The following is a 56,752-nucleotide window of genomic DNA, read 5'->3' as shown; positions in this document are numbered from 1 at the left end:
CCTTGACGAGCTCGGTCCTGACGGGATCAGGCTTCCCGATGAACGAAGTTTCCAGAACCGCAGGATGTTCCATCAAAGCGTTCTCGACCTCTGTTGGGCCGATGCGGTAGCCCAACGGGGTAACCTCATGGAAGTACTGTCCAGCATGTTACGAATGATAACCTGCAGCAGGTCGCCGACGAATTGTTCGCGGCATGGCCAACGGTATCTTCGGTACCATCACGGCTCGGAAGTACTCGCTTGCCCAGGCCCGGCAGGCCCGCGAGGATATTCTCAACCGCAGATTTCCCCAGGTGGAGATTTGCGGCGCGATTGCTATCACGCTCAAGAGAAGCATCATCGCCCCATCTGTGAATTCGAACGCTCAGACGGGGTCTCTTCACCGACGATCAGTGTTGATCCGCCGCTCATTTCTTCGCCTGCTGCTCGCCGATCCGATCCATGAGACCTTTCCGCAAGCGCTCATGCCCGCACCTGGGTAAAGGAGACCTTCATCCATGCTGCCGATATTCAGGCCTTCAAAATCGCATAAAGTCTGGTCGGGACCGGCGCGACGTCAGATGTCCCCTGGAATTTGTGGTGCAAATGCATTACATTGTCACTGCGAAGGAGATTTGCACATGGCCTCGAATGCACTTGTCCAGACCCGGATTGACGCCAATGTGAAGGAGCGCGCCACGGCGGTTCTAGAAAACATGGGGCTGACGGTCTCGGATGCTGTGCGCATATTGCTAACTCGGACAGCAAATGAAGGCGCCCTTCCGCTGGAACTTGTCAGCCACAGCGAGGCACACGACACATGGTTCCGTGCGAAAGTATTGCAGGCTCTCGAGGACACCAGGCCCGATCTCGATGATGCTGACGCCGAAGCGCACTTTCGCGAGCGACGGGCGGCAGCCTTGCGCAAATCGGGAGCGGTTGATCGATAAGGCTTGTCTGGGCGCAATATGCGTTTGACGATCGGGACTCCATCTTCAGTTATATCGAAAAAGAGAGCCCGAGGGTGGCTGTACACGTCGACGAGGAGATTGTTGGCGCGGTGCGCCGTCTTCTTGATTTTCCCGAAAGCGGGCGTCCTGGTCGGATTGCCGGAACCCGGGAGCTGGTTATTCCACATACGCCGTACATAGCCGCCTGTGTTGTGACGGCCGATAGGATTCGCATTCTGCGTGTTTTGCATGGCGCCCAGATGTGGCCGTTCGCGTTTGACGACGCCTAGACGTTATCGACGCAGCTTTCTCGGGGCCGTCGGTTCTATTCCGTTCAAGTCGAGTGGATTGAGACGTCGGAACCTCAGCAGACATCTCTGCGCACAGAACTATTGTCCAATGCGGCGCTCCTGCATTTCTTCGCCCACAAAGCAATTGTAGTCTGCTCGGTTGTCGACGCGTTTCAATAGTGGCTCGAACCGCTGCAGGTCGCTCACGCTCGGTCCAAGTATCTCGACGATGAGCTTGCTGAGAATAGCCTCCGCAAAGTCGCCAGGATCTGAGACTTTCAACAGAAAGGCCCCATCTCCACCGATCACACAATTCTCATAATAAGCGTCGAGGTCCGGAATCGATGCGGAATCCTGGCGCGTCAACATGATGGGCAGTCCATCAATCACGATGCCTTGGGCGACAGTCGAGTTACGGGCAACGGGTGCCGGCACACCGGCGTTGTTCGGCCCATCTCCCGATATGTCGACCACGCGTCGCATTCCCTGGAACGGGTTAACGAGAAAGAGGTTTCGGGAAAACGCCAGTGTGTTGGAAATCGAAGTGAATGATATCCTTCTCATCGGTTGCTGGCGCAGAGCATCTGCGAATTGACCCGCAGTGCCGGGGCCGTCGATCAGCGTCCAGGGTATGATCTGGACAGCAGAACCGCCCCACTCAACGTATGTCACTGCGATTTTGCCGACAGGTCCGCTCCGTATTGCATTGACGAGTTCGGGCTGGAGAAATGCATTCACATAGCCTTGACGTTGCGTTTGTTGTTCGTCGATCTCCATTGAGTAGGAGACATCAACGGCAAGAACCAGCTCAAGATCGACGTCAAATGGAGAAAGTTGGCCGGGCGTGCTGCCCCCCAGAAGGCCAAAGCAGACAAGAAGCGCGCATTGCCGTTTCATCGCGATAGGAAGCCCGGTGCGTGAGAGGAAACATTTTTACCAGGTGTTGTTGGCTCCGTTGAGATCGATCATTCCTATAATAAGCGGAAACATTCCTACCGCCTTTAGAACTTGGAGTTCGAGATCGGTTTCGATAGCTGCTTTGCAAGCTAAGCTTTTCTGCCCCAACAGGTTTTCGATGGTGACCGCCTGCTCATCTCTACGCGCCCGTCTGTGGTGTAAACCGTGAGGGCCGTCCAGCGGGAGGCCATATTGCGGATCGCCTTGGCGAACTCGCTCTTGCCGGTCGGAGATCAGGCCCAATCCCTTTCGGCTGCCGGTGCGCGGTTTCGAAGGAATTCGTTATAGAGATCGCGGCGTCCATAGGCCCAGCACGCCACCTGGTTCAGAAGCCCGCATAGGCGTCGGCATGCAGAAAGTCACGGCATTCCGGCAGAAAATGTTGGGCACGCGCCCTTTTTGTGAAAAAATACAGGGAACAAACGCGGCCCAATTTCGTTGAAAAGAAGTGGCCGTAGGAGAAGCGCGTGACTTCCAGCGACTGCGGGAGAGTTCCATGAGAGTTAGTGACGGCGATGTTTTCGACCTTTTTTCAAAAATTTACGCAAGCGGAGCACAAGAGGAGTTAAGTCTACAGGAATATCTCCTCGCCTGTCGCGACGACAGGAGCATGTATGCCACGGCGCCGGAGCGCATGGTGACTGCCATCGGCGAGCCGAAGTTGATAGACACGAGCGCGGATGAGCGCCTCGGCCGGATTTTCGCCAACCGCACCATCAAGGTCTACCCCTCCTTCTCGGACTTCTATGGAATGGAGGATACGATCGAGCGGATCGTCGGATACTTCCGATATGCCGCTCAGGGGCTCGAGGAACGCAAGCAGATCCTTTACCTCTTGGGGCCGGTTGGTGGTGGCAAATCGTCGCTTGCCGAACGTCTCAAGAAGCTGATGGAACAGCAGCCGATCTACACGTTGGCCATCGACGGTAAGATAAGCCCCGTCTTTGAGTCGCCCCTTGGCCTGTTCAGCCGCGATCGCATGGGAGATCTGCTGGAAGACAAATACGGAATTGCGAAGAGGCGGCTCACCGACTTGGTATCGCCTTGGGCGACCAAGCGGCTGGACGAAATCGGCGGCGACATTTCGAAATTCAGCGTCGTCAAGCTCATGCCCTCGCGGCTGCGCCAGATCGCCATTGCCAAGACGGAACCGGGCGACGAGAACAACCAGGACATTTCCGCGCTGGTCGGCAAGGTCGATATTCGCCAGCTCGAGAATTTCAGCCAAGCCGATCCCGACGCCTATTCCTATAGCGGCGGGCTCAACAGGACCACGCAAGGGCTGCTCGAATTCGTCGAAATGTTTAAGGCGCCGATCAAGGTTCTGCATCCACTGCTCACCGCCACGCAGGAAGGAAGCTACAACGGCACGGAGAACTTCGGTGCCTTCCCCTACCACGGCATCGTGCTTGCCCATTCCAACGAGTCCGAATGGCTGCAATTCAAGCACAACAAGAACAACGAGGCCTTTCTCGACCGGATTCTGGTCGTCAAGGTTCCCTATTGCCTGCGTGTCACGGAGGAACGGCTGATCTATGAAAAGCTGCTACGCGAGAGCGAACTATCCGAGAGCCCATGCGCACCCGAGGTGCTGGAGAACCTTAGTCGCTTCACGGTAGCGACGCGCCTCGCTCTACACGAGAACTCGCCGTCCTACACAAAGATGCGGGTTTATGACGGCGAAAACCTGAAGGATACCGACCCCAAGGCGAAGTCCCTGCAGGAGTATCGCGATGCCGCAGGCGTCGATGAGGGCATGACCGGTGTTAGTACCCGCTTTGCCTTCAAGGTTCTGTCGGAGACCTTCAACTACGACACCAAGGAAGTCGCTGCCGATCCGGTTCATCTGATGTATATCCTGGAACAGGCTATCCGGCGGGAGCAGTTTCCCAAGGAAACCGAAGCGAACTATCTCGATTTCATCCGGTCGGAGCTCGCGGCTCGCTATGCGGAGTTCATCGGTCACGAGATCCAGAAGGCCTATCTCGAATCCTATAGCGAATATGGTCAGAACCTGTTCGACCGCTACATCTCTTACGCGGATGCCTGGCTCGAAGATCAGGACTTTAAGGATCCTGACACGGGCCAAATCCTAAATCGTAACGTTCTCGACGGCGAGTTGTCACAGATCGAAAAGCCCGCAGGGATCGCAAACCCTAAGGATTTCCGCAATGAAGTTGTAAAGTTCACCCTGCGTGCCCGCGCCAGGAATAACGGGCGCAACCCCGCCTGGACAAGTTACGAAAAGCTCCGGGAAGTGATCGAGAAGCGCATGTTCGGCCAGGTCGAGGACCTTTTACCGGTCATCAGCTTCGGCTCGAAGAAGGACAGCGCGACCGAGAAGCAGCACGCTGAATTCGTCGAGCGCATGACCGAACGGGGCTACACCGAGCGCCAGGTGCGGCGGCTCGTCGACTGGTACATGCGGGTCAACAAGGCCGGTTGACGATGCGCAAGCGGGGGATGGCACATGCCGAATTTCATCGATCGCCGGCTTAACCCCAAGGACCGGAGCCTCGGCAACAGGCAGCGATTTTTGAAGCGGGTCCATGAGGAATTGAAGCGGACGATAAGGGATCAGATAAAGTCGGACAAGATCATCGATGTGGACGCCGCCCACGGCGTTCCGATCCCGAAGCGTGGCGCGGACGAGCCCAGTTTCCAGCATTCGAGGACCAGCGGCGAGCGGCACCATGTCCTGCCCGGAAACGAGACCTTTTCGCCGGGAGACCGACTTAAGAAGCCGGAAACAGGCGCCGGTGGAGGGCGCGCCGGCCCCGGACGGGGCGAAAACACGGACGACTTTGTCTTCGCGCTGTCGCGCGAGGAAGTGCTCGATCTTTTCTTCGAAGACCTGGAGCTTCCGGATATGGTGAAGCTGAGCCTGCGGGAAACCGTCAGCTACAAGTCCCATCGCGTCGGTTTCTCGACGGTGGGCACGCCCAGCAACATCAATGTCGGACGAACAATGCGCAACAGCTTCGGGCGCCGCATGGCCCTGCGCCGCCCGAGCGAGAAGGAATTTCAGGCGCTTGCCGACGAGATCGCTGCGCTGGAAAGGGAGGAGCAGCCATCCCCGCAGCAGCGCCACAGGCTCTTGCACTTGCGCGAAGAACTGGAAGTGATCGAACGGCGCCGGCGGCGTATCGCGTACGTCGATCCCGTCGACGTGCGGTTCAACCGTTTCGAACGTCAGCCTTTGCCGAATGCGAGCGCGGTGATGTTCTGCCTGATGGACGTCTCCGCCTCAATGGGTGAGCGCGAGAAGGATCTTGCCAAGCGCTTCTTCGTTCTCTTGCACCTGTTTCTCAAGCGTCGTTACGAGCGGATCGACATCGTGTTCATCCGCCACACGGACGAGGCGCGGGAAGTTGACGAGGAGACGTTCTTTTTCAGCAAGCAGAGCGGCGGCACGGTCGTTTCCACGGCGCTTGAGGAAATGCTGCGGGTCATCGAGGACCGCTATCCCTCGAATCTCTGGAACATATATGCGGCCCAGGCCTCCGACGGCGACAATGCCAACGGCGACTCGGAGCGGTGCGCCGAGCTTCTGCGGGGATCGCTTATGCGTCTGTGCCAGTACTACGCCTATGTCGAGATCATAGACGAGCGCGAAAGCGAGATCTTCGGGTCGACGGACAACGGCACCTCGCTCTGGCGTGCCTACCGCACGGTCGACAGTGCGGTACCGAATTTCCAGATGACGCGCGTTGCAAGGCCCGCTGACATCTACCCCGTCTTTCGCAAACTCTTCGCCCGGCATCAACCCGTTCAACTGCGCAGGTGAAGGGACGATTGAATGGCAAGACGGCCAGCCTCCACCCTGCTGTTCGACGGTTCCGAATGGAACTTCGCGACGCTTTCGCGCACCTATGATGCGATCGAGGCGATAGCGATCGGTGAGATGGGACTGGACGTCTACCCGAACCAGATCGAGATCATCTCCTCCGAACAGATGCTCGACGCCTATTCGTCCGTCGGCATGCCGCTGATGTATCAGCACTGGTCGTTTGGCAAGCGCTTCGTTTTCGAAAGCCAACTCTATCAAAAAGGCTATCGCGGGCTGGCCTATGAACTCGTGATCAACTCCAATCCCTGCATCACCTATCTCATGGAAGAAAACACGATGCCGATGCAGGCGCTGGTCACCGCGCATGCCGCCTTCGGCCACAATCACTTCTTCAAGAACAACTATCTGTTCCGCCAGTGGACGGATGCCGGCGCGATCCTCGGCTACATGGACTTCGCCAAGAAATACATCGCCAAATGCGAGGAGCGGCATGGTCTCAATGCGGTGGAGGAGATTCTCGATTCGGCGCATGCCCTGCAGGATCACGGCGTGTTCCACTATCGCCGCCCCCCCCGGCTCTCATCGGAAAAGGTAACGGAGCGGGCCCGGGAGCGGCTGGAATACGAAGAGCAGACTTATAGCGATTTATGGCGGACGCTGCCGACGGCAGGCGGAAGTTCCGGCATCGAGGAGGTGGAGCGCGAGGCTTTGGAACGGAAGAAGGCGCTTAACCTTCCCGAGGAGAACCTGCTCTACTTCCTCGAGAAGCACAGTCTGATCCTTGAACCCTGGCAGCGCGAGATCTTGAGAATTGTTCGCGTTATCGCGCAATATTTCTACCCGCAAAGTCAGACCAAAGTGATGAACGAGGGATGCGCGACCTTCGTCCACTATTCCATTATCAACAGACTGTTCGACCAGGGCAAACTCAGTGAAGGCGCAATGTTGGAGTTGCTGGCGAGCCACGCCAATGTTGTTTTTCAGCCGGGCTTCGATAATTCCCGCTTCTACGGCCTCAACCCTTACGCGCTGGGCTTTGCGATGATGCAGGATATCGAACGCATCTGCACGATGCCGACGGAAGAGGATCGGGACTGGTTTCCCACCATAGCCGGCAACGGCAACTCGATGGGCACGCTGATCGACGCCTGGGAGAACCACCGCGACGAATCCTTCATTTTGCAATATCTGAGCCCGGCGGTGATCCGCAAATTTCGCCTGTTTCGTCTCGCTGACCGCGCGGCCAACAAATTTTGTGAAGTCACCTCCATCCATGACGAGCGGGGCTACTCTGCCGTGCGTGCCGCGCTCGCTCGCAATTATGACCCGGTGGCCAATAGACCGGACATACAGGTGGTCGATGTCGACCTTCTGGGAGATCGGCAGCTTCGTTTGAAGCATGTAATCAAGAACGGAATTTTGCTGGAGGAAAGCAATCGAGACGCGACTCTCGCGCATATAAGCCGGCTTTGGGGATATGAAGTGAGCCTGGCAGGCATCGATGCGTCGACCGGCAAAGTCCTCTATGAATGCTCCTCTACAGGAGCGTGACCGCAAGCGAGCGGCCCTGCTGCCAGATCTCGTGAGACGACATCAACCGTTAACATTGTGGGTGGCGATCTTCACTCCGCCTCCAAGGGGGCCGATCAAGCGCGACACGACGGCGGGCAATACGGCGGGCAATCAAGCCTTCTTCTTGGATGTCTGTTGCTTGACGCGGATCCGCAACGGCTTGCCTTCCACATGCTCGATATCGAAGGCATTTGTCTTGCGCACGAGATCACTCAGCTTGCGAAAGCCGTAGGTTCGCGGATCGAAGTCCGAGGCCAGATTAGCCAGTTGCGTACCGATGGCTCCGAGAGGAACCCATCCGTCTTCGCTTTCCATCTGAGAAATGACCTTCTTGATGATGGGCGTCGCAGCGTTCGGCTGCTGCAGGGGAGTTGGCGCCTGAGCGGGTTCCGCACCATTTGACGCAACTGTCGGCAGTAGGTTTTCCGTGTAGATGAACCTGCGGCATGCCTGACGAAAGCTTTCCGGCGTCTTTTGCTCGCCGAAGCCGAAGACATCGGTACCTTGCTCGCGGATCCGCGACGCCAGCCTTGTGAAATCGCTATCGGACGAGACCAGGCAAAAGCCGTCGAAGCGACCGCTGTGCAGCAGATCCATCGCGTCGATCACAAGGGTGATATCGGACGCGTTCTTTCCGGTGGTATAGGCAAACTGCTGCTGCGGTATGATTGCGTGCCGCGACAGCACCTCGATCCAGGCTTTTGATCGTGCACTGGCAAAATCCCCGTAGATGCGCCTGACGCTCGCCTCTCCGATCTTGGCGATTTCCTCAAACAGGCCATCGACGATTTTTGCCGAAGCGTTGTCGGCATCGATCAGGACGGCGAGGCGAGGAGACCGGGCTTCAGCAGGCATTGAACTCTCCTTCACTTTTTGCGGCGGTTCGAACGTGTGGCCGGCAGAAATGCGCCAATCGAATTCATACCGCCCCGCGCTCCACCTTTGCAACGCCGGGTACTCATCGAGCGTCCCCTTCCGCGTTCACGGTCAACGCCTTCATCTGGATGGGACAGCCGGTTGGCTCATCGAGCGAATTGTTCTTGAGGCATAACGGGTCCGAGTGGGCCTTGTCTGTCACGTGCAAGTGGCGTTTGGAGCGAGTGTCGCTGTGACCATCGCCATTGCTTTCGTCTCGTGCGCCTTTAGCTAAAGGCGTCACGCCGGACGTTTCGCCTGGGTCAAGGAGGCAGTCGACAACGCAAGAACTGAACTCTGATTGTCGCGTCAGAGCGAAGGCTGTTCTTCGTTGATCTGGGCACCACTTATTGTGGGCACCTGCGGCCCTATGCGCACCGACGCTGTTTCCTCGTGCTGCGCCGCAAGTCCTCGCAATGGGGCAACCATAGCGCCGCCGGAGGCATGGCGTGCGGCGAGCCCGCGCACCATAGCGGGGTCACCGCGGGCGTTGCGTGAACGGTCCGGGCGTCTGGATCATGGGCTTGACGGTATTGTCCATGCTGCCCCGTCGACTTTCCAGCCACTACAGCTTGTAGCCGATCTTTCGCAGCAGGTCTTTCCGCCACGCAATGTCAGCGTCGGTTTCGACACCCAGCGGTGAGGCGCCATCCACCACGCCGAGCACGCCGCGGCCCAGCTCCGTTTGCGCGACGATCACCTGTGTCGGGTTGGCCGTCGCGCAGTAGATGCGGCAGACCTCTGGCACCGCGCGCACCGCAGCCAGCACGTTGACGGGAAAGAATCCGTCGCCAAGGAAGATCAGGAAAGTGTGGCCGGCGCCAATGGCCAATGCGTTGTCACGTGCGAGGGCGAGCACGGCTTCGTCATTGCCCGACCAGCGCACCAGCCGCTTACCGGAGGCCTCGCAGAAGGCCAGCCCGAAGCGGATGCCAGGAACCGCGCCCACCAGCGCTTCGTGGAGGTCTTCCACAGTTTTGATGAAATGCGACTGGCCAAAAATGAAGTTGGTGGCGTCCGGCTTGACGATTGGCACCACGGTGAGTTCCATGGCTGCGCTCCTTCAAGGTAGGCAACGCAATGGTAGGTAGGCCTACGGAAGGCGATTTCAAGCCGTCACATGCGACCCATTCGCCGCTTCCGCGCTCATGTCACGCGCGGTCCGCAGGATGAAGGCTACACGTTTCCGCCGGTTGCACTCACCGCGCCAACGCATCCAGCCAAGATAGACACGATTGTCGGGGCTCGACGACCGACGACAATCTGCTCGTGACAACAATCGGCGCGTCATCGGGCACGCGGCCATAGAGATCGAGTGATGTTCTGGTGGATGATGCGTCCGCAACTCAATGATTGCCGGACGTGGCGCCGCTTGCCTTCAGAATTAGTGGTGTGATGACAGTTCCTTGGCCCTGAGTATAGGCCAGTTGAATAATCAACTCAGCCAGGGGCTCTAGATACCGAGCGCATTCGATACCGCCGGTGTCGACGGCATCATACCCGATTTCGCGGACCAATCCCGCTACCCGATTTTTGGACTCAGCATCGTTTCCGGCCAAAAAGACCTGAGGAACAATATCTCCGTACGACAACTCGGCGGATACCACAGCCGCGAAGATGGCATTGAACGCTTTCACCACGTTCGCGCGTGGCGCAAGCCTCTGGCATGTCTCTCCTGCAGAGTCGGAGTGCCCGATAGTCAGATGCATATAGTCCGAGGTTAGTGGGTTGGTGCAATCGACAATGATCTTACCATCTATGTTTCCCAGGCGGTCCAGTGTTTCGGTCAAATTGACAAACGGAACTGCGAGAAAAATCACATCAGCCTCGGCCACGAAGGATGTCGCAGCCCCGCCTCGCACGCCGAGCGCCTCGGCAGCAAGCTGACCGGTCTTATCGTCTCGAGATCCTAGCAAGACTTGATGCGAGGTTTTTGCAAACCGTTTTGCAAGGGCGCTTCCGACAGTGCCCGTGCCAACGATCAAGAGAGTCAACGTTGAGGCGGACATGAGAACCCCGCAACAAGAGCCGAATGAGCCCAAGATTGTTCGCTACGCTATCGCCGGTCAAGCAGATTCTGTGACGAGCGTGACCGGTTTCGTACTATGCTGACCACGTATGTTAAGGCCGCAGGCTCCAGTACTCCCGATTGGAGGCGCCCATGTCGCTTACCCTCCGACAATGGCTCAAGCAGCTAGGCTTGCTGGAATATGCAGACCGGTTTGAGGAAAACCACATTGATTTCGGGGTTCTTACTCATCTCACCAGCAGTGATCTTCGCGAGATCGGGGTCAAGGCGGTCGGCGATCGGAAACGATTGATCGCTGCAGCGAAGCAGTTCAGTGCCACGTCCGAGGCTCCCACCAGATCGCACCGGACGGTTCGCGCAGGAGCATCCCGTAGCTGGACCGGAGGAGCGGAGCGACGGAACCTCGCGGTTCTCTTCTGCGACCTCGTGGGCTCCACACGCATGTCGGAACAACTGGACGCCGAAGAGTTGCGCGACATCGTTATTGGCTACCAATCGACGGCCGTCCGAGTGGTACAGAAATATGGCGGGAGGATAAGCCAGTTCATGGGAGACGGCGTAATGGCTTACTTCGGCTGGCCCAGTGCGAGAGAAAACAACTCGGAAAGTGCTGTTCGGGCGGCGATTGAGCTCGGCAGGGCGGTCAGAGAGATAGGGCTGTCCTGCCGCATTGGAATTGCCACCGGCTCCGTGGTGGTTGGCGATATCCAAGGCGACAACCTGAAGCTCAAGGACCAAGTCGTGGGCCGGACTCCAAATCTTGCAGCTCGCCTGCAATCGGAAGCAGAAGCTGGCACCATCGTCGTTACGAACGAGACCCGTACACTGGCGGGCGAGGAGTTCGTCTATAGCGATCTTGGCCTTCGCACGATGAAGGGGATCTCATCGCCGGTAAGACTTTGGCGGGTCGATGGGTTAAGGCTGCGCGGACCTGTAAAGCACTTTTCCCACTGGGATACGCCCATTTTTGGCCGCACCGGGCAACTCGATGCTTTGATGAGGTTGTGGGAGGAGGCAAAGAACGGCAACCTGCGCTCGGTTCTGGTTCGAGGGGATCCTGGCATTGGCAAGTCGCGCTTGGTCTCCGAAGTGCTGACACACGCCGAGCCAGGCCGAGACTCCGTGCTGTTGGAGTTTCAGTGCTCGCCCTTTCACAGTCACGAGCCTCTATTTCCGGTGCTTGACCAACTCCGGCGCTCAATCATTCCGCAGGGATCTGCTGGTTCGTCGGCTCCGTTCCAGGCGCTGGTCGCAGACACAAGCCAAGAACGCCGGGACGCCGCCCAGGTCCTCATTGCCCTCGTCTCCGGTGATCCCGACGGTCATTTTGCCGGGCTGACCGCACGGGGACGGAAGGAAAGGACGTTCGGTGCAATCCAGTCAGTGCTCGATACGATTTCCATATTTCGTACGCTCTTGATAATCGTGGAGGATCTCCATTGGGCCGACCCAAGCACAATCGAGTTTTTCCACCGGTTCGTTCATGATCCAGCAAGACGAAACGCGCTGGCGGTGTTTACCTGTCGCAGCGAAGCGACGTCGCAACTGTCCGGTATGCGCTTCGATGAGATCGTTGATGTTCCGCGCCTCTCATATGGCGAAGTGAACCAACTGATCGACGCGATCGCAGGCAGCGCAGAACTGCCTCCGCCTGTCCGCGCCGCTATCGCAGACCGTTCCGACGGCGTTCCTCTCTATGTTGAAGAACTCGCGAAATCGGTGCTGGACGGCGATCAACTGTCTCAGCCAAGCCAGCAACGCGATCTCAATGTGACATCTATTCCAATGACTTTGCATGACTCGCTCCTCGCTAGGATCGACCGTCTATCGGTAAAGATGGAGATCCCGCAGGCAGCAGCAGCGATCGGCCGGGAATTCTCTTCTCACGTGTTGAAGACCGCGCTCGGATATCGCGGATCCGAGGTGGAGAACGCACTGCGTCGATTGATCAGTGCCCAGGTGGTGAAGGCCGACCCGGGGCGGCCGGGTCATTTCATTTTCAAGCATTCTTTGATGCGTGACGCAATTTACGAAAGCATGCTGTCGAAGGCGAAAAAAGCGGTGCATCGCAAGATTGCCGTTGCCCTGGAGAACACCCATTCCGCAGGCGGGTCACCTCACCTCCTCGCACAGCACTGGGCTTCGGGAGGGAACGACGCCAAGGCCTTTGAGTATTATTCGCACGCGGCCGCCCTCGCCAAGGCAAACTTCGCGAACAAGGAGGCCATCGCGTACTTCCGAAAATCACTGGATCACCTGCGCTTGGCGATGGACGAGTCTGATCCTTCCGCAGCAGAGCTGAAGACGTCTCTTCTTGAACAACTGAGCGAGGTACAGTTCCTTTCGCACAATATCGACGAAGCGGAATCGGCCTTGCGCGAGGCCATGGATCTTGCGTCCAATGAGCCTCTCCAAAGGGCCCGGCTGCTGCGTAAAATGGGTGTAGCACTTCAACAGGACCGGGACCGGTCACTGCAAGTCCTCGACGAAGCCGAACAGGTCCTCAACAAGCTCGAGGATACATCGACCAAAGACGCCCTGGGCGAATGGATCGAAATTCAGCTCTCAAGATGCAACGCCAACTACTGGAGCGGCAACGGCAGCGAGATGAGCAATCTGCTGGACCAGATCGCCCCTCATCTAAATGTCTGCTCCGCTGACCAACTGGCGGAATTCTTCAACCAGTGCGTCCTCAGGGATCTGAGACTTCAGCGCTATCGCGCTTCTTTGGCTACGATCAAGCACGCCCGGGACTACGTAAGGGCTGCCAAGCGAACCAACAATCTGGCTACGATCTCATCTTCTCTATTCATCCTTGGATTTGCGTATCTCCACAACGACAGGTTCCGAAGCGCCGAGCGCACCCTGTTGAACGGGATACAAGCCGCTCAACGGTCCGGCCATAAGGCGATCGAACTACGCTGTCGCGTCTATCTAAGCTTGGTTTACCGACTGCAGGGCGAGGTCAAGGCTGCCATTGAAGCAGCCAAGGAAGCAGCGGAAACAGCGAGGGTCGAGGCGATGTCGGAGTATGTCGGGCTCACCAGCGCAAACCTTGCATGGGGTCACTGGAGGAGAGGTCGACTGGAGGACGCGCACTCGGAAGCGGAACGGGCCGTCCGGGAGTTTGACAAGTCCAAGATTGCCTACCCATTCGAGTGGACGGCCTTACTGGTCTTGTTGGCAACTGAGCATCAAGATTGCAATCGGATGAAATTACTATGCAATCGTCTCTTGAGCATCACTCAGCAAGAGTTGCCAAAAGCCGTGCGCGCGGGGATCGAGAGTCTCGCGGCGAGTTCAATTGAAAACCAGTCATCTATCCTTCAGCAATTGATTGCCACCTGCAGAAGGTGGAACCTTCTATAACTTTCGGCTGATAGACACCCTTCATTTGGGTAGCAGCACAAGCGGGATGCTTCAATTGAAGATCGGGGTCGAGGTGCTATCGTGGCAGTTTGCAACGGGAGGAAGCCATGCCCCAAGATGGTAGCAGCGACGACTTTCGCCACGATCTTATAATCGCCAGCGACGATGGAACTGTTCTGCATATCCCCCGTGATGTCTGGGACCAGGATGCCTACCGCGTCGACGCGTCGACCTTCCAGTACGACGACGGCTGGAAGGTCGTTCGCGAGCTTCTACAGTGCGGCGTAATGCTCGCAGCCGTTCCTCCCACGCTTCCACCCGACAAGCCGAAGCCCCTTGGCACCTGCTGGCTCGTGAACATAGAAGGCTTGAAGAAGTCTACCAAGTTCCACGTTCCGTGACGTCGGAAACGGTACAGATCGAGTCTTGGTCTCCATTCATTCGCGAGATAAGCCCGACTGAGACTCTGGCCAAAATGACGCCTTTCTTGCGCGAAATCGGAGTTTCGCGCATTGCCGACATCAGTGGTCTCGATTCCATCGGATTGCCTGTCGCGGTTGCGTACAGACCGAACGCTCGGTCGCTGACAACCTGTCACGGCAAAGGTGTAACGCTGACCGAGGCGAAAACGTCAGCAGTCATGGAGGCACTAGAACGCCACTGTGCTGAGAACCCCAAAGTAACCTTGAGATACGCGTCCTTCGATGAACTGCGCGACGAGGGGCGAGTGGTCGATTTGGATATCCTGCCCAGAATTGTCGAGGCACCGCCGTCCAAGACCCGCCGCTCCCTGTGGGCACGAGCAACGGCCATGACCAGCGGTGACAACGTATGGGTCCCCTTTGAGATAGTTCATTTGGACTATGCTCTTCCGCTGCCGACAAATCTTGAGTGCTTGTTGTTGGGGTCGGGCGGACTGGCATCCGGGAATACGATGAAGGAGGCGGCGGTCCATGCGATCAGCGAACTGATTGAACGGGACGCGCTCACCCTGTGGCGAGCCAAAGCCACGCGGATTCAAGAAACGGCCGTCGATTTGGAATCGGTTAATGACCCGTGGTGCTCCGACATTCTGAGCGCAGTCATTCGATCCGGCACGAGAGCCGCTGTTTGGGACATGACGAGTGATCTCGGCGTACCAGCGTTCTTTTGCGAGATATCATCCGACCGCTCTTCCACGTTCCGGAACGTGGGCCCTGCTGCCGGTAGCGCATGCCATCCGCTAAGGGGGATAGCGCTGGGGAAAGCGGTGCTCGAGGCAGTCCAAAGCAGATTGACGATGATTTCTGGAACGAGGGATGACCTGACGCGAGAATTGTTTGTGCGCGGCCCTCCACAGCCACCACTTGATGAACCAGTCTCCTGTCCGGGCAAGGCCTTCACCGACATTCCCAGTGCGCTGGGTTTCGCCCGAATTGACGATGCGCTCGACGACCTCTTGGGCAGAATGCGACTTGCTGGTATCGATGAACCCCTCATCGTTGACCTATCGCATAGCGGCATTCCTGCTGCCGTGGTGCGTGTTATCGCGCCTGGGCTTGAAGGGTCGTGCGATGCGCCGGGCTATATAGCTGGAGCGCGTGCCAGGCGGCTGGCCGCCTACCGAGGTGGCGATGGCGAACATGACTGACAAAGTTGCGGTGTTCGTGGGACCGTCGCTCAGAGGTCACCACCCGACCTACCCCGGGGTCGACCTCGACTATCGCCCGCCGGCCTCTCAAGGAGACGTCATAGCGGCTGCGGTTGACTTTCCGAAAGCCATCGTCTTGATCGACGGCTACTTCGAGCATGTGCCTGCGGTGCATCACAAGGAGATCTTGTGGGCGCTCGACCAAGGCATTCCTGTGTATGGGGCCTCTTCAATCGGGGCCCTCAGGGCCGCGGAGTTGAGCCGGTTTGGCATGGTCGGCGTGGGAAAAATCTTCGAATCTTTCGAAACGGGGGAACTCGAGCGCGACGATGAGGTAGCCCTGGTCCACGGACCGGCGGAAATCAACTATGAGCCGCTTTCAGAGCCTCTCGTGAACATTCGATCGACGCTGTCGTTCGCTCTTGGTGCAGGAGTTGTCGAAGAAGACCTTGCCGATACCTTGATTAATCGGGCCAAAGCGACCTTTTACCCGGAGCGCAGTTTCGGTCGGCTATTGGGCGACTTAGACCACCCAGATCGCGTCCGCGCGGAGAAGTTGGCAAGCTGGTTGCCGGGTGGGAGGCTGGACCAAAAACGCATTGATGCGGTGGCTTGCCTTACCCGAGCGGCCGCCGATCTGCAGCAGCCGTCTGGTGAACACGGCCGGTCGAGCTGCGGATTCGTCTTCACGGATGCTTTCGCTCAACTTGTACAATGCACCGCGGCAGGACTGCCGCTGGGAAGCCGCATCGCCCACGGGCTGATTCAGTTGGTTTCCGATACGACCGCGGGTTTATCCTCCGTATCCGTATCCGTATCCGTATCCGTGGCTGCTGGCGCGGCCGCCTTGGCAATAGACCGAGCCACTCGGGGGCCGGTTCCTGTTCGCTCACTTGGTGAGACCGTCAATTCCTTCCTTGATCACATGCCGGGAGGAGATATGGGCGCCTGGATGAAGTCCAGGAATCTGGATCTTGATACCCTCTCGCACATATTGGAGGAACTGGCTCGGATGGACCGGTCCTCTGGGGCAGCGGAAGAGTTGGTTCATAGAATAGTTCATTCCAAGCTCAAGATTAGATAAGTTCAGCGCGATAAGAACAGTTTTTTCAATGGGACCGCTGCAGATTGAAGTGAGTGCTTTCGAGGAGGTAGCTTCGCTCAGTGCCCCCGGCTTTTACTTGATATTGCACTGAAGATCCGGCGTGCCATTGACCAACAACCTGACCTGGCCCCGGCCTGCGTGAAACAGTCTGATCGGCAGGTTTCTTTCGTCCATGCGCCGACGCAGGAGCAATAGCCTCGTTTCGAGATTGTCCTTGATCTCGGGGAGGCGAAGGCTTGCGGCGGCACGAATTTCGCGGTTGGTGAATTCGCTGCGGCCCTCGCTCACGTAAAGGTCCAGCATGTAGGCGAGAAGCCGGCCGGCGACGCCCTTGATGACATAGATATTGTCGACAAAGACGCTGTCGTCGAAAGAGTGGTGCACGACCTGTATCACCCGGCCGCCGACCGGGCCGTTCACCGGGCGGAGTCTGGCTGGTCGCGCCTGCGACGCCAGCGCCTCGCACAGGGCAAGCGCAAGCGCGCCCTGTGCGGCAAGGATTTCAAGCACCAGCTCATGGGTCTTGCCGAAGGCGAGCCGTTCTCGGCTCTCCGTGAAAAGCACGCCCTGCAATGCTCCTTGGACCCGAAGCGGCACGGCCATCTGGCTCATTGCATCCGGCAGGGCGGGCAATGCAATCGTCCGGGTGCGGTTCTCGTCGCTGGCTGCGGCCGCCCCGATAGCAGCGCCCAGCCGTCGGATCCGGCTCATGTCGCTCACCTTGACGGAGCGTCCGGTGAGAGCCACCGTGCCGATCAGCCCATCGCCAAACCCGATCTCGGAGCCAACGCCGGACTGGTCGTAGCCCCGGCTGGCGACAGTGGCAAGCAGGCCGCGAGCCGGGTCGCCGAGGAGGAGGACGGCGGCATGGTCGAACCCAAGTTCCCCGCAGCCCGCAAGCAACGCACTGATGACACCTTCCGTATCACCCTGTTCGGCGATGGTTCTCGCCACGCGTCCCGTGGCCTCGAGATCCGGCGCCGTCGCACCGACCGGCGTATCCTCCGTGGAAAAAGGCGAGGGGACAGCCGCAATCGAATCGACCCGGAAGATGTCGATGGCCCTGAGGCGCATGACCCCGGCCATGCCCGCCTGCGCGCTGCTGGCATGCAACTGGTTTTCGACATGGGCGAAGAACGGGCCGTGATCCTCGGATGCGACCCAGGTGGCATCCAGACGGTACTGTTTGCCGGTCCGCCCGTTGACCAGTTGCAGCGACACATGCGGGTTGGCGCGGATATTTGCGGCAGTCTTCGCGAAGAACTGGTTGGAGATCGCGATATGATCGTCGTCCACCATCGCGACGTGCGAGAGGTAGGAGATATTGGGCGTGCCGTCCGCCGCCGCCGTTGCGATGATGGACGGAATGACGCCTTCGAAGCAGTCGTCGAGCTCACGCAGCCGTATCATCGCGTCTCTGCCCGGATCGCGGTTCCCGCCTTGGGGCCCGGGGTCTGGATATAGAGTTCGCGCACCTTCAGGCTTGCCACGACCGGGTCGCGATCCACCAGCCACGGCCGCACCAGCTCGGCTGCGAGCCCGAGCTCAGAGAACATTTCCAGCACGGCCGCGCGATAGAGCGCCGAAAGCTCCAGATCCTCCGGCCCGGCCGCGCGCAGCGTGACGTTGCCCTTGATCTGGTAGGACACATAGTCCGAGGGCCGGGCGAAGGTGATCGCGGCCTGTCCGTTGGCGATGAGGTTGGCGGCCGTCTCCGGCCATTGCCAGGCTGACAGGACGACCTCCGCGCAATCCTCGCGCGCCGCGCGCGCCCCCACGGCCCTGCCGATCGATGGGCAGTTTGCGGCGTCCCTCGATCCGACGATGATCATGACGGGGCTTGCAATGAAGTGCCTTATCTCGTCCGTCAGCTGCATCTCGGCCCTTAAAGCTCTTTTTTAGGAAAGTCTTAGGAAATGCGGCCGGCATGTTAGGAACCATTTAGCAACGCCGCTTCCGGTGAACCACTATAGAGGGTCTCCCCGAAACAATGGAGAGACTTTCCATGCACGTTGTAAAAGAATCCGTAGCAATCATCGGCGCCGGGCCGGCGGGTCTGATCACGGCGCGCTGGCTCGCGGAGCACGGCTTCGAGCCAGTACTGTTCGAGGCGGCCGATAAGCTGGGCGGTCAATGGAATACCGCCAATGCCGCGAGCGCAACCTGGCGCGGGATGCGTACCAATACCAGCCGCATCATGTCGGCCTTTTCCGATCTCGACCATGCGGCGGATGTCGCCACCTATCCCCGCCAGGATCAGATGTTCGCCTATCTCGAACGCTATGCCGCCCGGTTCGATCTCGTCCGGCGCATCCGGTTCGACACGCGCGTGCTGCGGCTGGAGGCGGCGCCGCACGGCGCATGGACCATCCGCTCCCGTACCGGCGGGGTGGAACAGGAGGAGTCGTTCCGCCGCGTCATCGTTGCGACCGGCGCCCAGTCCTCGACGGATGTGCCGGAGATCCGCGGGATGGAGAGTTTCGCCGGCAGGCTCGGCATGGTCCATGCCGCGCAGTATGACGGGCCGGAGCGGTATCGCGGCCACTCCGTCCTCGTCGCCGGTGCTTCGATCAGTGCGCTGGAGATCGCCGCAGACCTTGCCTTCAACCAGGCGAGGGTCATTTCGACTGCGCGCCGCCAGCGCTATATCCTGCCCAAGCTGATCGGAGGCGTTCCGACCGAGCATGTGATGTTCACCCGCGCCGCCACGCTTGCGGGCGAGATCCTGCCACCCGAGGCGCAGGCGGAAGGGCTGAAGGCGGCGGTGCTACGTGCTGGCGGCAGCCCGGAGCAATACGGCGCGCCGGCGCCCGACGCCGACATCTTCGCCGCAGGGATTTCCCAATCGCAGTCCTTTCTGCCGGCCGTTGCTGAAGGCCGCATCACAATGCGGCCCTGGATCGACCTTATCGACGGGGACAAGGTCTATTTCTCCGACGGGACGGTCGATGCGCCCGACGCCATCGTGTTCGCGACCGGCTATCGCCTTTCGCTGCCCTGGCTGGCGCCGGAGATCGCCGCCACACTCGCCTTCGATGGAAACGGGCTCGACCTCCACGCCCATACCTTCCATCCGGAGTTGCCGGGACTGGCCTTCGTCGGCCTCTACAATCTCGTGGGTCCGTTCCTGCCGGTTCTGGAGCTTCAGGCTCGCTGGATCGCCTATACGCTCACGGGTCTGGTTCCGCCGCCTTCATCCGCCGAGATGAACAGGGGGCTGGCGTCCTGCCGCGAAATGCGCTCCCGCGCCCAGCAGCCGGTCCTTCACGCGCTCGCCGTCACGCTTGCCCGCGCTGCGGGCGTGGAACCGGATCTCCGCGATTTCCCGCATCTCGAGCGGGCACTGTTGTTCGGTCCGCTGTCGCCCGTATCCTTTCGACTACATGGGCCGGACCGGCTGGAGGACGCGGCGGCAAGAACGATGGCCGCAGCTGAAGCCTTCGGGGCTATCAGGGGAGAAGGGTTCACGCCCGACGAAAGCCGGATGCGGAATCTCCTTGGGCTTGCTTCATCCGCTGCTGCCTGACCCTTCGCGGCGGCCTCCAGCGGACAATCCGGCCGGGACAGGATGTTTCCGATAGGAGTTACCTCCTCCCAAGGCAACGTTTCGCGGCCATTCGCCTGAGCGAGAAGGACCCAGTCCGCTGGATTGCGTTTACGCGCCAGCATCGCTGGATCCTTCTCCTGCTGCACGATTGCGCGTTGCAAGTTGCGACGAATATCAGTCCGCCGATCCCATCACGTGTGCAAAGACGGACATCATCTCGAGAAGGCTATCTCGCCGGCCATAGTTCAAAAGGCGTGGGCGATTGCGATCGGCGAGCGGCGAGCAGTGAAGACGCCGAGGCTCCTGCATCAATGGCACCGGAGCACCGCTGAGCGCTACGCTTTTTTTCCTCTCAAATTTGAATTTGCATTACGATGTGAGAGGCTTAACGCGCGTCAATGGAGAGCGATATGAGAGCGACACGCAGTTTTGCCGACGTTTCGGCTACGGTTGCGTTTATTGATCTTGCTGGATTCAGCGCTATTGCCGACGTTTATGGAGATTCAGTCGCGATTGGCGTTCTTGAAGTGTTCGAGAGCATGGTGTGCGACGCTCTTAGCGGGTATGAGCCTCCGATTAAATGGATCGGCGATGAGGCAATGCTCTCGTTTCCAGAGCCGCAAATGGCGATCCAGGCACTCGGAACGCTGCTGCAGGCATGCCGGAACGAACCACGCATACCGCTCACTCGGGCGGCGTTGAACCATGGGCCAGTCATCCGTAGAGCAGGCGATCTCTTTGGTACGACCGTCAACATCGCAGCGCGCATCGCTGCGATGGCATCCCCCGGTCAATTGCTTGCCACCCGACCTATCGCCGAGGCGGCTGTCGCTAGCGGCATTCTTGTGCGAGACCTCGGAACCGTGGCGCTTCGATCGGTAACCGGGGAAGTCCCGCTTTATGAGATCGAGCTTGCTCCGTCGGCTGATCCGGCCTGGATTGATCCGGTGTGCAAGATGCATGCACCGTACTCGGCCTATCGACGAGCCGCGCCGCAAGGGCCGTGGTTCTGTTCACCGCAATGCGAAGAGGCATATCGCAAATCGCCGCAGACCTATGGCTTGGCCCGGTGACGGCGCAATAACGGTCGGTTCGACCACTGCGGCCGGCGGCTGCCAAGGGTGTGCGGCGGGCCTACTCGTCAGCGCGCTCCGGCGTGACGATTGCCGCGTAGGTGTGCCAGTTTCCATGAGCGTCACGCAGGTTCGTTTCACCACGTGCCTCAAACGCAACGCCGGAGCCGACGACGAGATCCTTCAGAGCCCTCGAGGCGATGACGTCTCCCTCACCGGCATGATCTAGTGGTTAAAATCTAACGCTTGGTACCAGAGCCGTAAATCCGTTCAGGGTCGGTCGAATGCTGCCGTTCGTCTCGCCGATCGGAACGGAACGACCAGGGAGCGCCAAGGACGGACATTCACCGGGTTTCACGCTGACGATCCGAAGCTTTCGTTGATCGGTTGGATGTTGAGGCGAACCTGAACGGAACAGTCGTTCCACCACCCCGCGCCTGAGTTTTCATTGGACAGACCATAGTGACTGGAGGAGTGTGAACGCATGATCCATGCGGGGGGCATCATGGTGCTGGTTCGGTCGTTAGCGTCGCGTTTTGTGCCTGTGCTTTGCGCGCTTTGGCTCGCCTCGCTTTCACCGGGGATCGCAACAGCGCAACAAGCCGATGTGGTGCTCGCTGTCGGCACAATCACTACCGACAACTATCCCGGTCAGGAGTTTGCTGGCAATGGTCTTGGCGAGGCTATTGTGCACGCTGCCGTCACCATGCTGGACGACGGTGGGCCATTTGCCTGGTGCGCTGGACGGGTCGTTGAATGGCGGCGGATCGAGGAGGTGCACAAGGAACAGCGGTTTCAGCAGACGGAGTATGTTGACCGGGCCACTGCGATCAAGAAACTGGGCACTATAGCAGCAGACTATCTGATTGGCGGCCGCATCACGTTCGGCGCCGGGAAAGCCGACTGGACCATTGAGATCAGAACCAACCCCGGCGGCGCGCTTGTTGACAGCTTCACCGGCTTTGCCAAGGACGATGCGGTGGTGGACGAGGCTGTCCGCATTACCGAACACGTGCTGGACAAGATTTGCCCTGGCCCCTGGACTGTCACCGGCGGCGGCGCGCGGATCGTGGTGACCGGGACCGTGATGAGGCTGGACGAGCCGTTCGAGGTGGTTGGCAAGTTTCCCGGTGGCACTGCGAATTTCCTATACTCACCGACGTCGCGCGCGGGCGGGACGGTAGACTATGTGCTTGCCGGAAGCGGTGTTGCGGGCGCTGGCAGCGGCACCTATACTATCGGTCCGTCGGGCGACAGCTTCACGATGACGATCCAGCAGACCACAACGGGCTGCATCGCTGGGATACCGAACTCCTGCAAGACCAACAGCGAAGTGCTGACACTGACCCCGATTTCGCACTGACGGTCTGCTTCATGTCCAGGCCATGCCGTCCTGGCTGACCTGGCGGAACGACCGTCTCGGGTCAGGACTTCGCAATCAGCCTCTGTGCGGGAAGGTCGGCAACGGGGTCAGAAGACGCCTTCCCCAACAGGTACCAAGCGTTTCACCACCAGGAGGCGCAAGGCAAGGTGGACGGCGATCCCCTTCTTCCACAATGCGCCCGTGATCGGCCACGACTATCCGGTCCATAGTAATGGTCGAAAGGCGATGCGCGATGGCAATCACCGTCTTTCCCTCCATTACAAGGTTGAGCTTTTCCTCGATGGCGGCCTCGGTTTCACTGTCGAGGGCGGAGGTCGCCTCGCCAAGCACGAGGATCGGCGCGTCCTTCAGCAAGACGCGGGCGATTGCGACGCGCTGCCGTTGACCAAGCCGGACTGATGGCCAAATTGATGACGATGCGGTAGTTCACGAGGCTTGAGCATCATGCCTGCGCCGTAGCGCAATCTACCGTATCGCTGCGGAATGTCAGGACTTGGCGTAGGACACTGCCATCGTGGCCAGTGCCGCCAAGGCCATGATGACACCGTAGGGGATTTTGCGCGTGGCGCGGATTTCCTCGATACGTGCAAAAACCGAAAAATGCGCCAGTTGCAGCGGCATCGGCCATTTGAGCGCCAGCAATGTCACAACACCGCCGATCAGCAGGAAGGCGGCGAAGGGGAGCATGCCGTGCCAGCCGATGAAAAGGCCGATCGGCAGGAAAAGCTTGGCATCGCCGGCGCCGAACATGCCGAAGGCCCAGAGGCAGACACCGAGGACGAAAAGCAGGAGACCGGCCGCGAGATCGCCACCGATCCCGGTGGAGGAAAAGAGCGCCGCGCCCACGTCCCCGGTTGTCAGCAATTCCGCCAAAGCGCGCAGGGAATAAAGGGCGAGAAGGGCCAGGATGGCGGTATTCGGTATCTTCCAGCTGCGAAAATCACTCCAGGCGGCGTAGAGAAAAAGCAACACCGAGATCATAGTAATAATGTCGATTATCGATGTCATGTTTTGCCCCCTTTCGTGTCATGTGATCGCAATTTCAGCAACTTTCGACTAATTCCAAGTTTTTTCTAATCCTTTTGCGGTGGGTAGGTGTCAACAAATATTACAGCCTGTCGTATTTTGGTAGCGTATATCCCAGTCAATTCAGTTTCCTCCAGGTTCCGATTTTAACCATAAAATATAGATGCTCGACATGACTCCACATTAGAAGTTGACGATATAATAATTAAGGGATTATTAATCATGGCAGTCGGAGAGGTGGTCTCGATGACGGGGGCGAGCCGGGGAAACAAGCGGCACGCAGAAAGTAATCTGGAGGTAATTCTCGATGAAAGCACTTTTGTCCAAAGTACGCGCTTTCGCGCGGGAAGAAGACGGCGTGGCGCTGACTGAATATCTGATCCTGCTCGGCCTGCTTGTCGGCGGTGTCGTGGTGTCGGTCGGTTTGATCGGCACCGAACTGAACACGAGCTGGGGTTCCTGGGCCACCTGGTTCCAGGGGCAGACCTTCGACGCTCCGGCCGCCGGCGGTGGAGCCGGAGATCCGCCACCCGCGGGTTGATGCGCGCGAGGCGAGCGAAAAGAAGGAGGGGAGTTTGTTAACTCCTCTCCGTTAATTTAGTAATGTCTTTTCGTGTATTTTTACCTAATGTGCGAGTAGCGGCGATGCGTTCATCTACGATCATCAGTCTAGTTATTGCGCTTATGCTTGGCCTCGCCGCTGTTTTTGCCACACGTACCTATCTTGCAGACCAGCAGGCGCGGCTTGCGGCCGCCGGCGCCACGAAGTCCCAGGAAAAAACGCTTGTCGTTGCCGCCAAGGCCATGCGCTTCGGCGATCGGGTACGCCCCGAAAATCTCAAGGCCATTCCCTGGCCTTCCGAGGAGCGGCCCGAAGGTTCGTTCCAGGCGATCGAGGCGGTGATCGGAAACAATGACGAGCCGCGCTATGCCATGGAGGCGATCGACCCCGGCGAGCCGGTGCTTTCCTCGAAGATCACCGGTGCCGGTGAGCGGGCGACATTGTCGGCGGCGCTCGACCAGGGAATGAAGGCCGTTTCCATTCGCGTCAACGACGTTCTCGGCGTTGCGGGCTTCGTGCGTCCCTCGGATCGCGTCGACGTCCTTCTGACCCGGCTCGTGCGAAACCAGAGGAGTGGCAGCGAGCAGACCTCCGTCGATGTTCTGCTCCAGGGCGTGAAAGTTCTGGCGGTGGACCAGACGGCCGATGAGCGCAAGGACGAACCCTCGGTCGTCAAGACCGTGACTTTCGAGGTGACGACCGACGAGGCCCAACGCCTGACGCTCGGAGCCAATATCGGCACGCTGTCGCTGGCCTTGCGCAATATCGCTTCCGCCGCTGTCGAGCAGACGCGGCCGGTCACCGTGGCGGATCTTGGTGGAGGTCCGATGGCAGTCGAACTTGGCAAGGACATCGCGCAAAAGTCTGACGATGGGCGCTTCGATGTGATCGAACGCCTGGTGCGGAAGGTCGGGGACGACCTCGGGGGCAGACTGAATTCGGTCGAAAGCAGGATGAATGCACCGTTGCGTGAAAAACAGGTGCAAATCGTGGAGCGTCAGGTCGAACCTACCTTGCCGATGGAACCCAAGTGGGCGACCGTCGGCGTCTGGAACACGACCAAACGTGAAGAACACCGGGTGGGTCTGATCCAGTGACATGAAATGCGACCTGCTCTGAGGGGAGCAGGCCGGGCTTCGAGGAGAGGGGCTAAGGCTGGAATGTTGAGGGGAAGCTTGAAGGGGGCGGCACGTGCCAAAGCCCTTGCGGCGACAGTCGCCGTAATTTCGGCCTATGGCGTCTGGGGTCCCGGCCTGGCCGGACGCGCCGATGCACAGGAAAAATTCGTCAACCTCGGGGGGGCCGTTCAGCAGGTGAACCTCCCGCCGAATGAGACGATGACGATCAGAACCGCCAAGCCGTTCGGGGACCTCGTCATAGGCAGCGCCGAGCTGATCGATGTGGTGCCGCTTTCCGACAGGTCGCTGTTCATTCGCGGCAAGAAGACCGGGGCCACCAACATCTCGGTCTATGACGACGACAAGAAGCTTGTCGGTGTCATCGATATCCGCATCGCCAGCGATTTCAGCGAAGTCGCCTCAGCCATCCGCTCCGCCTCGCCGGGATCGCAGGTTCGGGTGATCAACTCGAATGACCGCATCCGCCTGACTGGCATCGTCCGCGACGCGACCGAGCTGCAGCGGGTGCTGGAAATTGCCCAGTCCTATTCCGATCAGCCGGTCCTTAACCAGTTGCGCGTCAATGAGTCCCAGCAGGTCATGCTTGAGGTCCGGGTGATCGAAGCCTCGCGCCAGACCGGCCGGGACCTCGGCATCGGCTGGTCGGGGCAGGGCAGAAACGGCATCGGCAAGGCAACGACGAGCCAGGGTATCGCGGTAGACGACGGCGCACTCGTCCGCACGCTCGGGGATGCGGCCGGCGCGGCAACGGGTATGCAGCCTTTCGGCCAATTGATCGCCAAGGTGCTGGAAATTTCCGGCGGTCAAATCGATGTCGTCATCAACGCTCTGGAACAAAAGGGGCTGGTGCGCCGCCTGGCGCAGCCAAACCTGATTGCGATGAGCGGTGAGACCGCAAATTTCCACGCGGGCGGTGAAGTGCCGATCCTGACAACTGTGGCCAACGGTGCGACGGTTGCGACCCAGACCGACTACCGGCCGTTCGGCGTGCGGCTATCCTTCACGCCGGTGGTGCTCGACGGCGGACTGATCAGCTTGAAGGTCGAGCCGGAAGTTTCCGAGATCGACACATCGATAAACGTCAACGGCAATCCCGGCTTCATTTCCCGCGCGGCCAAGACCACGGTGGCGCTGCGCGACGGCCAGAGCTTCGCAATGGCCGGTCTCTTGCAGTCGACCAACGCCAAGGACATCCAGCAATTGCCGGGATTGGGGAAACTTCCCGTGATTGGCGCGCTGTTCCGCTCGACCAGCTTTCTGAAAAAGGAATCCGATCTCGTCATCGTCGTCACGCCGCATATCGTGCGACCGGCAGCACCCGGCGAGGACCTTTACAGTCCGCTCGACCAGACGCGCTCGTCGAATGATGTCGAGCTGTTTGCGCTCGGCATCCTGGAGGTCGACAAGGACATGCTGCGCCGCTTCCGCAATGGCGAAGGCGTGACAGGTCCCTATGGCCACCGTCTCGATCTCAATGTGGGAGGCGATCTTGCTGTTGCGAAAAAGTAGGCGCGCATTCCTGGTCGTTGCCGCCGCGAGCCTTGTCTCCGGCTGCGCCGACTACATGAACCACAGAGACACGATCACCTTCGGGCTTGGAAACGCGGTGGAAGCGAACAAAGGCATCCACATACAGGATCCCTTCCCGCGGGCGGCACAGAACACCCACATCGCCGCCGACGGCAAGGTGATCCATAGGGCTGTCCGCAGCTATCAGAATGGTGGGGGGCCATCGGCGATGGTCATACCGGCGCCCGCGCAGTCGATGGGAGCCAACGGAGCGACATCCGGGCAGTGACGGTCGAAGGCAGAGTTGAGAAACGGCGGCAGCGCCGGAAAGGACTGCAGTAGAAACAGCGCGTCACGACGGCAACGCCGCCGCGATGGAGGGGCATGCCAATGTTGAACAGAGCTATAAGACGGTTCTGGAACGATCATCAGGGCTACGTCATTGCTTTGACGCTCGTTGCCTTGCCACTGTTGCTCGGCTTCTCCCTGCTCGTCATCGATGTCGGGCGCAGCAGCAATCTTCATACCGACCTTCAGAACGCTGTTGACGCCATGGCGCTTGCAGGCGCCCGCGAGCTTGACGGCCGCGACGACGCGATCGATCGGGCCGAAGCGGCGATCAAGAACGTCACCAACAGCGCGGCCTTTGCCGGCGGCGGAACCGGCATGTCGCTCGGCTCATACGCCCCCGTGTCCTTCGATGCCGGGGATCCAGCAAAGGGCACGGTCAACGTCCGATTTCTCAAGGAAATTCCGGACGACGATGACGATCCCATCACCGGATCGATGGAGACGGTGAATTCAAACGAGGCGTCCTACGCCTGGGTCTTCGTCCCGGACGAGCGCGTACAGATGCAAACGATCTTCCCTCTGCCGGTCGGTTTCAGCAGGGATACGATCAACGTTTCCGCCCAGGCGGTGGCAGTCTACCGGGCGAGCGCCTGCGACGTGACGCCGCTCTATATCTGCAATCCTTTCGAGGATCCGGCGGGGGGCGACCCGGAGGGTTCGGCTCAGAAATACCACGATAAATTTGCGGACGGCCAACTCTACGGCGTGCAGATCGAGCTGCACAACAGCGGCAGTTACAGCGTTGGACCCGGTAATTTTGGCTTTCTCCGAACGGCCCTCGGCAATGGAGCCAGCGCGTTGGCCGAGGCACTCGGCTCCGGCAAGCCGGGTGTCTGCTACAAGCAGGAGGACCTCGAAACCAAGACGGGCGTGATGGCCGGGCCGGTTGAGGATGGGCTCAACACGCGCTTCGGACTTTACGGCGGCTCTTTCAACAAGGAGACTAACAACACGCTCTACCGGCCTGCGGCCAACGTCCGCATGGCGCAGCAGCAGTCCGGTAACAGTTGCAAGTCCTACTCTCCCGAAGAACAGGCCTACAATGCAGTTCCGCTCGGCTATGGCGCGACGATGCAGGGCATCGGTGGCGGCGGCGGCAGGATTGCGACCGACAACAATTGGAATCTCAACATGTATTGGGACATTACGCATTCGGGTCAGAAGCCGAGTCCGTTGAAGTCCAATCCTAGCTACACCCCGCCCGCTGCGCCGGCGTCAACGATAAGGGCCTATTCCTCCAGCTATCCGGGCGGGCCGACACCAGCTGGCGTCAATCCGTCTGCCTACGACGTCTATAACTACGAGCTCGGCAATGCGAATCTGCTGGCGGACAAGGCGCCGAGTGGCGAGACCGGTATTCCGCAATGCCACAAGGGCTACGACCTCTCCACCTATCCGGACAATGTGTACGGCAACCGGAGGGAGATCTTCGCCGCGATCGTTAACTGCATTCATGAGGACCCGGTGGGGCACGACCACGTCAAGGCGCTGGCCTTCGCCCGGATGTTTCTGGTCAAACCCGCCCAATCCTCTGGCAGCGACCGCTATATGACGCTCGAAACCATCGACATAACCGGGCAGGGCGGACGCGGCACGCTCGATGAGTTCCTGCGCGAAGAAGCTGAGTTGGTCCGATGATGGCGCTCCGACACCTGATCCGGCATCGGCTCTGTTTCGGCTTCTGGTGGAGGGAGGAGGGCGCTGTGCTTGCCGAGGCGCTGGTGGTGGTGCCCTTCGTGACGCTGTTTGCAGCGGGAATACTCGAATTCGGTAACATCTTTTGGGAACGGATGCAGATCGACGCAGGGCTCAGAGACGCCGGGCGCTATTGGTCGCGCTGCCGACAATCTCCAACATACACGTCTTACTGCACTGAAGATATTGCAAGGAAGATCGCGTTTTACGGGAGCCCGATTCCGCCCACGGGAACACCCTTGCGCGTTCCCGGCTGGGGCCCGGATACGGCGGCACTCACCATTTCGCCGATCAGCACCAATGGCACGATCACCGTCGAAACGTCGCATCTCTACCAGACTTCGCCTCTGTTCGGCTGGCTCGGCATCGACACCATCACCATCAACTCCTCCCATGAAGAGAGGTATATTGGATGGTGACCCTCCGGACAGTCGGCACCTTCTGGCAGGATACCCGCGGCGTCAGCCTCGCCGAAGGGCTGATTACCTTTCCGCTCGTCATTCTGGTGTTCGCTGCCTTCGTCGAGTTCGGCTATGCCATGCATCAGTGGAACCAGACGGTCAAAGCACTGCAATACGGAGCGCGCTTGGCGGCAGTCTCTGATTCCGTCAACTCCAATTTCAACCCGGTTACGGCTGTTGAGTCCGCTGATCCCTTGGTCGTCGGAACAGGCGTCCGACCCGCTCCAGCCGGCCTTCCGCGCATATGGTCCTGCGAGGGCGTCAACTGCAACAGTCAATTGAACCGTATCGTTTACGGTTCCGCCGCGGCGGAGAGTTGCCCGGACCTTGCGCCCGGGACACGTCCCGGGATGTGCCACATCAATCCGCGGATCCGAAAGGATAACGTGGTCGTCACTTATGAGCGTTCGGGGCTCGGCTATTGGGGCCGCCCAGACGGTGCGGTGGTCACGATCCGCCTTGCAAGCCGGCACATCACCTTTGACCTGCCAATCCTCGGCGCTCTGCTTGGGCTCAATGACATCACCATTCCCGCCCATCCGGTGACGATTACTTCGGAAGACCTCCGGACATGTTCAACCTGCCCGGTTCCCTGAAATACAGCGTGGGATAGCGAGATGACAGCTCATATGAACTTCGCAGCATCCACAAAGATCCTTGTCCTTTCGGACGACGCTGCCGCTGCGAGCTTTATGCTCGATACGTTCGGTTCGCTGTCGCGCTACGAAGTGCGCCACATGGCGCTGGCGGCACTTGCGGATGCGGGGCGGTTCGATCCGACGCAGTTCAACCTGATCGTGCTGGATGTCGACAATGGCGAGACGCTGAACCGCCCCGACCTCTTTGCGTTCCGCACCAGCCACCGCAACATTCCGCTCGTGGTCGTTTCGGAAGATCTGCCGGACGAAATGCTGCGGCCGCTCTTCCGGCTGAATGGCGACGATTGGCTGAAGAAGCCGCTCGAGCGGCGCTCGCTGATCGACATGATCTCCACGCATGCGCCGGGTGCGGGCGCCAGCGATAGCCGGGTTCATGCCGTCGTCTCGGCCGTTGGCGGCGCCGGCGCCAGTGTGATCTCCTCGTCACTCGCCCATGTGCTGGCCCAGTCGACGAAAAACTCGGCGCCGCGCGTCGATCTGTTCGACCTGGATTTTTCCTCCGGCTCGCTCGGCTACTATCTCAACCTTGTCAACGACTACGATCTGAAGCCCGTCATGGCCAACCCGTCGCGTGTCGACCTCGAATTCATCGATCTCGTGCGCAAACGCCATTCGAGCGGCTTTTATCTGCTGTCCTTCAAACAACCGTCGGTCCTTCTGGCACCGAAGGGCGCCGAGCTGGTGTTGCGCATGCTGGATGTCGCAGCCTTCGAGAGCGACCACACGGTCATCGATATTCCCTACTACAACACACCGTGGAAGGATGCTGTGCTCGGATCAGTCAACAGCATCTGCATCGTCACGGAGATGACAATCCCCGCCCTCCATCAGGCCAAGGATCTGTTTCTCAATCTGGTGCGGTTGCGCGGCAATGCGGACTCGATCCAGATCGTCATCAACAAGTATCGGACAAAGTTTTTCAGCCTTGGTGTGCGCCGGGAGCAGGTGGACAAAATCTTCAAGGATACGCATGCGCATATCATTCCCTATGACTGGGACACGATGAGCGAGGCGGTGAACCGTGGCGTGCTGCCGATCGAGGTAAACTCGCGCTCGCGCTTCTGCGGCGCCGTTAACAAGCTTGGAGCGCTTGTCAGATGAAAGTGTACGCGCATCACAGCGACGGACCGAGATGGCGACACGGCAATGCTTCAGCGTGCGCCTGGGTGATGCGGGCCCTGCTGTTTGCGGTGTCGTTTGGACTTGCGAGCGCCGCAACCGATGGATTGGCGAGTGGGCCGGTGCCGCGAAGCCTTGGGCCGAGGACGAGCGCCACGGTGACGGTCGAGAAAAACTATCCGGCCGGCACGATCGTTATCGTCAGCGAAAATCGGACACTCGATCTTATCATCTCCGGCAATCGCGCCATCCGTTACAAGATCGCTGTCGGCCGCGACGGCTTTCGTTGGAGTGGCGTCGTGAAGGTTGGTCGAAAGGCAGAGTGGCCCGAATGGCGGCCACCGGCCGAGATGAAGGCGCGTGCGCCGGAGCTTCCGGAATTGGTGCCTGCTGGCCCGTTCAACCCGCTTGGTGCGCGCGGCATCTATCTCTACCGCGGAACCGCCGACACGCTTTACCGCATTCACGGAACGAACGACCAGTCGACGGTCGGGAACTTCGCATCTTCGGGATGCTTCCGTATGAGCAATGCCGACGTCATCGATCTCTATGACCGAGTGAACGTCGGAGCGACAGTGATTGTGAGATAGTCGAACAGGGTGAAGGTCAATGGCAACCGGGTTCATCGGACGTTTCTACAAGCAGACGCAGACGGGTGATGGGGAACATGCGGAGCCCTCTGATCTTCTCTCCGCTGAGGTGCCTGCGAACACGGTGGCGCCTAATCCCCATGTTGGCGAAGCTGCCGCAACGGTCGGGCTGGAAGCCTCGCTCGGCCTCGATATGGTCGCCGAGCGGGTCAATCTGCATCGTTACCTGCTGGACCGCATCAATCTCGGCATTCTCGACACACTCGACAACGAAGAAATTGCCGCCGAGATCAGGCCGCTCGTCAAGGATTACATCCGCCGCAACAATTTTCCGCTCAACGCCAAGGAAATCAATGATCTGATCCGTGAAATCACCGACGAGATGCTCGGGCTCGGGCCCATAGAGCCGCTGCTGGCCGATGATACGATCGCGGATATTCTCATCAACGGCTACAAAAGTGTCTATGTCGAACGAAGGGGCAGGCTCGAAAGCACGGCGGTTCGCTTCAAGGACGAGGATCACCTGTTGCGGGTGATCAACAAGATCGTGTCAGCTGTCGGACGTCGCGTCGATGAATCGACACCGCTGGTCGATGCCCGCCTCAAGGATGGGTCGCGCGTCAACGTTGCTATCCGGCCGATCTCGGTTGACGGGCCGCTTGTTTCGATCCGCAAATTCACCCGCTCGCCCCTGACGCTGGAGCGCCTAGTCGAATACGGCGCGATGGCGGACGCGATGCGCATTCTTCTCAGCGCTGCGGTCAAAGGCAAGGTGTCGATGATCATCTCGGGTGGCACCGGCTCGGGTAAGACGACGTTGCTCAACGCCATGTCGTCGCAGATCTCGCCGAAGGAACGTCTGATCACAATCGAAGATGCGGCCGAGCTCCAGCTGCAGCAGCCGCATGTCGGGCGATTGGAGACGAGACCGCCAACGCTCGACGGCCGCAACGAGGTTCGGCAGCGCGAGCTGCTGAAGAATGCGCTGCGCATGCGTCCCGATCGAATCATCGTCGGCGAGGTGCGCGGCGAGGAGGCCTTCGACATGCTGCAGGCGATGAATACTGGTCACGAGGGATCGATGACAACCATTCACGCCAACACGCCGCGTGACGCCGTCGGCCGGCTCGAACAGATGGTCGGCATGGCGGGCATGCCGATGTCGCAGCTCAGTATCCGCTCGCAGATCTCCTCCGCGATACGGGTTATCGTGCAGGTTCAGCGTTTGAGCGACGGTAGTCGCAAGGTCGTCTCGATTTCCGAAATCACCGGCATGGAGGGCGAGGTCGTCCAGATGCAGGAGATCATGCGGTTCAAGAGGACCGGCACGGAGGATGATGGCCGCATTCGTGGGGAGTTCCGGGCAACCGGGCTTCGTCCTCGTTTCATCGAAGAGTTCGCGGACCTCGGGATCGCCGTCTCCCCGCTGATTTTCGATCCTGGAAAGCCGCTGCAAACGGGGATCGTCGAACCATGAGTCTGCTCCTGCTCTACGCCGCCGTGTTCATTGCAGTGCTGGTTTCCGCCGAAGCCTTGCTGCGCAGTTTTTTCACGAAATCGGAGCGTCAGCGGGCGGTCAACCATCGCCTGAGCCTGCTTGATGAAAGTGACGACCATCGCAAAACCTATCGCGATATGCTGAAGGAGCGCGGTGCCGACGAGGATTGGCGTTCTCTGCCATTGATGCAGTTCATCAGACAATTCTACACGCAGTCCGGCATCAAGTTCGACCCAAGGCGATTTGTACTCTACGCAATCGCTGGCGGGCTTTTCATCTGGTTGATCGTCCAGTTCCTGGTGCCGAGCAACGTTATCCGCGTTCCGGTTTCCCTTGCGATTTGTCTGCTCATTCCAGTGCTTGTCGTCTGGCGCGCCAGGGCGAAACGTATTCGGAAATTCACGCAAAAACTTCCAGAAGCACTCGATGTTGCCAATCGGAGCCTTGCGGCCGGCCATCCATTGCCGGCCGCGATTGCTCTGGTGGCGCGCGAAATGCCTGATCCGGTCGGAACGGAGTTCGGTCTTCTATCGGACGAATTGACCTATGGGGTCACGTTGGACGATGCACTCGCCAATCTTAGCGATCGCGTGGGCGCGGAAGACCTCAATCTGTTGGCGATCTCGCTGAGCGTTCAGGCAGGGACCGGTGGCAATCTTGTCGAGATCCTTCAGAATCTCTCAAAGACGTTGCGTGATCGCTCAATGCTGAAGGCCAAAGTCAAGGCGATCTCATCGGAGGGACGGATCACCGCGATCTTTATGTCGCTCTATCCATTTCTTCTTTATGCAATGATCAAGGCACTATCACCGACGTATTTCGACCCACTTTGGAATAGCGCCCACGCCACGACCGTGGTTGCGGTTCTGTTTGCGATAATGGCAGTCGGAAACGTCATTCTCTACAAGATGGTTAACTTCGAGTACTGAGGCCACCATGCTAGGTGAGTATGGAATTTATCTCATCGTTTTCTTCTCGGTGCTGATATTTACCGGCGCCGCATCCGAATTTGTCTTCCGGCGTCGCGAGGTCGGTGTCCGAATATCGGAAACGACGGTGACGGCAGGCGGTGAAGACTTTCATCTTGGCGACGGCGCGATTGTCGACTTCGGTGACGTCGAAAACCGACTGATCCGCCGCTATTTCGAGATCACCCGACGCGACCGGAATGCCAACTCTACACAGAACCGGCTGATCCGCGCCGGGTATTTCAGTGCCGGCGCGGTAACGGTGTTCCAATTGGTCCGTGCGCTTATCTGCATTGGTGTCCTGGTTGCAGTGGTCTGGGCCCTGGATCGTTTCATTCCTGAGATGTCAGGCCTCGCAGGCGTGGTCGTCGCCATGTTTTCCGCCGGCATCACTTTTGTTCTGGTCAACATCCAAATCGATCGGCGCGGTCAGGCCAAGGAGCGCGAATACAGGCGGCTCTTCCCCGATTTCATGGACATGCTGATCGTCTGCCTGGATGCCGGAATGAGCATCGAGGCGGCGGCAAACCGTGTCGCGAGGGAATTTGTCCACAAGCGGCAGGATTTCGGCCTGCATCTTTCGATCATGATGCTGGAGGTACGCGGCGGACGTCGCTTGCGTGATGCTCTGGCCAATCTTGCAACGCGGCTCAGGATTGACGAGGCGCGAGCCCTCGCGGTGCTGTTCCGCCAGTCGGAGGAGCTGGGAACGAGTGTCACGCAGACGCTGCGCGTTTACAGTAAGGAAATGCGCGATCTTCGTGTCGTGCGGGCCGAGGAAAAGGCCAATGCACTGCCGATCAAGATGCTGCTGCCGCTCGGGGCCTTCCTGTTTCCAGTGAGCCTCATCATCGTACTCGTGCCCATCGTCATACGTGTCGTCGGCATTCTCACCGGTCTGAAGCCTGGTGGATGAGGAAGGGGGCCTATATGCAGTATTCACCCGAACAAGATCGCGAAGACTTTGCCGTCGCGCTTGACCCACGAATGCCGATAGCGCCAATGAGCCTCGAAGAAACCGGCCTTGGCGTGTCGTTCCTGTTGCGGCTCGCCGCCAAATGCGCGACCGAGCAGGATACCGTGACGCCATCGCATCTGGCGGCCCGGATGAAGCTGCCGAAGGTGGTGATAAATCTTCTGATCAAGGAGCTGGTGAAGCTGTCCTATCTCGAGGCGAGGGGGCTTGCGGGAGAGGACGTCAAGTCCGACATCCGCTATGCGCTTTCAATGAAGGGCCTGGACTACGCGCAGGCGGCAGCGCGGCAGTCGGAATATGTCGGCCCGGCTCCCGTGTCTCTCGATGCCTTCTGCCGCCAGATCGGCCTGCAGTCGATTCACCACGAACGCGTCACCTCCGAGCGGCTGATCCGGAGTCTGGAAGGGTTGGTGCTGTCGCCGGCGTTGGTCGAGAAGCTTGGGCCGGCCGTAAATTCGGGCCGTTCCATCCTGCTCTATGGCCCCCCGGGCAATGGTAAGACAAGCATCGCCGAGCGGACCTCGGAGCTTTTCGTGCAGACGATCTGGGTGCCTTATGCCATTGAGGTCGGCGGTTATGTCATCAGCTTCTATGACGAGGCGACGCATCAGCCAGTGAGTGAACCGGCAGTTAGGCCGCACCCGAAGGCCGACCAGCGATGGGTGGAATGCCGGCGGCCGGTCATCAAGACCGGTGGCGAGCTCACCCTGGATCTACTCGACCTGACTTATAGCCCAGGATCCCATGTCTACGAAGCTCCGGTGCATCTGAAGGCATCAGGCGGAGTCTTCATCATCGATGATTTTGGGCGCCAGCAGGACCGACCCCAGGCGCTCATCAACCGCTGGATCGTGCCGCTCGAGCGGGGCTACGATTTCCTGACGTTGCATACCGGCAAGAAGTTCAAGGTGCCGTTCGATGAGCTTGTTGTCTTTTCGACCAACATTGCACCGCGAGAACTCTCCGACGAAGCCGGCCTGCGGCGCCTCAAATATAAGATATATGTGAATAACCCTTCGCGGGATGAATATGTACGTATCTTCGAGTCCTACGCCCGAAAGGCCGCGATAGACTTGGTGAGCGGTGATTTGCACCTGTTCTACGAACAAAAATACGAGGGAGATACGCCGGCGTCCTGCTACCATCCCAAATACCTCCTGGATTTCATCGCCTCCTATTGCGAGTTCAACGACATGCCGAAGGTCGCGTCGCTGGAGATGCTGGACCGGGCTTGGGGAGGGGTGTTCACATTGGACTAAAGCGGGGGGCTGAAGTGGGCCGCCGATGGGATGTCATTAAGAGATGTCTGAAATACTGATGCAAACCGATCATGAACTCGGCAACGCGGAACGCCGGAAGTGAACGTGGCCCCAAGGGGATTTGGGGTTTCGGGAAACACAGAGAGCTTGGGCTAAGGCCCGGCTTCGTGACGGAGGAATTGGATGACGCATATTTCGAATGTCGAGGTTGACATCAAGCCCGACGCTGTATTGCGGCGTAACGAGCACGCTGCCAAGGAGCCAAGCCGTTCGCGGAGCACACCGATCATCGCACTGGCCCTTATGCTGCTGCCGCTCAACACGGGCATTTTGCTCTACACGGCCAAGAATGCTGCAGACGTCCGCGAGAGCCGAGAAAGCCTTTCCGCTCTCAAACGCTCGATCGATGGCTTGAAGCAGCAGATTAGCAAACAGGCCGCGAACATCGCCAACGGCGCCAAGGCCGACGACATGGCGGCCGTTCGAAAGACTGTCGAGGAGCTGCAAAAGGATGTCGCAGATCTCGGTGACCGCATGAACCCGAGTATGTTTGCCTCCAGCGGCAGCATGATCATCAGCGCGCCTGGAAAGGAAGTGACCCAGCGCCTGGCGCCATCATCCTATTCGGTCTCCGCTCCGGAAAACGCCGTTGACGATGTCTTGGCCGCAGCCGATCCTCAGGGCGGTTCCATCGCTAACTTGCCACGCTACGAACGGTCTGTCTCGGCGGATGGCAAGCTTGTGCTGAGAAAGGTGCGGTAGGGCCGAACCTGCCTTGAAATGGATCCTCTCCCGCAGATTGCTCGACGCGGCGTCGCTATGGAAGCCGTGCGTTTTCTCGCGCTCCGGCGGCGCTGCTGCGTTGTTCAGTTCAGAACGGAAGCTGCATAAGGCAGCTCACCGCCGACGTTTTGGCACCGGCGGACCCGTGTGGGTGGTGTCTGCGGCTTACCGCTGCGCGTATTTGACGCTGTTCTTCATCAGCTCGAGGTTCCTGGCCGTCGTCTCGTTCGCCGGATCGAGCTCGTACGCTTTCAGGAAGTACTTGCGGGCCCCCGGCAGGTCGCCGCGCAGCAAGTGGGAATAGCCAATATTGTTGTAGTAGACGGCCGTACCGCCAATCATTTTGGAGAGTTGCGCGTACGCGCGGTCGGATGTGTCGAAACGGCCGATCATGTCGGAAGAGGCCGCAAAGCCCAACCATGCGGCAGGGTCTCGCGGAAAGACGTTAACGGCCCGCTTGTAGATCGCGTAGGACTTTCCGTAGTTCTTTTCTTGAAACTGGAGCTTGCCCGTGGTCACCAGTTCATCGTTCTTGTAGAAGGCGACCGCCGAATCATCGTGGAGAGTATTCGCGCTATCGCCGAAGGCGGCCACATCGTCCAGCGCGTCCGTTTGGCATCCGGCCAGCATCAGCCCCCCAACGAGCAAAAGCATAACGCGTCCTGACTTGCTCCGAGACACTACCATTCGTCCCCCCCAATTTCGGGTATCCTAGCCTCGCCTTCAGATGGGCTCATCGAAAATCTTGCGGAAAAATAACTAATAAAGAAAGAATTGAAATTGTGAGTCGCAATAAAGAGACACATGACGACGAGCTCGAAGCTCCGTTTTTCGCTCCGGTCTTGTCAGCACGATAGCCGTCTGCTCGATGACGACAAATAAGAGGCGGCGGGAGTAGTAAAAGCAGAGGGGCCGATTCTCATCCGAGTAGCTGCACCTCAGTAAGCCTCAATTAAGCGTCATCTTATATTTTCTTGCTCGGCGCGTGCAGGGGATAGGAATCGAAACATGCGAGCCTCGGTAATGACGGTCATTCGGCTAGGGCCTTGCGCGGTCTACGGGGCCGCCGCCCTCTCCCTTGTCAGCGTCGCGCTGGTCGCAAACGCTCCGTCCAGCGCACTCGCCTGGGGCGTGTATATGACCATGGTGCCCTCGACGCGCACACTCGTGCTCGCCCTCGTCTCCGCTCCGGATCCGGCATTCTGGGGCGCGGTCGCGATGCTCATCGTCGGCGCTGCGGTTGGTGCCTATCTCGCCGTGCGCCCGGAACAATATCTACGACTGCGCTTCGTTCACGCCCATGTCGCGCTCATCGCCGCAGGGCTTGCGATAATCCAGATCTCAGGAAACGGCGCAGGGCTTGCCAGCACTTCATTCTCTCAGCTTCCGGCCAGTAGCTGGTCGGTCGTGCTGAGATCGCCGACAGGGCTCGTCCTGCTTGTGCTCGTATTTCTGGCGTGCCTCAACGCCCATGCTGCGATCATCAAGCGCATTCGTGTTTAGCTACCATTGAGTTCGGCAGGGAGGTGAGCGCTATTTTTGTGGTGGCACCGGAAGTCGAAAACGTCATGGGGCCCTGAGCCGGGCCGTCTCATTGGCCCCTTGCAGCGCGCAAGGTGGCGTGGGCACGTGAAGCGAGAGCATCACACTCGGGGCGCAGCGCAGAACGGAGCCCCGTTCAATGGCAGCTTAAAGTGAAGGTTGGCGGTTGTTGGCGCAAGTTTCTGGCGAACCGAGCGCTGTTCATGCTGTGTTCATGACATTCACTGGAAAATGACCTGACGAAAAACTGTTGGGTGATGTCATGAAAAAGATAGGTGCAGTGCTAGTTGCAGTTGCCACGGCCCTCACGGCGGTATCGGCACAGGCATTGCCTATATCTCCAATGTCGGTGAATCCCCCGAATTTCCAGGCTGCGGAGCTGATCCATCACAAGCCCGGTCACTATGGTGGTCCGCCGCACTCGCGCGGATACAGCAATCCTCGTTACAATTCGGGCCCACGATACGGCTATTACAACGGCTATCATGGTTATCGACGGGACGGCTACCGTCGGCATAATGATGGATGGTGGTATCCTCTGGCCGCATTCGGGGCAGGGTTAGCCATCGGTGGTGCGATCGCGTCGCCACCCCGCCGGGCCTATTCGAACGCCAGTTCAGCCCACGTCGAATGGTGTTACAACCGCTACCGTTCATACAGCGCCTACGACAACACGTTTCAGCCCTATTACGGGCCACGCCAGGAGTGCATTTCGCCATACTATTGATGAGAGCGCCACCTGAGCTGCCGCGGCTGAGCCGGACAGCTCTCGGTGCTTTCGGGCAGTCCGAACGACTATCGTGCCTGTAAAGTTACTATAAGCACCTTTGCCGAGCGCGACGGAATTCGACGCTGTTAATCGCACATTGCTTCCGGCTTCTGATCAAGGATGTACTGGAACGAGCTCTAATAGCGAAGAAAAAAGAGGCCGAAGGCAACGCGCCTCGGCTTTTTTGTTGCCTAACAATTGATCCGCGCGCCAGCGTTTTACGAGCGCACGCGGTGGCCGCAATCATTAATTGTTCCTCCTCCATGCGAGCTAATCCAGGGCTAGGTTTCCCCGTTTCGTCCTGTGGATGTTCCCTCATCGTTCGAGGCGTTTCAGTTCGCGGGAACGTTGTCTTGCGGGAAATCCAGACTTACGGCGCGACCGTTGCGGAGTATATGTGCCAACGTTCCAGGAACGTCGCGCAGCATCGTTTCACCACGTGGCTGAAATTCGATGGCGGAGCCAACGACGCCTGCGGAGGTCAGTGAACTGGAATCACAACTCCCAGAATCTGCTGCTCAAAGAACTTCGAGAATGAGGCGATGCGCGGCGGCAGCGCCTGATAGGGTGGATAGTAAAGGGTCAGCCACAGATCTTGCGGCGCCCATCCCTTGAATGCATGGACGAGGCGTCCGGTCCGCAGATGTTCGGCGATATGAAAGCCGGGAAGCAGCGCCACGCCCGCACCGTCTGCCGCCATGTCAGCGAGAATCTCGCCGCTGTTGGCGCTGAACGCGCGACCCGCTGATATTGTCACGGATGAACCGCCGTCCGAGAGAACCCAGTTTTCCCGACGGCTCTCGCCACTGTAAGCGAGGCACTCTTCGGGCGTCAGTTCGCCGGGATGGTTGAGGGCGGCGAATCGACTGCCGGGTGCTGCGACCAGGATGCGCGGTATGGTGCATATCTTCCGCCAGATGGTGAACTTGTCGGAAGGCTGCGAAGAGATGCGGATCGCCAGATCATAGTCATCGTTGACGATATTCACGAGTCCGTCCGACAGGACGACCTCAAAGCATATCTTCGGATAGAGTTCCTTGAATCCCGACAGGATGACAGGCAGAAAGGTTTTCCCCAGCCACGTCGGAGCGCTGATCCTGAGGCGACCTTCATCGGCCTTGTTGGCGTTCATCACGTCACGTCGCGCGCTCTCGAGCGTTTCCATTGCAGGCTGAATCTGGGCGGCGAAAATTGCGCCGTCCGTTGTGAGCGACACTTGCCTGGTGGTTCGAACGAACAGCTGAACACCAAGATCAGCTTCAAGCGCGGCGATCGCTCGCGTCACCGCCGCGGGCGTCATGTCAAGCTCGCGGGCCACCTGCGCGAAATTCCTCTTTTCGGCGGCCATCAGGAAGGTGCGAAGAGCTTTGTAGTCGTTCATCTCATTGTTTCAAAAATCGCAATTCATTCGAAATTAATATTGCAATTCCGTCGTTCTGACAATCTGCGTAGATTTGTTTTCAGCAACCAAGACCAGACAAAACGCAGGAAACACGGTCATGATCAAGGATATCAAAGGACTTCATCACGTGACGTCCATGGCATCGGACGCCGGGCGGAACAACACGTTCTTCACGGACACTCTCGGTCTGCGAAGGGTGAAGAAGACCGTCAACTTCGACGAGCCGAGCATCTACCACCTCTACTATGGCGACGAAACGGGCGCTGCCGGAACGGTGATGACATACTTCCCATTCGATCACATGATGCGCGGCCGTCCCGGCGTCGGAGAAGTTGGCGAGACGCAGTTTTCGGTTCCTAAGGGGTCGCTGACCTACTGGAAGGACCGGTTGATATCGCAGGGTGTCGGCGGCATCAAGGCCGACACGATCTTTGGTGCCAACCGCCTGCGGTTCAGCGGCCCGGACGGTGACGGATTGGCGCTGGTCGAAAAGGCCGAAGATACTCGCTCTCCCTGGTCCGCCGCGGGCGTGCCGGCCGGTGCTGCCATCCGTGGTTTTGCCGGCGCAAGATTGAGCCTGCACGATACCGCAGCGATGGAAGAGCTTCTCGGTTTCATGGGCTACGAGCGAGCAGAAAAGGAAGGCAACATCACGCGTATGATGATCCCCAACGGCAACGGCGCCGATACGATTGATCTCGAGGCGCTGCCGCAAACGCCGTTCGCTCGCCAGGGGGCCGGCTCGGTACACCATATCGCATTTGCTGTGGCTGACCGGGCGTCGCAGCTTGAGGTTCGCAAGGCGTTAATGGATACGGGCTATCAGGTCACGCCGGTCATCGACCGCGACTACTTCTGGGCGATCTATTTCCGCAGCCCCGGCGGTGTCCTGTTCGAAATCGCAACCAACGAGCCAGGGTTCAATCGTGACGAGGACACCGCGCATCTCGGAGAGGCGCTGATGCTGCCCCAACGCTACGAACCCTTGCGCGACCGGATTGAGGCAGGCCTGGCTCCGCTTGCAGCATAGCAGACAAACGCCCGCGGTCCGCCCCAGGCGGTCCGCCCCTCTTCCACCTTGAGGCTTCGGACGAACTGCGGAAACACCATCGTCCGGTCGGCCGAGCCTATTCAGTTCCCAGCCCGCCGCCCAAACGGCACATAACTCACGAAGGAGAGACCCAATGTCCAGCAAACTCGAAGTCCTGACCCCGCAGAACAGCCAGCTCATCTTCATCGACCAGCAGCCGCAGATGGCCTTCGGCGTCCAGTCGATTGACCGGCAGACCCTGAAGAACAATGTCGTTGGCCTCGCCAAGGCTGCAAAAATCTTCAACATCCCGACGACGATCACAACAGTCGAGACCGACAGCTTCTCGGGCAACACCTATCCCGAACTGCTCGGCGTCTTCCCCGAAAACGATATTCTCGAGCGCACCTCGATGAACTCCTGGGACGACCAGAATGTGCGCGACGCTCTTGCGAAAAACGCTGCGGACGGTCGCAAGAAGATCGTCGTCGCTGGTCTGTGGACCGAGGTCTGCAACACGACATTCGCGCTCTCCTGCATGAATGACACCGACTATGAGATCTACATGGTCGCAGATGCTTCCGGCGGCACGTCGGTCGATGCACACAAATATGCGATGGACCGCATGGTGCAGGCGGGTGTCGTTCCGGTCACCTGGCAGCAGGTCCTGCTCGAGTGGCAGCGCGACTGGGCACGCAAGGAAACCTACGACGCGGTCACTTCCCTCGTGAAAGAGCATTCCGGCGCTTACGGCATGGGCATCGACTACGCGGTAACGCATGTCCATGGTGGCACGGAGCGCGTCAGCCACGGCAAGCGGATCGGCCCGAATCCCGCCAAGTAACCACCGCCGATCGCTCCGGCAGGGCGCTTGCTGCCGGAGCGACCTTTCTTTCACGACGCGAGGTTACCCCATGAAAGTCTATCTTCTGTCACTCGGTGCCGGCCTGCTGGTGGGCGTGGTCTACAGCCTGCTGAACGTGCGCTCGCCCGCCCCGCCCGTCGTCGCCCTCATCGGGCTGCTCGGCATCCTTGTCGGCGAGCAGCTCGTGCCGCTGGCAAAGGGCGTCTGGGGCCGCGAGCCAGCCGCTCTATCCTGGTTACACCAGGTCAAGCCGCACATGTTCGGCCACTTGCCGAAGGGTGGCGTCAACGCGGTGAACGTAGCCACCATCAGCGGACAATCGCCAGAGGAGAAAAGCTGATGACGACGCGCCGAACCTTTCTAGGCGCTGCGACGAGCCTCGCCTTTCCCAGCCTGTTTTCACCGGCAAATGCCGCCGATCCCAGCAAGACCGGAGCCGCTCTCATGCACGCAGATATCGTTCTTCACAGCGGGTTGATTACCACGCTCGATCGCGCCAACCCGAATGCCACCGCGATCGCCATCAAGGATGGCCTGTTCATGAAGGTCGGCACCGACGGTGAGGTCATGGCCCTGGCCGGACCGGGAACGAAAGTCATCGATCTGAAAGGCAAACGGGTGCTGCCGGGACTGATCGACAACCATACCCACGTGGTGCGTGGCGGCCTGAACTACAACATGGAACTACGGTGGGACGGCGTTCGCAGCCTTGCCGACGCCATGGACATGCTGAAGCGACAGGTGGCGATCACGCCCGCCCCGCAATGGGTTCGCGTCGTCGGCGGCTTCACCGAACACCAGTTTGCCGAAAAGCGTCTGCCGACCATCGAGGAGATCAACGCGGTCGCGCCTGATACGCCCGTGTTCCTTTTGCATCTTTACGACCGTGCCTTGTTGAATGGGGCAGCGCTTCGCGCCGTCGGCTACACCAAGGACACGCCGAACCCGCCGGGCGGCGAGATCACTCGCGACGCAAACGGCAATCCGACCGGCATGCTGCTTGCCAAGCCGAATGCGGGGATCCTTTATTCAACGCTTGCCAAGGGGCCGAAGCTGCCCTTCGACTATCAGGTCAACTCCACCCGCCATTTCATGCGCGAGCTGAACCGGTTGGGGATCACCGGCGTTATCGATGCCGGGGGCGGTTTCCAGAATTATCCCGATGACTATGCCGTCATCCAGAAACTTTCCGATGAAGATCAGCTGACCGTTCGCCTTGCCTACAATCTCTTCACCCAGAAGCCGAAAGAAGAGAAGCAGGATTTCCTGAACTGGACCCAGTCGGTCAAATACAAGCAGGGCAATGACTACTTCCGTCACAACGGCGCGGGCGAGATGCTGGTCTTCTCCGCTGCGGACTTCGAAGACTTCCGCCAACCCCGGCCGGAGATGGCTCCGGAAATGGAAGGCGAACTCGAGGAGGTCGTTCGTGTGCTGGCCGAGAACCGCTGGCCCTGGCGCCTTCACGCCACCTATGACGAAACCATCAGCCGCGCGCTCGACGTCTTCGAAAAGGTCGACAAGGACATCCCGCTCGAAGGACTGAACTGGTTCTTCGACCATGCCGAAACCATCTCGGATCGCTCCATAGATCGGATCGCCGCTCTCGGCGGCGGCATCGCCACCCAGCATCGCATGGCCTACCAGGGCGAGTATTTCGTCGAGCGTTATGGCCATGGCGTTGCCGAAGCGACGCCGCCGATCAAGCGCATGCTCGAGAAGGGCGTCAACGTCTCGGCCGGCACGGATGCGACGCGCGTCGCCTCCTATAACCCTTGGGTCTCGCTCTCCTGGATGGTAACGGGCAAGACCGTCGGCGGCATGCAACTCTATCCGCGTGCCAATTGCCTCGATCGCGAGACGGCGCTGCGCATGTGGACGGAAAAAGTCACCTGGTTTTCCAACGAGGAGGGCAAGAAGGGCCGCATCGAGAAGGGGCAGTTCGCCGACCTCGTCGTGCCGGACAAGGATTTCTTTTCCTGCGCCGAAGACGAGATTTCCTTCCTGACCTCGGACCTCACCATGGTGGGCGGCAAGATCGTCTACGGTGCCGGTGACTTCAAGGCACTCGATGAAAACGACGTACCGCCTGCCATGCCGGATTGGTCGCCGGTGCGCGCGTTCGGCGGATACGCCGCTTGGGGTGAACCGGAAGGCGCAGGCAAGCGCTCGCTCCGCCGCACGGCAATCTCGACATGCGGCTGTGCCCACGACTGCGGCGTGCATGGCCATGACCATGCCGGCGCCTGGACGTCGAAGCTGCCGATCGCCGATCTCAAGGGCTTCTTCGGTGCGCTTGGTTGCTCCTGCTGGGCCGTGTGAAACGCAGCCAAGTCATGAAGCATTGAACGGGCAGCAAATTGTTGCTGCCCGTTCTTCCCGAGCCCATGTCGCCGTAGCATGGAAGCCGACTTTCCTGTCTTACGGGATATTGTTGCAAGAACCGCAATTAAATCTAAACTATTACTGCAATTGTTAGCGGCAATCTTCCCGGGCAACATAGCCTCCATCAGACGAACACACCGTCGCTCTTATCGAACGGCGAAGATCGCAGGAGCAGAAATGACCGATCGTTCTTTTTTCACCAATCGCCCCGGCGGGTTTCTTGAACGGGCTGCCGCGTCACCCGTCACGCGGACCATCGCGCTTCTCGCGCTGTGCGCGGCCTATGTTCAGGGGCCGCTGACCAAAATCTTCGACTTCCCCGGCGCGATTGCCGAAATGGAGCATTTCAGCCTTCATCCGGCAGGCCTGTTCGCCGTTGCCGTCATCGCATTCGAGCTTGCTGCCTCTGCCATGGTTGTCTCCGGTTTCCTGCGTTGGTTGGGCGCGTTGGCTCTAGCCGCTTTCACGGTTCTCGCGACCTTCATCGCTCTTCGGTTCTGGGAGATTGCACCGGGCATGGAGCGGATGATGGCGACCAATGCCTTCTTCGAGCATCTGGGCCTCGCCGGCGCCTTCATCCTCGTCGCAGCAATCGATATCACCAAAGGAGCGAGCAAATGAGCGCCTCAAAATCCTCAGGCGGCAGCTTTGCCCCGCTTCGCCAGCCCGTCTTCGCGGTCCTCTGGGCGGCAACGGTTCTCGGCAACACCGGCAGCTTCATGCGCGATGTCGCCAGCTCCTGGCTGATGACGGATCTCTCCGCCGCGCCTGCGGCCGTGGCCATGGTGCAGGCGGCCGGTACGTTGCCGATCTTCCTGTTGGCAATCCCGGCCGGCGTTCTCTCTGATATCCTCGACCGGCGAAAATTCCTCATCGCCGTTCAGCTTCTGCTCGCCAGTGTCAGCATAACGCTGATGGCGTTGTCCCATCTGGGCCTATTGTCGGTCAGCGCATTGATCGCCCTGACTTTCATGGGCGGTATCGGTGCGGCCCTCATGGGACCGACATGGCAGGCGATCGTTCCTGAACTCGTGCCGCGCGAAGATGTGAAGGGCGCAGTCGCTCTGAATTCGCTGGGTATCAACATCGCACGTTCCATCGGTCCAGCCGCAGGCGGGCTGCTGCTTGCCTCCTTCGGTGCCGCCGTCACTTACGGCGCGGACGTGGCGTCCTACGTGCTCGTCATTGCGGCGCTGGTCTGGTGGCCGCGCGCCAAGGAAGCGAATGACGCGCTTTCGGAAGGGTTTTTCGGGGCATTCCGGGCGGGGCTGCGCTACACCCGTGCCAGCCGGTCGTTGCATGTCGTCCTGCTGAGGGCCGCCGTCTTCTTCGCCTTTGCCAGTGCGGTCTGGGCGCTGCTTCCGCTGGTGGCGCGCCAGCTGCTCGGCGGTGACGCCAGTTTCTACGGTATCCTGCTTGGCTCGGTTGGTGCCGGTGCGATCGGCGGCGCCCTCGTCATGCCGAGGCTGCGCCAACATTTCGGCGCCGACGGCCTGTTGTTCGGGTCTGCGCTCGTGGCGGCGCTGGTCATGGCAGCGCTGTCGCTGGCGCCGCCGCAATGGCTTGCCGTCGTCATTTTGCTCTTCCTCGGTGCTGCATGGATCACGGCCCTGACTACCCTGAATGGTGCCGCTCAGGCGGTCCTGCCGAACTGGGTACGGGGGCGCGGGCTCGCCGTCTATCTGACCGTCTTCAACGGTGCGATGACTGCCGGGAGCCTCGGTTGGGGTGCCGTCGGCGAAGTTGCCGGTGTCTCGGGCACCTTGCTGATCGGTGCGTGCGGATTGTTCGTGGCTGGACTGATCATGCACCGTATCAAGTTGCCTTCGGGTGATGCCGATCTGGTCCCGTCAAACCATTGGCCGGAGCCGCTCGTCGCGGAACCGGTCCCGCATGACCGCGGCCCCGTTCTGATCCTGATCGAGTACCATGTCGAGAAGCATCAGCGCACCGCATTCCTGCACGCGCTTGATGAACTGTCTCACGAACGACGCCGCGATGGCGCTTATGGCTGGGGCGTAACCGAGGATGCGGCCGATCCGGAAAAGATGGTCGAGTGGTTCATGGTCGAATCCTGGGCGGAACATCTCAGACAGCACAAGCGCGTGTCGCTGGCAGATGCCGATCTACAGGGCAAGGTGATTGCCTATCACTCCGGGCCGGAGAGACCCGTCGTCAGGCATTTCCTCACGATCAACCGGCCGGGCAGCGTATCGGCATAACCCATGGGGCGGCTTCGGCCGCCTCCTTTTATTGCAAATATGGCAACTCATTCGTTATTATTATTGCAATTGTTCGCGTGCACGCCCCGGTCCAATATTCCTGCATAGACAATCGCAATACCGCAAAACAAGCGCGCTACAGTATGCAGGAGATCCACCGTAACTTCGACCTTTCCTCATCAGTCGCCGTGAAGCATTCTTGCAGGCGGGATCCTGCCGACGACCATCACGCTTCCCAACTTCCCAACATCCGCCGCAGCAACCACTATCCATCCAGGCAAAGGAGAAAGACCATGGGCTTTGTTACCACCGCAGACGGAACCGAAATCTTCTACAAGGATTGGGGTCCGAAGGACGCGCAGCCGATCATGTTCCATCACGGCTGGCCGCTTAGCTCCGACGATTGGGATGCGCAGATGTTGTTCTTCCTGTCGAAGGGGTACCGCGTCGTTGCCCACGACCGCCGTGGTCATGGCCGCTCGGCACAGGTCTCCGAAGGGCACGATATGGATCACTATGCCGCCGACGCCTTTGCAGTCGTCGAAGCGCTCGATCTGAAGAATGTCGTCCATATCGGCCATTCCACCGGTGGCGGCGAGGTTGCCCGCTATGTTGCCAAACACGGCGAACCGGCAGGCCGCGTCGCAAAGGCAGTGCTGGTTTCAGCCGTACCTCCACTGATGCTCAAGACGGCGTCGAACCCCGAAGGTCTGCCGATCGAAGTCTTCGACGGCTTCCGGTCCGCGTTGGCTGCCAATCGGGCACAGTTCTTCCGCGACGTCCCCGCCGGCCCGTTCTACGGCTTCAATCGCGACGGTGCGACAGTGCAGGAAGGCGTGATCCAGAATTGGTGGCGGCAAGGCATGATGGGCAGTGCGAAAGCCCATTACGAGGGCATCAAGGCCTTTTCGGAAACCGACCAGACGGAGGATCTGAAGGCAATCGGCGTGCCGACGCTTGTCCTGCATGGCGAGGATGACCAGATCGTCCCGATCGCCGACTCTGCGCTCAAGGCCATCAAGCTCCTGAAGAATGGCACGCTGAAGACCTATCCGCGCTTCTCGCACGGCATGCTGACGATCAATGCCGACGTCCTCAATGGCGACCTGCTCGCCTTCATCGAGGCCTGACCCCGAACGAGGCATGGATGCGGCGCCGGTGGCCGCATCCATTGGCCTGCGACACCTGTCAAGGCTTGCCGCGATGGCTGTGGGCGTCAGCCTCGCCGGGACAATCCGGCGCATAGTGGACGCCATTGTTGGGCAGGGGTGACGGCCGTACAAAATCGGATATTCGAAAATGCTGCTGCAGGATGGCGCAAGCGCGGGGCCAGATCGTGCCACACGCCAACTACGCCCAAAGGGCGTTGGTTCGTCGTTGCACAATTTCCGCGGCCTCGATGCTCCGCAGCGGGGCCGCATTTTTTGTGAGGTGGCCTGGTTTAATGCTCCGTCCGCATCCGATGCTGCTCGTAGCTTCTTCCGTGCGTTGAGCCGGCCCGTCTACAGAACCAGCGGCCGCATTCGATCAGCGCGAGTTCATCAGCATTGCCGACCCTGAGTTCATCCATGAGGAATTTTGCGAGCCGACCGGCTCGAACATCCTGGCGCGAAATATGTGCCTCAAAGCAAATCTGATCAAAAATCTTCTGCAATAAATCAATTTGGTCAGGGGCAATTTCAAATCCTGACTGGTCAAAGTGAATAGCCATTGAGACCTCCCTTCTCTGCTATCTCCTTCACCGGGGAGGTGAAGATAGCGGATATGATCATTGCCTCCAACTGAGCAAAAGTTGAGGATGGCGGGCTTAGAACCGCCGTTGGTAGGTGAATTGCAGAGATCGCAGTCAGGTGTCGGATCTCGCGCGAATTCGCGGCGAACGATGAAGTATCGTTCGCCGCGATCCCTGCGACTATCAGGCGGCCCTTGGGCGGTTGCCGCGGTTGCGTTGGTGCGCCGTCACGGGCTCGATCGTCCCGGTGACGGGCAGGCCTGCTTCAAGACATGCTGCGATGAACGCTTCCCGCGCGACGGCGACCGGGGTCGTCCGATGGAGAGCGCCCCGACACGTCTTGATCGCGCGCTCGTAGCGCTGTCCGCGACGCAGTGGCCACTCGTTTTCGAGGAAATCAAGAGCATCGAAGACAGACGAGAAGACGTGGCTCGTACCGTTTTGAAATCGAACGGTGAGTGGCACGGACCATGGCATTTCTGCAATGAACATTGGTTCCTCCTTCACATACGAACGGGGATGAAAAGAAGACAGGGAAAATATCGGGTGCTCAGATTTCGGCGTCAAGCCGGGACGAGGGCAGCGGCCCCAAAAAAAGGCCCCTGTAAGGGGGCCAAGGCAACGACAGCTGGTGCGGGGGACTGCCAGCTATCACGGGGTCTGCGAGTAATTCGCATCGGAAGGTTTTTGTTCCACGGGATCGCTGGTTACGGTCGATTTTGCCCGTTGCTTGCAGCTCGGTTACCTTGAGATCAGAAGCAATTCTAGAACTCTCGAATAGTTGCGTGCCGCCGAAGCTGCAGTTTGTGGGTTCGGATGAATTCATCCGGCTGCCGAAAATAGAATGTGCACCCCTCAGCGTGTCAGTGGCATAACGTACCGTCTGGGATGGTGTACGAAGCGCCGCTTCGAGAGATCGAAACTCGCTCCAAGTTCCTCAAGCGCTACGCGTTCTTGTGAGAAGCCGCGCCAGCGTTGAACAGGGGCGTGCTTCAACTGATTTCTTCAGGAATAAAACCACCGGTCTGGCGTTTCCAGAGACGGGCAAATAAGCCGTCTCGTTCAATCAGTTCCTCCGGCCTGCCTTCTTCCACAATGCGCCCCTGATCGAGCACGACGATCCGGTCCATCATGGCAATGGTCGAAAGGCGGTGTGCGATGGCAATCACCGTCTTTCCCTCCATTACCAGGTTGAGCTTTTCCTGGATGTCGGCCTCGGATTCGCTGTCGAGGGCGGAGGTTGCCTCGTCAAGCACTAGGATCGGCGCGTCCTTCAGCAAGACGCGGGCGATCGCGACGCGCTGCCGTTGACCGCCCGAGAGCTTGATGCCGCGGTCGCCGACGAAAGCGCCATAACCCTTGCGGCCTTCTCCGTCCGCCAGATCGGTGATGAACACATCGGCCCTCGCCGTCTTCGCCGCCTCTTCGACCTCGTTCTGCGTCGCCTCCGGTCGGCCGTAACGGATATTGTCGCCGACCGAACGGTGCAACAGTGCTACGTCTTGCGCGATGACCCCGATGTTGCGGCGAAGGCTTGCCTGCGTGACATCGCGGATATCCTGCCCATCGATCAGGATCGCGCCTTGCCTGATGTCGTAGAAGCGCAGCAGCAGGCTCACCAGCGTGGTCTTGCCGGCCCCGGAGAGGCCGACCAGCCCCACCTTCTCCCCGGGTCGAACCGTCAGCGATAGATTGTCGATGACAGGCTTGCCGGACTTATACGTAAAGCAGACATCTTGGAAACGAATCTCGCCGCTGTTGACCGTGAGGCTCGTCGCTTCCGGCCGATCTGTGATGGTCGGCGGCGTCGTCATCACGGGCATCGCGTCCTTGATCGTCCCGATCGCCTGGAAGATCTGCTGGCCCATCTGCAAGAAGGTGAAGGTGTGACCGGACAATCGTTGGAGGATGTAGACCGCGCCGACGAACTCGCCAACTGTAAGAAAGGCATTGACGAGGCCCGAAAAACCAATCGAAAGCATCGCTAGCCAGAGAGCCATGTTAAGCGCGACGACAGTCAGTTCTGACGTGCGGTAGATGCGCTGTTCCCTGTGCTGCGTCTGTATGGTTTTCTGAATGATGCGACGGATAGCGCCAGCCTCGCTGTCTTCGGCCGCGAATTGCTTGATCATTTGCATGTTGGTGTAAAGGTCGGTGATGGCGCCGGCCAGCAAGCTGCGCTGCTTGGCGGTGCTGCGCGAGCGTTCGACGAAGATCGGCGCCATCTTGATGGCGAGTGCCACGTTGAGAGCGATCCAGACCATGACCGGCAGGGCGAGCTGCCAGGACAGGCTGCTCAGCAGGATGACGGAGCCGACCATCTGCAGCAGGAAGCGCGGAATAGACTGGAAGGCGGCAATGATCTGCTGTTGGACGGCGGATGATACTTGTGACAGGCGTGAAGCGACCTGTCCGGCAAAAAGGTCGTGGAAAAACGCCAGATCCTGCCGCTCGACCGCCTTGTGACCCTGCCACTGGATCGCCGCCGGCATGCCGACGCCGAGCGTGTGCGAGTTGAGTGTGTTTAGCAAAAAAGAAGCGACCGGCATGGCCGGAAAGATCAGGAGTCCGAGAAAAGTCAGGAGGCGCCATTCGCTGTGCAGGAAGGCGGATGCGCCCATCTGCGATACGCCATCTACGATGACCGAGAGCCCCCAGACGATGGTGAGGTTGATGGCCTCGATCGCCATGGATGACAGCGCGAGCGCGATCAGCACGCCACGGAACATCGATATGAAGTGCAGAAGGACGGTCACCCTTGGACGGCAGCGGCCGGTAAGGAATATCCAGGGGCCTGATCAGGGTTTCAAAGGGACGGTAAATTGCATCTGAAATCGACATGGCTCGCTCGGGTTCTAAATGGAAAGGAGGGCGAGGACTCAGCTACACGTGTAGATAGGATCACCTTATGGCCGCAATCTCAACTAGAAACAATTTTCTGGATCTGCTCAACCGCAATTTCGAGCTTCGGTAGGTGAGAGGTGTCGACTTCAGGATCGGGCTTGGTGTCGCCTTGGGCAAGGACGACCCGACCGCTACGGCATCATCGATATCGCCGGCTCGCTGGTGAGGCCGGGCGGGTGAGGGGACAGATCGCCTGATTGCGATGGTGTCATCCCTCGCGTGAGCGGAGCGGCTTGCCGGGGCAGTTGGTGGCGAGACAGCGGGAGGAGACCCGGAGCTTACGGCAGGCTGATGGTGCTCTCGTCAGGCGAACCGGAGCGCCAATCTGGCGCGCGCCTTGGCTGCTTCTTCTTCGCGGTTGCGTGGGGGCTGCGAAGTATCGAGCGTATCGAGCAATTCTCGGGCGCAGGCGGCGATCGAATTGACCGCGCGCTCGAAGGTCGCCTGATTGCGTTTGGACGGTTTGGTCGTTCCGCTCAGCTTGCGCACGAACTGCACCGCTGCGTCATGGATCTCCTCGTCAGTCGCTGGTGGATCGAAATTGAACAGGGGTTTTATGTTTCGGCACATGACGGGCTCCCGGTCCGCTTTAAACTCGCTTCTCTAGAAGGCGAGATCTTAATGCCGACCTCTCGTTGGCGAAAGCCTTGATCGCCATCTCTTCCTTCGACCAGTCGACTGCCGGGTGAGCCTGTCAGGTATTCTTTCCGTTCGATGCCATTTGCATGCCAGCCGCGCGTCCGCCGCTCGGCACCACGACGATCTGCCGGACCTTGCCCTCCTTGAAGGCGGTGAGGAAACGCCTGTAGTCCTTGAAGGCGACGCAGCCATGCGATTCCGCTCGGCCGCCGCGCAGCAGGTAGCTGTGGGTCAAGAAACCGTCGCGGCCGTGCTTGTTCTTTCCGTCGATAGGCAGCATGCGGATCGCTTCGACACCATGGAAGCGTGCTTCGCGCATCTTGAGATTGTATGTGTGCGGTGGGGTCGGCCCGGTCATCTTGACATCCACATAGCGGGGATTGTCGGCCATCTTGCCGATGCCGGAATGGGCCTCGAGGACGCTGCCGTCGGGCATGTAAACCTTCGCGGCGCTGATGTCGTAGACGGCGACGCCATTTCCCGCCTTGGTTCCACCGCCGAACATGCTGCGCAAGGTCTGGCCGAGGCCGCCGGATCTGTTCCCTGCCGGATCGTTCGGCCGCGCGTAAGCAAGCTTTTGCTGCTTTGGCGTATCCCGCTCGTCGGCCTTCGCGGTTTGTTCGACCTTCGATGCTGCCCCGTCTCGGGCTTGCCCGATCTCGGATCTCTCCGTTTCAGCGCCAAGCTTTTGGGCTTGATTGCCACCGGGACGGAACTGCGGAAGAGGTCCGGACGACGGCGTATCCTCATAGATTGGCAGGGCGGCGAGGTCATCGACGATGTTGGGGTCCTCTGACGCGGCGAGGTCGTCCTCCAGCGGCGGCGCCAGTAACGCCGAGAACGCAGAGCCGTTCGCTCCGCTCTGCGAGGGGTCGGCATAGGCGAGCGAGGTCAGGGGTTTATCGGTCGAACCGGCGCGCAGCGGCCCGAACCGCTCCAGCGCAGGCCCGACAACCTTTGCAGTCGCGGGGCGCGACGTGGCGGAACCGGAGGCCCGGAAATGGCCCGCGGGTTTCTCGGATGTCAATGTGGCCTGCCTCGCCAAGGCGTCGAAGCGCGCTGCATTGCCGCTCGTCTCGGCATCTCCGGGAACATCGGGACCGTGGGCGAATCTCGCTCGGCCACTGGTAAGGCTTGCGAGCACGACAGGCTCAGCCGCGGCGGCGACCAATCTCGGCGTCTGTTTGACCCTGGCCTGCTTGACCCACGGGCGCTCCTTTACTCTCTCCGCCACATGGAGTTGCGGCTTAGGCAGGAAGTGGCCCGAACCATGAGCGAAAAAGCTGCCCATCACGACCATGCCGGCCACCGACCCGGCAGCCACACCGGCAAAGGCGAGGCCGCAGCACGTGATCAGCAGTGGGCGTAACAGACGGTGCAAAGACTTTGGACGAACGACCTTACTCACAACGCATATCAAGCCAGTAAATCCCGCAAAGGCCTTCAGGTCGGCGATCGACCACCGCTGCGCGATTTCCCGGATTGTCCCCTTCTTGACGACTGATCGACAAAAGATGAACAAGTATGGTTAAATTTTGCTTTCCATGAACCGAGATAGATCCGAGCGGTATGATGTCTTCTGGCTGCGGTAACTGCTTGAACCGCGTTTTGTCCTAACAGCTGTTGGCGCGATACGTCATGCCGATCACGTCGGTGCTTTCCCGTTGATATGTAAATTCCATCGTGTCCTGCAGAATCAGGAGCTGCCGGACGACCGCCGCAACAAGCAATGGGATTACCGGAGATACCCGCATCTTGGATTGATTGATCACATCAACTGCTTCTTCCCTTGCAAGTCTCTGTGATGATGTCCCAGGGGCTAGGGGAGTACGACAGCAGCTGCGACGAAAGTCGAAAAACTCGTTGGACCTTCCGCCGTTCCCGTCGGGCTCGTTTAAGGCGATCCTTTTCACCGCGACAAAATCTCGGATGATCTGTTTCAGGACCGGCTCAGGACTGCGCTGGGTCGAAGAGTGGGCGCGCAGTTCCGCACGGAACTACCTGTCCCCGCGGGGAGAACAGATCCTACCGACATGAAGAGAACACCCAACAGTGCGGCGCCGTCGAGGCGGCCGGACCGGCGGTGAAGGTTTGTTCGCCGGCGCGGCCGCCCATTGAAGCGAAGGCTGGTCAGGTCGGACGAGACATGAGGCAGGGGCGTTCACGGTGCGCCATCGGACTGTCGGGGAAGAATCAGCTCGCTAGCAGCAGCAACTGCAAAGGGGATTGCAATGCTTGTGAAGCGTTTTGGAATGAACAGGAGCGATTTCCTCTCAACACAATACGGGCAAGCTGCGGTGGTGACTATTGGCAGCGTAGTGTTGTCTATGGTCCGCCCCCCGGCGGCTGAGGCTCATGTCAAATGGTTTGCGCCCTTTGACATAGCGTCACCGCCAAGGCCATTCACTGAAACATTGACGACGCCTTGGTTCTGGCTTGCCGTCGCCATTGCAGTCCTGGTCTTCGCCATGACCGTTGCCGTCGAGCGTACCACCTTCGCCGATAGGGTCCTCGCTGTCATGGACCGTGCGGCAAAACCTTTGTGGAATCGGGCTGACGACTTTGTCCGCGCCACAACGGCGGCCTTCTTCATCGCAATCTTCGTCATTGGCGATGTCTATCTTACTCCCGATCTAAAAACACATTCGCAATGGGTTTGTTGGGCGCAGCTATTCATCGCAGCGGGTCTCTTCTCGCGCCGGACAATGTGGCTTTCCGGCATTGGGATACTCACGCTCTGGAGCACGGCGCTTCATGAGTATCAACTCTTTCATCTCCTCGATTATCTTGTGCTTGGCGTTGGTGTTGCAGGTTATCTCGTACTGTTCTCGCTTGAGGAGACCTCTTGGCGAGCACGGCGCTTCACCCTTCTGCGCTGGGCGATCGCCATTACGCTGATGCGCTCCAGTCTCGAAAAGTTCGCCTATCCGGAATGGTTCTATCCGCTGGCCCAGGAGAAGCCGTTTCTGACTTTGGGGATGCCGGCGGATGTATTTTTGCCGATGGCAGGCGTCGTCGAGTTTGTCCTCGGCCTGGGACTGATCTGGACACCTATCGTCAGGCGGTTGTCAGCCATTGCACTGCTGATCGTTTTCAATGCAGCCGTCCTGCCGTTCGGACGCATGGATCTCGTCGGCCACAGTCTGCTCATAATGATGCTGGTGATAGCGACAATCGAGCCGGCGGGTGACGGACAATTCGCACCAGCTTTCCGGCGCGCAATCGTCGGCGCTCCAATCGGCTTTATTGTTGCTTTAGCACTCCTGGCCCCGACCTATTGGAATTTGCACGAGGTGCTCTATGGTCGCGAACGACCGGCGCAAATATCAGTCTTTGTAGGACAACACGATCGACCGGCGATGTAATTGCCTCCGAACAAGTGTGGGATCTATGCACGCCAGTTCCCTCGAAATGTCCTGGAGTGCTGCTTACCACTGCTCTTTCGGGGACGGCACAGGATCGGCAGTCTTGTTCCTCGTGAGTTCCAATGCTCTAGGCTGATCCATGGCACTATCCCTTTCTGACGTGGACCGGTTTGGGACATTGCGCTCTGCTGGCAAGTAGCGGCACGGGTTGAACAAGCCGGGCGCCACACAGCGACGCGATGTGCGACTTCCGGAAAGCTCACAGCCAAGCAGCCGGTCAGGCGGCGGCGTACTTTAGTGGGAAGCGGTCGCCTATTTGTGCTGGTGATGAGACCCGCCTTGTGTGGGGTGGAGATGCGTTTCCTCGGGCTGGGCTCGCAATTCTTCTATCTGAACCGTTTTGCTGGCCAGATACGAGATGAGGTCCGATGCGTCGCTCGCCGACAGGCCGAGATTTGGCATGCGGACGCCTTTGAATTTCGCGTCGAGGTCGGCGAGGATTGGGTCTCTATTGGCGCGCAGTCGGGCGGGGTTCATGATCATTTCCACAAGCCACTTGGGGTCACGCCGGTCCGTGACGCCGAGCAGATCGGGGCCGATATGGTCGGTTACGCCCACTGTGTGGCAAGGTGCACAGATCTTCTTGAACAGGACCTGCCCCGGCTCGCGGCCGATTGTCAGGCCCTGTGGGTCATGGTCTGCTGCCAAGGCA

Annotated in this window: 52 protein-coding genes and 4 pseudogenes (1 of these 56 cut by a window edge); 38 read left to right on the top strand and 18 right to left on the bottom strand. The window is 59.3% G+C overall.

The window, feature by feature from the left end:
- A pseudogene (locus AC244_RS38210) lies at nt 1-73 on the bottom strand (AMP-binding enzyme) (its annotated part extends 26 nt beyond the left edge of the window); the annotation flags it as partial.
- A gap of 121 nt (nt 74-194) precedes the next feature.
- Between AC244_RS38210 and AC244_RS22520 the strand changes: the two are divergent.
- From AC244_RS22520 to AC244_RS22510, 3 genes are all read left to right on the top strand, one after another.
- Nucleotides 195-482, top strand: coding sequence for a hypothetical protein (locus AC244_RS22520; RefSeq protein ID WP_053251059.1), 288 nt, complete (start codon nt 195-197; stop codon nt 480-482).
- 138 nt (nt 483-620) lie between these two features.
- Nucleotides 621-929 (top strand): type II toxin-antitoxin system RelB/DinJ family antitoxin, encoded by a 309-nt coding sequence (locus AC244_RS22515; RefSeq protein ID WP_053251058.1) that lies wholly within the window; start codon nt 621-623, stop codon nt 927-929.
- Nucleotides 926-1,219 (top strand): type II toxin-antitoxin system mRNA interferase toxin, RelE/StbE family, encoded by a 294-nt coding sequence (locus AC244_RS22510; protein WP_053251057.1) that lies wholly within the window; start codon nt 926-928, stop codon nt 1,217-1,219. The genes AC244_RS22515 and AC244_RS22510 overlap by 4 nt, the downstream gene beginning before the upstream one ends.
- Nucleotides 1,220-1,318: 99 nt before the next feature.
- Here the strand turns inward: AC244_RS22510 and AC244_RS22505 are convergent, their stop codons facing one another.
- A complete protein-coding gene (locus AC244_RS22505; protein WP_053251056.1) occupies nt 1,319-2,116 on the bottom strand; it encodes a DUF1194 domain-containing protein in 798 nt (265 codons plus the stop codon).
- Between the two features lie 36 nt (nt 2,117-2,152).
- Nucleotides 2,153-2,419, bottom strand: coding sequence for a hypothetical protein (locus AC244_RS22500; RefSeq protein WP_053251055.1), 267 nt, complete (start codon nt 2,417-2,419; stop codon nt 2,153-2,155).
- A gap of 253 nt (nt 2,420-2,672) precedes the next feature.
- Between AC244_RS22500 and AC244_RS22495 the strand changes: the two genes are divergently transcribed.
- Genes AC244_RS22495 through AC244_RS22485 form a run of 3 tightly spaced genes read left to right on the top strand, consistent with a single transcriptional unit; the run spans nt 2,673 to nt 7,517 of the window.
- Entirely contained in the window at nt 2,673-4,622 is a 1,950-nt protein-coding gene (locus tag AC244_RS22495; RefSeq protein ID WP_053251054.1) for a PrkA family serine protein kinase, read from the top strand.
- A gap of 24 nt (nt 4,623-4,646) precedes the next feature.
- Nucleotides 4,647-5,963 (top strand): YeaH/YhbH family protein, encoded by a 1,317-nt coding sequence (locus tag AC244_RS22490; RefSeq protein WP_053251053.1) that lies wholly within the window; start codon nt 4,647-4,649, stop codon nt 5,961-5,963.
- Nucleotides 5,964-5,975: 12 nt separating this feature from the next.
- Entirely contained in the window at nt 5,976-7,517 is a 1,542-nt protein-coding gene (locus AC244_RS22485; protein WP_053251052.1) for a SpoVR family protein, read from the top strand.
- A gap of 132 nt (nt 7,518-7,649) precedes the next feature.
- Here the strand turns inward: AC244_RS22485 and AC244_RS22480 are convergent, their stop codons facing one another.
- From AC244_RS22480 to AC244_RS22470, 3 genes are all read right to left on the bottom strand, one after another.
- The gene (locus tag AC244_RS22480; RefSeq protein WP_053251051.1) at nt 7,650-8,393 is read right to left on the bottom strand and encodes an NYN domain-containing protein; all 744 of its coding nucleotides are present in this window, start codon (nt 8,391-8,393) and stop codon (nt 7,650-7,652) included.
- Between the two features lie 625 nt (nt 8,394-9,018).
- Nucleotides 9,019-9,504, bottom strand: a complete 486-nt coding sequence (locus AC244_RS22475; RefSeq protein ID WP_053251050.1) for an adenosine-specific kinase — start codon at nt 9,502-9,504, stop codon at nt 9,019-9,021.
- Nucleotides 9,505-9,799: 295 nt separating this feature from the next.
- A complete protein-coding gene (locus AC244_RS22470) occupies nt 9,800-10,462 on the bottom strand; it encodes an NADPH-dependent F420 reductase (RefSeq protein WP_053251049.1) in 663 nt (220 codons plus the stop codon).
- 152 nt (nt 10,463-10,614) lie between these two features.
- On the opposite strand from AC244_RS22470, the gene AC244_RS22465 reads away from it, so the two are divergent.
- The 4 genes from AC244_RS22465 to AC244_RS22450 all read left to right on the top strand — a co-directional run bounded on the left by AC244_RS22465 (nt 10,615) and on the right by AC244_RS22450 (nt 16,565).
- Nucleotides 10,615-13,851, top strand: coding sequence for an AAA family ATPase (locus tag AC244_RS22465; protein WP_053251048.1), 3,237 nt, complete (start codon nt 10,615-10,617; stop codon nt 13,849-13,851).
- 107 nt (nt 13,852-13,958) lie between these two features.
- The gene (locus tag AC244_RS22460) at nt 13,959-14,252 is read left to right on the top strand and encodes a hypothetical protein (RefSeq protein WP_053251047.1); all 294 of its coding nucleotides are present in this window, start codon (nt 13,959-13,961) and stop codon (nt 14,250-14,252) included.
- Nucleotides 14,249-15,481: a YcaO-like family protein gene (locus AC244_RS22455; RefSeq protein WP_268750772.1), complete on the top strand. Its 1,233-nt coding sequence runs from the start codon at nt 14,249-14,251 to the stop codon at nt 15,479-15,481. Before AC244_RS22460 ends, AC244_RS22455 begins: the two co-directional genes overlap by 4 nt.
- Nucleotides 15,465-16,565: a TfuA-like protein gene (locus AC244_RS22450; protein ID WP_234717003.1), complete on the top strand. Its 1,101-nt coding sequence runs from the start codon at nt 15,465-15,467 to the stop codon at nt 16,563-16,565. The genes AC244_RS22455 and AC244_RS22450 overlap by 17 nt, the downstream gene beginning before the upstream one ends.
- Before the next feature lie 93 nt (nt 16,566-16,658).
- On the opposite strand, the gene AC244_RS22445 is transcribed toward AC244_RS22450, so the two are convergent.
- Nucleotides 16,659-17,996, bottom strand: coding sequence for a pyridoxamine 5'-phosphate oxidase family protein (locus tag AC244_RS22445; RefSeq protein ID WP_053251046.1), 1,338 nt, complete (start codon nt 17,994-17,996; stop codon nt 16,659-16,661).
- Nucleotides 17,993-18,463, bottom strand: coding sequence for a pyridoxamine 5'-phosphate oxidase family protein (locus AC244_RS22440; RefSeq protein WP_053251045.1), 471 nt, complete (start codon nt 18,461-18,463; stop codon nt 17,993-17,995). Before AC244_RS22440 ends, AC244_RS22445 begins: the two co-directional genes overlap by 4 nt.
- Before the next feature lie 128 nt (nt 18,464-18,591).
- On the opposite strand from AC244_RS22440, the gene AC244_RS22435 reads away from it, so the two are divergent.
- From AC244_RS22435 to AC244_RS22420, 3 genes are all read left to right on the top strand, one after another.
- The gene (locus tag AC244_RS22435) at nt 18,592-20,112 is read left to right on the top strand and encodes a flavin-containing monooxygenase (RefSeq protein ID WP_234717002.1); all 1,521 of its coding nucleotides are present in this window, start codon (nt 18,592-18,594) and stop codon (nt 20,110-20,112) included.
- Nucleotides 20,113-20,543: 431 nt separating this feature from the next.
- Complete coding sequence (locus AC244_RS22430) at nt 20,544-21,206, top strand: hypothetical protein (protein ID WP_152976059.1); 663 nt, start codon at nt 20,544-20,546, stop codon at nt 21,204-21,206.
- Nucleotides 21,207-21,690: 484 nt separating this feature from the next.
- A complete protein-coding gene (locus AC244_RS22420) occupies nt 21,691-22,569 on the top strand; it encodes a hypothetical protein (RefSeq protein WP_053251041.1) in 879 nt (292 codons plus the stop codon).
- Between the two features lie 75 nt (nt 22,570-22,644).
- On the opposite strand, the pseudogene AC244_RS35580 reads toward AC244_RS22420, so the two are convergent.
- Together AC244_RS35580 and AC244_RS22415 are read right to left on the bottom strand one after the other, a co-directional pair.
- Nucleotides 22,645-22,977: pseudogene (locus tag AC244_RS35580) on the bottom strand (ABC transporter ATP-binding protein); the annotation flags it as partial.
- Nucleotides 22,978-23,076: 99 nt separating this feature from the next.
- Nucleotides 23,077-23,598 (bottom strand): prepilin peptidase, encoded by a 522-nt coding sequence (locus tag AC244_RS22415; protein WP_053251040.1) that lies wholly within the window; start codon nt 23,596-23,598, stop codon nt 23,077-23,079.
- A 325-nt stretch (nt 23,599-23,923) separates the two neighbouring features.
- Here AC244_RS22415 and AC244_RS22410 point away from each other — a divergent pair, with 325 nt between their 5' ends.
- The 14 genes from AC244_RS22410 (at nt 23,924) to AC244_RS22345 (ending at nt 37,164) form a co-directional block, all read left to right on the top strand.
- Entirely contained in the window at nt 23,924-24,157 is a 234-nt protein-coding gene (locus AC244_RS22410) for a hypothetical protein (RefSeq protein ID WP_053251039.1), read from the top strand.
- Nucleotides 24,158-24,261: 104 nt separating this feature from the next.
- Entirely contained in the window at nt 24,262-25,275 is a 1,014-nt protein-coding gene (gene cpaB / locus AC244_RS22405) for a Flp pilus assembly protein CpaB (RefSeq protein ID WP_053251038.1), read from the top strand.
- 63 nt (nt 25,276-25,338) lie between these two features.
- Nucleotides 25,339-26,826 (top strand): type II and III secretion system protein family protein, encoded by a 1,488-nt coding sequence (locus AC244_RS22400; RefSeq protein WP_053251037.1) that lies wholly within the window; start codon nt 25,339-25,341, stop codon nt 26,824-26,826.
- On the top strand, nt 26,792-27,115 hold the full coding sequence (locus tag AC244_RS22395) for a pilus assembly protein (RefSeq protein ID WP_202596108.1): 324 nt from the start codon (nt 26,792-26,794) through the stop codon (nt 27,113-27,115). Before AC244_RS22400 ends, AC244_RS22395 begins: the two co-directional genes overlap by 35 nt.
- 101 nt (nt 27,116-27,216) lie before the next feature.
- On the top strand, nt 27,217-28,815 hold the full coding sequence (locus AC244_RS22390; RefSeq protein WP_053251036.1) for a Tad domain-containing protein: 1,599 nt from the start codon (nt 27,217-27,219) through the stop codon (nt 28,813-28,815).
- Nucleotides 28,812-29,291 carry a TadE/TadG family type IV pilus assembly protein gene (locus AC244_RS22385; protein ID WP_053251035.1) on the top strand — a complete coding sequence of 160 codons (480 nt, stop codon included), beginning with the start codon at nt 28,812-28,814 and terminating at the stop codon, nt 29,289-29,291. The genes AC244_RS22390 and AC244_RS22385 overlap by 4 nt, the downstream gene beginning before the upstream one ends.
- Entirely contained in the window at nt 29,285-29,929 is a 645-nt protein-coding gene (locus AC244_RS22380) for a TadE/TadG family type IV pilus assembly protein (RefSeq protein WP_053251034.1), read from the top strand. Before AC244_RS22385 ends, AC244_RS22380 begins: the two co-directional genes overlap by 7 nt.
- Before the next feature lie 21 nt (nt 29,930-29,950).
- A complete protein-coding gene (locus tag AC244_RS22375) occupies nt 29,951-31,093 on the top strand; it encodes a pilus assembly protein (RefSeq protein ID WP_053251033.1) in 1,143 nt (380 codons plus the stop codon).
- A 68-nt stretch (nt 31,094-31,161) separates the two neighbouring features.
- A complete protein-coding gene (locus AC244_RS22370; RefSeq protein ID WP_053251032.1) occupies nt 31,162-31,701 on the top strand; it encodes a L,D-transpeptidase in 540 nt (179 codons plus the stop codon).
- Between the two features lie 19 nt (nt 31,702-31,720).
- The gene (locus AC244_RS22365; protein WP_053251031.1) at nt 31,721-33,178 is read left to right on the top strand and encodes a CpaF family protein; all 1,458 of its coding nucleotides are present in this window, start codon (nt 31,721-31,723) and stop codon (nt 33,176-33,178) included.
- On the top strand, nt 33,175-34,128 hold the full coding sequence (locus AC244_RS22360) for a type II secretion system F family protein (RefSeq protein WP_053251030.1): 954 nt from the start codon (nt 33,175-33,177) through the stop codon (nt 34,126-34,128). The genes AC244_RS22365 and AC244_RS22360 overlap by 4 nt, the downstream gene beginning before the upstream one ends.
- A 7-nt stretch (nt 34,129-34,135) precedes the next feature.
- Nucleotides 34,136-35,083 carry a type II secretion system F family protein gene (locus AC244_RS22355; protein ID WP_053251029.1) on the top strand — a complete coding sequence of 316 codons (948 nt, stop codon included), beginning with the start codon at nt 34,136-34,138 and terminating at the stop codon, nt 35,081-35,083.
- A 14-nt stretch (nt 35,084-35,097) separates the two neighbouring features.
- On the top strand, nt 35,098-36,402 hold the full coding sequence (locus AC244_RS22350; protein WP_053251116.1) for an AAA family ATPase: 1,305 nt from the start codon (nt 35,098-35,100) through the stop codon (nt 36,400-36,402).
- Nucleotides 36,403-36,585: 183 nt separating this feature from the next.
- Complete coding sequence (locus AC244_RS22345; protein ID WP_053251028.1) at nt 36,586-37,164, top strand: hypothetical protein; 579 nt, start codon at nt 36,586-36,588, stop codon at nt 37,162-37,164.
- A 186-nt stretch (nt 37,165-37,350) separates the two neighbouring features.
- Here AC244_RS22345 and AC244_RS22340 read toward each other — a convergent pair whose 3' ends face one another.
- A complete protein-coding gene (locus tag AC244_RS22340) occupies nt 37,351-37,839 on the bottom strand; it encodes a tetratricopeptide repeat protein (protein ID WP_414735943.1) in 489 nt (162 codons plus the stop codon).
- Nucleotides 37,840-38,193: 354 nt separating this feature from the next.
- Between AC244_RS22340 and AC244_RS22335 the strand changes: the two genes are divergently transcribed.
- Both AC244_RS22335 and AC244_RS35575 read left to right on the top strand, forming a co-directional pair.
- On the top strand, nt 38,194-38,688 hold the full coding sequence (locus AC244_RS22335; protein WP_063934137.1) for a hypothetical protein: 495 nt from the start codon (nt 38,194-38,196) through the stop codon (nt 38,686-38,688).
- A 301-nt stretch (nt 38,689-38,989) separates the two neighbouring features.
- Nucleotides 38,990-39,454 carry a BA14K family protein gene (locus AC244_RS35575; protein WP_082367044.1) on the top strand — a complete coding sequence of 155 codons (465 nt, stop codon included), beginning with the start codon at nt 38,990-38,992 and terminating at the stop codon, nt 39,452-39,454.
- Nucleotides 39,455-39,977: 523 nt separating this feature from the next.
- Here AC244_RS35575 and AC244_RS22330 read toward each other — a convergent pair.
- Nucleotides 39,978-40,877: a LysR family transcriptional regulator gene (locus tag AC244_RS22330; protein WP_053251025.1), complete on the bottom strand. Its 900-nt coding sequence runs from the start codon at nt 40,875-40,877 to the stop codon at nt 39,978-39,980.
- Between the two features lie 118 nt (nt 40,878-40,995).
- On the opposite strand from AC244_RS22330, the gene AC244_RS22325 reads away from it, so the two are divergent.
- The 7 genes from AC244_RS22325 (at nt 40,996) to AC244_RS22295 (ending at nt 48,530) form a co-directional block, all read left to right on the top strand.
- Nucleotides 40,996-41,928, top strand: coding sequence for a VOC family protein (locus tag AC244_RS22325; RefSeq protein WP_053251024.1), 933 nt, complete (start codon nt 40,996-40,998; stop codon nt 41,926-41,928).
- A gap of 154 nt (nt 41,929-42,082) precedes the next feature.
- Nucleotides 42,083-42,772 (top strand): hydrolase, encoded by a 690-nt coding sequence (locus AC244_RS22320; protein ID WP_053251023.1) that lies wholly within the window; start codon nt 42,083-42,085, stop codon nt 42,770-42,772.
- A gap of 70 nt (nt 42,773-42,842) precedes the next feature.
- Entirely contained in the window at nt 42,843-43,133 is a 291-nt protein-coding gene (locus tag AC244_RS22315) for a XapX domain-containing protein (protein WP_053251022.1), read from the top strand.
- A complete protein-coding gene (locus AC244_RS22310) occupies nt 43,133-45,115 on the top strand; it encodes an amidohydrolase (RefSeq protein WP_053251021.1) in 1,983 nt (660 codons plus the stop codon). The genes AC244_RS22315 and AC244_RS22310 overlap by 1 nt, the downstream gene beginning before the upstream one ends.
- A 240-nt stretch (nt 45,116-45,355) precedes the next feature.
- On the top strand, nt 45,356-45,799 hold the full coding sequence (locus tag AC244_RS22305; protein WP_053251020.1) for a DoxX family protein: 444 nt from the start codon (nt 45,356-45,358) through the stop codon (nt 45,797-45,799).
- Nucleotides 45,796-47,400: an MFS transporter gene (locus AC244_RS22300; RefSeq protein WP_053251019.1), complete on the top strand. Its 1,605-nt coding sequence runs from the start codon at nt 45,796-45,798 to the stop codon at nt 47,398-47,400. Before AC244_RS22305 ends, AC244_RS22300 begins: the two co-directional genes overlap by 4 nt.
- Before the next feature lie 293 nt (nt 47,401-47,693).
- Nucleotides 47,694-48,530, top strand: a complete 837-nt coding sequence (locus tag AC244_RS22295) for an alpha/beta fold hydrolase (protein WP_053251018.1) — start codon at nt 47,694-47,696, stop codon at nt 48,528-48,530.
- 311 nt (nt 48,531-48,841) lie between these two features.
- On the opposite strand, the gene AC244_RS22290 is transcribed toward AC244_RS22295, so the two are convergent.
- From AC244_RS22290 to AC244_RS22280, 3 genes and pseudogenes are all read right to left on the bottom strand, one after another.
- Nucleotides 48,842-49,111: a hypothetical protein gene (locus AC244_RS22290; protein ID WP_053251017.1), complete on the bottom strand. Its 270-nt coding sequence runs from the start codon at nt 49,109-49,111 to the stop codon at nt 48,842-48,844.
- 204 nt (nt 49,112-49,315) lie between these two features.
- Nucleotides 49,316-49,624, bottom strand: a complete 309-nt coding sequence (locus AC244_RS22285) for a DUF982 domain-containing protein (protein WP_053251016.1) — start codon at nt 49,622-49,624, stop codon at nt 49,316-49,318.
- 500 nt (nt 49,625-50,124) lie between these two features.
- Nucleotides 50,125-51,973 (bottom strand): annotated as a pseudogene (locus tag AC244_RS22280) (ABC transporter ATP-binding protein).
- 103 nt (nt 51,974-52,076) lie between these two features.
- On the opposite strand from AC244_RS22280, the pseudogene AC244_RS38205 reads away from it, so the two are divergent.
- Nucleotides 52,077-52,216, top strand: a pseudogene (locus AC244_RS38205) (LysR family transcriptional regulator); the annotation flags it as partial.
- Nucleotides 52,217-52,339: 123 nt separating this feature from the next.
- On the opposite strand, the gene AC244_RS22275 reads toward AC244_RS38205, so the two are convergent.
- Nucleotides 52,340-52,606, bottom strand: coding sequence for a DUF2277 domain-containing protein (locus AC244_RS22275; protein ID WP_053251015.1), 267 nt, complete (start codon nt 52,604-52,606; stop codon nt 52,340-52,342).
- A gap of 124 nt (nt 52,607-52,730) precedes the next feature.
- The gene (locus tag AC244_RS22270) at nt 52,731-54,083 is read right to left on the bottom strand and encodes a tlde1 domain-containing protein (protein WP_234717001.1); all 1,353 of its coding nucleotides are present in this window, start codon (nt 54,081-54,083) and stop codon (nt 52,731-52,733) included.
- A gap of 823 nt (nt 54,084-54,906) precedes the next feature.
- On the opposite strand from AC244_RS22270, the gene AC244_RS22265 reads away from it, so the two are divergent.
- Entirely contained in the window at nt 54,907-56,040 is a 1,134-nt protein-coding gene (locus AC244_RS22265; protein ID WP_053251014.1) for a DoxX family membrane protein, read from the top strand.
- Nucleotides 56,041-56,352: 312 nt separating this feature from the next.
- Here AC244_RS22265 and AC244_RS22260 read toward each other — a convergent pair.
- On the bottom strand, nt 56,353-56,752 hold a 400-nt coding region (locus tag AC244_RS22260; RefSeq protein WP_152976057.1), incomplete at its 5' end, for a c-type cytochrome.

It is taken from the genome of Ensifer adhaerens, assembly GCF_001270265.1.
Classification (GTDB): Bacteria; Pseudomonadota; Alphaproteobacteria; order Rhizobiales; family Rhizobiaceae; genus Ensifer; species Ensifer adhaerens_B.
This window is presented reverse-complemented; position numbering and strand designations above follow the sequence as displayed.

What these genes read in the sequence shown, in the direction of transcription:
- AC244_RS22515 (WP_053251058.1), top strand. Translation starts at nt 621, where the DNA reads ATGGCCTCGAATGCACTTGTCCAGACCCGGATTGACGCCAATGTGAAG.
- AC244_RS22360 (WP_053251030.1), top strand. Translation starts at nt 33,175, where the DNA reads ATGAGTCTGCTCCTGCTCTACGCCGCCGTGTTCATTGCAGTGCTGGTT.
- AC244_RS22335 (WP_063934137.1), top strand. Translation starts at nt 38,194, where the DNA reads ATGCGAGCCTCGGTAATGACGGTCATTCGGCTAGGGCCTTGCGCGGTC.
- AC244_RS22450 (WP_234717003.1), top strand. Translation starts at nt 15,465, where the DNA reads ATGGCGAACATGACTGACAAAGTTGCGGTGTTCGTGGGACCGTCGCTC.
- AC244_RS22350 (WP_053251116.1), top strand. Translation starts at nt 35,098, where the DNA reads ATGCAGTATTCACCCGAACAAGATCGCGAAGACTTTGCCGTCGCGCTT.
- AC244_RS22380 (WP_053251034.1), top strand. Translation starts at nt 29,285, where the DNA reads ATGGTGACCCTCCGGACAGTCGGCACCTTCTGGCAGGATACCCGCGGC.
- AC244_RS22520 (WP_053251059.1), top strand. Translation starts at nt 195, where the DNA reads ATGGCCAACGGTATCTTCGGTACCATCACGGCTCGGAAGTACTCGCTT.
- AC244_RS22400 (WP_053251037.1), top strand. Translation starts at nt 25,339, where the DNA reads ATGTTGAGGGGAAGCTTGAAGGGGGCGGCACGTGCCAAAGCCCTTGCG.
- AC244_RS22355 (WP_053251029.1), top strand. Translation starts at nt 34,136, where the DNA reads ATGCTAGGTGAGTATGGAATTTATCTCATCGTTTTCTTCTCGGTGCTG.
- AC244_RS22285 (WP_053251016.1), bottom strand. Translation starts at nt 49,624, where the DNA reads ATGTTCATTGCAGAAATGCCATGGTCCGTGCCACTCACCGTTCGATTT.
- cpaB (WP_053251038.1), top strand. Translation starts at nt 24,262, where the DNA reads ATGCGTTCATCTACGATCATCAGTCTAGTTATTGCGCTTATGCTTGGC.
- AC244_RS22460 (WP_053251047.1), top strand. Translation starts at nt 13,959, where the DNA reads ATGCCCCAAGATGGTAGCAGCGACGACTTTCGCCACGATCTTATAATC.
- AC244_RS22320 (WP_053251023.1), top strand. Translation starts at nt 42,083, where the DNA reads ATGTCCAGCAAACTCGAAGTCCTGACCCCGCAGAACAGCCAGCTCATC.
- AC244_RS22490 (WP_053251053.1), top strand. Translation starts at nt 4,647, where the DNA reads ATGCCGAATTTCATCGATCGCCGGCTTAACCCCAAGGACCGGAGCCTC.
- AC244_RS22430 (WP_152976059.1), top strand. Translation starts at nt 20,544, where the DNA reads ATGAGAGCGACACGCAGTTTTGCCGACGTTTCGGCTACGGTTGCGTTT.
- AC244_RS22300 (WP_053251019.1), top strand. Translation starts at nt 45,796, where the DNA reads ATGAGCGCCTCAAAATCCTCAGGCGGCAGCTTTGCCCCGCTTCGCCAG.
- AC244_RS22415 (WP_053251040.1), bottom strand. Translation starts at nt 23,598, where the DNA reads ATGACATCGATAATCGACATTATTACTATGATCTCGGTGTTGCTTTTT.
- AC244_RS22345 (WP_053251028.1), top strand. Translation starts at nt 36,586, where the DNA reads ATGACGCATATTTCGAATGTCGAGGTTGACATCAAGCCCGACGCTGTA.
- AC244_RS22440 (WP_053251045.1), bottom strand. Translation starts at nt 18,463, where the DNA reads ATGCAGCTGACGGACGAGATAAGGCACTTCATTGCAAGCCCCGTCATG.
- AC244_RS22290 (WP_053251017.1), bottom strand. Translation starts at nt 49,111, where the DNA reads ATGGCTATTCACTTTGACCAGTCAGGATTTGAAATTGCCCCTGACCAA.
- AC244_RS22465 (WP_053251048.1), top strand. Translation starts at nt 10,615, where the DNA reads ATGTCGCTTACCCTCCGACAATGGCTCAAGCAGCTAGGCTTGCTGGAA.
- AC244_RS22340 (WP_414735943.1), bottom strand. Translation starts at nt 37,839, where the DNA reads ATGCTTTTGCTCGTTGGGGGGCTGATGCTGGCCGGATGCCAAACGGAC.
- AC244_RS22370 (WP_053251032.1), top strand. Translation starts at nt 31,162, where the DNA reads ATGCGGGCCCTGCTGTTTGCGGTGTCGTTTGGACTTGCGAGCGCCGCA.
- AC244_RS22505 (WP_053251056.1), bottom strand. Translation starts at nt 2,116, where the DNA reads ATGAAACGGCAATGCGCGCTTCTTGTCTGCTTTGGCCTTCTGGGGGGC.
- AC244_RS22410 (WP_053251039.1), top strand. Translation starts at nt 23,924, where the DNA reads ATGAAAGCACTTTTGTCCAAAGTACGCGCTTTCGCGCGGGAAGAAGAC.
- AC244_RS22325 (WP_053251024.1), top strand. Translation starts at nt 40,996, where the DNA reads ATGATCAAGGATATCAAAGGACTTCATCACGTGACGTCCATGGCATCG.
- AC244_RS22390 (WP_053251036.1), top strand. Translation starts at nt 27,217, where the DNA reads ATGTTGAACAGAGCTATAAGACGGTTCTGGAACGATCATCAGGGCTAC.
- AC244_RS22330 (WP_053251025.1), bottom strand. Translation starts at nt 40,877, where the DNA reads ATGAACGACTACAAAGCTCTTCGCACCTTCCTGATGGCCGCCGAAAAG.
- AC244_RS22310 (WP_053251021.1), top strand. Translation starts at nt 43,133, where the DNA reads ATGACGACGCGCCGAACCTTTCTAGGCGCTGCGACGAGCCTCGCCTTT.
- AC244_RS22395 (WP_202596108.1), top strand. Translation starts at nt 26,792, where the DNA reads ATGTGGGAGGCGATCTTGCTGTTGCGAAAAAGTAGGCGCGCATTCCTG.
- AC244_RS22470 (WP_053251049.1), bottom strand. Translation starts at nt 10,462, where the DNA reads ATGTCCGCCTCAACGTTGACTCTCTTGATCGTTGGCACGGGCACTGTC.
- AC244_RS22420 (WP_053251041.1), top strand. Translation starts at nt 21,691, where the DNA reads ATGATCCATGCGGGGGGCATCATGGTGCTGGTTCGGTCGTTAGCGTCG.
- AC244_RS22480 (WP_053251051.1), bottom strand. Translation starts at nt 8,393, where the DNA reads ATGCCTGCTGAAGCCCGGTCTCCTCGCCTCGCCGTCCTGATCGATGCC.
- AC244_RS22365 (WP_053251031.1), top strand. Translation starts at nt 31,721, where the DNA reads ATGGCAACCGGGTTCATCGGACGTTTCTACAAGCAGACGCAGACGGGT.
- AC244_RS35575 (WP_082367044.1), top strand. Translation starts at nt 38,990, where the DNA reads ATGAAAAAGATAGGTGCAGTGCTAGTTGCAGTTGCCACGGCCCTCACG.
- AC244_RS22445 (WP_053251046.1), bottom strand. Translation starts at nt 17,996, where the DNA reads ATGATACGGCTGCGTGAGCTCGACGACTGCTTCGAAGGCGTCATTCCG.
- AC244_RS22485 (WP_053251052.1), top strand. Translation starts at nt 5,976, where the DNA reads ATGGCAAGACGGCCAGCCTCCACCCTGCTGTTCGACGGTTCCGAATGG.
- AC244_RS22305 (WP_053251020.1), top strand. Translation starts at nt 45,356, where the DNA reads ATGACCGATCGTTCTTTTTTCACCAATCGCCCCGGCGGGTTTCTTGAA.
- AC244_RS22385 (WP_053251035.1), top strand. Translation starts at nt 28,812, where the DNA reads ATGATGGCGCTCCGACACCTGATCCGGCATCGGCTCTGTTTCGGCTTC.
- AC244_RS22475 (WP_053251050.1), bottom strand. Translation starts at nt 9,504, where the DNA reads ATGGAACTCACCGTGGTGCCAATCGTCAAGCCGGACGCCACCAACTTC.
- AC244_RS22495 (WP_053251054.1), top strand. Translation starts at nt 2,673, where the DNA reads ATGAGAGTTAGTGACGGCGATGTTTTCGACCTTTTTTCAAAAATTTAC.
- AC244_RS22375 (WP_053251033.1), top strand. Translation starts at nt 29,951, where the DNA reads ATGACAGCTCATATGAACTTCGCAGCATCCACAAAGATCCTTGTCCTT.
- AC244_RS22315 (WP_053251022.1), top strand. Translation starts at nt 42,843, where the DNA reads ATGAAAGTCTATCTTCTGTCACTCGGTGCCGGCCTGCTGGTGGGCGTG.
- AC244_RS22265 (WP_053251014.1), top strand. Translation starts at nt 54,907, where the DNA reads ATGCTTGTGAAGCGTTTTGGAATGAACAGGAGCGATTTCCTCTCAACA.
- AC244_RS22435 (WP_234717002.1), top strand. Translation starts at nt 18,592, where the DNA reads ATGCACGTTGTAAAAGAATCCGTAGCAATCATCGGCGCCGGGCCGGCG.
- AC244_RS22295 (WP_053251018.1), top strand. Translation starts at nt 47,694, where the DNA reads ATGGGCTTTGTTACCACCGCAGACGGAACCGAAATCTTCTACAAGGAT.
- AC244_RS22275 (WP_053251015.1), bottom strand. Translation starts at nt 52,606, where the DNA reads ATGTGCCGAAACATAAAACCCCTGTTCAATTTCGATCCACCAGCGACT.